55 protein-coding genes and 3 riboswitches are annotated in these 57671 nt (G+C 34.5%); of the genes, 16 read left to right on the top strand and 39 right to left on the bottom strand.

Annotated features, from left to right (window positions below; genetic code table 11):
* Positions 1–323 precede the first annotated feature (323 nt).
* A complete protein-coding gene (locus tag CW357_RS11795) occupies positions 324–1658 on the bottom strand; it encodes an NCS2 family permease (protein WP_119415805.1) in 1335 nt (444 codons plus the stop codon).
* Positions 1659–1790: 132 nt separating this feature from the next.
* Positions 1791–1892, bottom strand: a riboswitch (purine riboswitch).
* Positions 1893–2148: 256 nt separating this feature from the next.
* On the opposite strand from CW357_RS11795, the gene CW357_RS11790 reads away from it, so the two are divergent.
* Complete coding sequence (locus CW357_RS11790) at positions 2149–2715, top strand: pentapeptide repeat-containing protein (protein ID WP_124218156.1); 567 nt, start codon at positions 2149–2151, stop codon at positions 2713–2715.
* Positions 2716–2845: 130 nt separating this feature from the next.
* Here the strand turns inward: CW357_RS11790 and CW357_RS11785 are convergent, their stop codons facing one another.
* From CW357_RS11785 to CW357_RS11720, 14 genes are all read right to left on the bottom strand, one after another.
* Entirely contained in the window at positions 2846–3070 is a 225-nt protein-coding gene (locus CW357_RS11785) for a hypothetical protein (protein WP_119415807.1), read from the bottom strand.
* A 78-nt stretch (positions 3071–3148) separates the two neighbouring features.
* Complete coding sequence (locus CW357_RS11780) at positions 3149–3571, bottom strand: hypothetical protein (RefSeq protein ID WP_164489595.1); 423 nt, start codon at positions 3569–3571, stop codon at positions 3149–3151.
* 266 nt (positions 3572–3837) lie between these two features.
* Positions 3838–5391 carry a glutamine-hydrolyzing GMP synthase gene (gene guaA / locus CW357_RS11775; protein WP_119415809.1) on the bottom strand — a complete coding sequence of 518 codons (1554 nt, stop codon included), beginning with the start codon at positions 5389–5391 and terminating at the stop codon, positions 3838–3840.
* A gap of 132 nt (positions 5392–5523) precedes the next feature.
* Positions 5524–5625, bottom strand: a riboswitch (purine riboswitch).
* Positions 5626–5660: 35 nt separating this feature from the next.
* Positions 5661–7904 carry a transglutaminase-like domain-containing protein gene (locus tag CW357_RS11770; RefSeq protein ID WP_124218154.1) on the bottom strand — a complete coding sequence of 748 codons (2244 nt, stop codon included), beginning with the start codon at positions 7902–7904 and terminating at the stop codon, positions 5661–5663.
* Entirely contained in the window at positions 7901–9115 is a 1215-nt protein-coding gene (locus CW357_RS11765) for a DUF58 domain-containing protein (protein WP_164489594.1), read from the bottom strand. The genes CW357_RS11770 and CW357_RS11765 overlap by 4 nt, the downstream gene beginning before the upstream one ends.
* The gene (locus CW357_RS11760; protein WP_119415812.1) at positions 9115–10062 is read right to left on the bottom strand and encodes an AAA family ATPase; all 948 of its coding nucleotides are present in this window, start codon (positions 10060–10062) and stop codon (positions 9115–9117) included. The genes CW357_RS11765 and CW357_RS11760 overlap by 1 nt, the downstream gene beginning before the upstream one ends.
* A 137-nt stretch (positions 10063–10199) precedes the next feature.
* On the bottom strand, positions 10200–10880 hold the full coding sequence (locus tag CW357_RS11755) for an ABC transporter ATP-binding protein (protein WP_124218152.1): 681 nt from the start codon (positions 10878–10880) through the stop codon (positions 10200–10202).
* Positions 10877–11707: an ABC transporter permease gene (locus CW357_RS11750; protein WP_124218151.1), complete on the bottom strand. Its 831-nt coding sequence runs from the start codon at positions 11705–11707 to the stop codon at positions 10877–10879. The genes CW357_RS11755 and CW357_RS11750 overlap by 4 nt, the downstream gene beginning before the upstream one ends.
* Positions 11689–12144 (bottom strand): nitrous oxide reductase accessory protein NosL, encoded by a 456-nt coding sequence (locus CW357_RS11745; RefSeq protein WP_124218150.1) that lies wholly within the window; start codon positions 12142–12144, stop codon positions 11689–11691. Before CW357_RS11745 ends, CW357_RS11750 begins: the two co-directional genes overlap by 19 nt.
* Positions 12141–13427: a NosD domain-containing protein gene (locus CW357_RS11740; protein ID WP_124218149.1), complete on the bottom strand. Its 1287-nt coding sequence runs from the start codon at positions 13425–13427 to the stop codon at positions 12141–12143. The genes CW357_RS11745 and CW357_RS11740 overlap by 4 nt, the downstream gene beginning before the upstream one ends.
* Before the next feature lie 60 nt (positions 13428–13487).
* Positions 13488–14117 (bottom strand): nitrous oxide reductase accessory protein NosL, encoded by a 630-nt coding sequence (locus tag CW357_RS11735; RefSeq protein WP_124218148.1) that lies wholly within the window; start codon positions 14115–14117, stop codon positions 13488–13490.
* Between the two features lie 188 nt (positions 14118–14305).
* A complete protein-coding gene (gene nadE / locus CW357_RS11730; RefSeq protein ID WP_124218158.1) occupies positions 14306–15133 on the bottom strand; it encodes an ammonia-dependent NAD(+) synthetase in 828 nt (275 codons plus the stop codon).
* Positions 15134–15138: 5 nt separating this feature from the next.
* Positions 15139–16623 (bottom strand): nicotinate phosphoribosyltransferase, encoded by a 1485-nt coding sequence (locus CW357_RS11725; RefSeq protein ID WP_124218147.1) that lies wholly within the window; start codon positions 16621–16623, stop codon positions 15139–15141.
* A 131-nt stretch (positions 16624–16754) separates the two neighbouring features.
* Positions 16755–17258: a methylated-DNA--[protein]-cysteine S-methyltransferase gene (locus CW357_RS11720; RefSeq protein WP_369973785.1), complete on the bottom strand. Its 504-nt coding sequence runs from the start codon at positions 17256–17258 to the stop codon at positions 16755–16757.
* A gap of 131 nt (positions 17259–17389) precedes the next feature.
* Here CW357_RS11720 and CW357_RS11715 point away from each other — a divergent pair, with 131 nt between their 5' ends.
* The 3 genes from CW357_RS11715 (at position 17390) to CW357_RS11705 (ending at position 20238) form a co-directional block, all read left to right on the top strand.
* Positions 17390–18121 carry an ABC transporter ATP-binding protein gene (locus CW357_RS11715; RefSeq protein WP_119415820.1) on the top strand — a complete coding sequence of 244 codons (732 nt, stop codon included), beginning with the start codon at positions 17390–17392 and terminating at the stop codon, positions 18119–18121.
* Positions 18118–18873: an ABC transporter permease gene (gene fetB, locus CW357_RS11710; protein WP_119415821.1), complete on the top strand. Its 756-nt coding sequence runs from the start codon at positions 18118–18120 to the stop codon at positions 18871–18873. Before CW357_RS11715 ends, fetB begins: the two co-directional genes overlap by 4 nt.
* A 393-nt stretch (positions 18874–19266) precedes the next feature.
* The gene (locus CW357_RS11705) at positions 19267–20238 is read left to right on the top strand and encodes a proline dehydrogenase family protein (protein WP_124218146.1); all 972 of its coding nucleotides are present in this window, start codon (positions 19267–19269) and stop codon (positions 20236–20238) included.
* A 90-nt stretch (positions 20239–20328) separates the two neighbouring features.
* Here the strand turns inward: CW357_RS11705 and CW357_RS11700 are convergent, their stop codons facing one another.
* Together CW357_RS11700 and CW357_RS11695 are read right to left on the bottom strand one after the other, a co-directional pair.
* Positions 20329–20934, bottom strand: a complete 606-nt coding sequence (locus CW357_RS11700) for a response regulator transcription factor (protein WP_124218145.1) — start codon at positions 20932–20934, stop codon at positions 20329–20331.
* Between the two features lie 136 nt (positions 20935–21070).
* Positions 21071–22075, bottom strand: a complete 1005-nt coding sequence (locus CW357_RS11695; RefSeq protein WP_124218157.1) for a Delta(5) desaturase DesA — start codon at positions 22073–22075, stop codon at positions 21071–21073.
* Positions 22076–22402: 327 nt separating this feature from the next.
* On the opposite strand from CW357_RS11695, the gene rpoN reads away from it, so the two are divergent.
* Positions 22403–23698 carry an RNA polymerase factor sigma-54 gene (gene rpoN, locus CW357_RS11690; RefSeq protein WP_119415824.1) on the top strand — a complete coding sequence of 432 codons (1296 nt, stop codon included), beginning with the start codon at positions 22403–22405 and terminating at the stop codon, positions 23696–23698.
* Positions 23699–23750: 52 nt separating this feature from the next.
* On the opposite strand, the gene metH is transcribed toward rpoN, so the two are convergent.
* The 4 genes from metH to CW357_RS11670 form a co-directional block, all read right to left on the bottom strand.
* The gene (metH, locus tag CW357_RS11685; RefSeq protein ID WP_124218144.1) at positions 23751–27185 is read right to left on the bottom strand and encodes a methionine synthase; all 3435 of its coding nucleotides are present in this window, start codon (positions 27183–27185) and stop codon (positions 23751–23753) included.
* On the bottom strand, positions 27166–29025 hold the full coding sequence (locus CW357_RS11680) for a bifunctional homocysteine S-methyltransferase/methylenetetrahydrofolate reductase (protein WP_124218143.1): 1860 nt from the start codon (positions 29023–29025) through the stop codon (positions 27166–27168). Before CW357_RS11680 ends, metH begins: the two co-directional genes overlap by 20 nt.
* 158 nt (positions 29026–29183) lie before the next feature.
* Positions 29184–29282, bottom strand: a riboswitch (SAM riboswitch).
* A gap of 154 nt (positions 29283–29436) precedes the next feature.
* Complete coding sequence (locus CW357_RS11675) at positions 29437–30096, bottom strand: class A sortase (protein WP_124218142.1); 660 nt, start codon at positions 30094–30096, stop codon at positions 29437–29439.
* Between the two features lie 114 nt (positions 30097–30210).
* Positions 30211–31596 carry a protoporphyrinogen oxidase gene (locus CW357_RS11670; RefSeq protein ID WP_119415828.1) on the bottom strand — a complete coding sequence of 462 codons (1386 nt, stop codon included), beginning with the start codon at positions 31594–31596 and terminating at the stop codon, positions 30211–30213.
* A gap of 217 nt (positions 31597–31813) precedes the next feature.
* Here CW357_RS11670 and CW357_RS11665 point away from each other — a divergent pair, with 217 nt between their 5' ends.
* A complete protein-coding gene (locus CW357_RS11665; RefSeq protein WP_124218141.1) occupies positions 31814–33838 on the top strand; it encodes a Na+/H+ antiporter in 2025 nt (674 codons plus the stop codon).
* Positions 33839–33926: 88 nt separating this feature from the next.
* Here CW357_RS11665 and CW357_RS11660 read toward each other — a convergent pair whose 3' ends face one another.
* The 4 genes from CW357_RS11660 to CW357_RS18740 form a co-directional block, all read right to left on the bottom strand.
* A complete protein-coding gene (locus CW357_RS11660) occupies positions 33927–35852 on the bottom strand; it encodes an acyltransferase family protein (protein WP_119415830.1) in 1926 nt (641 codons plus the stop codon).
* A gap of 297 nt (positions 35853–36149) precedes the next feature.
* On the bottom strand, positions 36150–36794 hold the full coding sequence (locus tag CW357_RS11655) for a thermonuclease family protein (RefSeq protein ID WP_119415831.1): 645 nt from the start codon (positions 36792–36794) through the stop codon (positions 36150–36152).
* Between the two features lie 394 nt (positions 36795–37188).
* Positions 37189–38352 carry an endonuclease Q family protein gene (locus CW357_RS11650; RefSeq protein ID WP_124218139.1) on the bottom strand — a complete coding sequence of 388 codons (1164 nt, stop codon included), beginning with the start codon at positions 38350–38352 and terminating at the stop codon, positions 37189–37191.
* Positions 38353–38521: 169 nt separating this feature from the next.
* Entirely contained in the window at positions 38522–38647 is a 126-nt protein-coding gene (locus CW357_RS18740) for a hypothetical protein (protein WP_255416309.1), read from the bottom strand.
* Positions 38648–38807: 160 nt separating this feature from the next.
* Here CW357_RS18740 and CW357_RS11645 point away from each other — a divergent pair, with 160 nt between their 5' ends.
* The 6 genes from CW357_RS11645 to uvsE all read left to right on the top strand — a co-directional run bounded on the left by CW357_RS11645 (position 38808) and on the right by uvsE (position 42105).
* The gene (locus CW357_RS11645) at positions 38808–39026 is read left to right on the top strand and encodes a spore coat associated protein CotJA (RefSeq protein WP_119415833.1); all 219 of its coding nucleotides are present in this window, start codon (positions 38808–38810) and stop codon (positions 39024–39026) included.
* 1 nt (position 39027) lies between these two features.
* On the top strand, positions 39028–39294 hold the full coding sequence (locus CW357_RS11640; RefSeq protein WP_119415834.1) for a spore coat protein CotJB: 267 nt from the start codon (positions 39028–39030) through the stop codon (positions 39292–39294).
* A 43-nt stretch (positions 39295–39337) separates the two neighbouring features.
* The gene (locus CW357_RS11635; protein WP_124218138.1) at positions 39338–39907 is read left to right on the top strand and encodes a manganese catalase family protein; all 570 of its coding nucleotides are present in this window, start codon (positions 39338–39340) and stop codon (positions 39905–39907) included.
* 352 nt (positions 39908–40259) lie between these two features.
* Positions 40260–40688 carry a YugN family protein gene (locus CW357_RS11625; protein ID WP_119415836.1) on the top strand — a complete coding sequence of 143 codons (429 nt, stop codon included), beginning with the start codon at positions 40260–40262 and terminating at the stop codon, positions 40686–40688.
* A gap of 132 nt (positions 40689–40820) precedes the next feature.
* Positions 40821–41078: a DUF3243 domain-containing protein gene (locus tag CW357_RS11620; RefSeq protein WP_119415837.1), complete on the top strand. Its 258-nt coding sequence runs from the start codon at positions 40821–40823 to the stop codon at positions 41076–41078.
* Between the two features lie 73 nt (positions 41079–41151).
* Positions 41152–42105 (top strand): UV DNA damage repair endonuclease UvsE, encoded by a 954-nt coding sequence (gene uvsE / locus CW357_RS11615; RefSeq protein ID WP_119415838.1) that lies wholly within the window; start codon positions 41152–41154, stop codon positions 42103–42105.
* Positions 42106–42180: 75 nt separating this feature from the next.
* On the opposite strand, the gene CW357_RS11610 is transcribed toward uvsE, so the two are convergent.
* Complete coding sequence (locus tag CW357_RS11610; protein ID WP_119415839.1) at positions 42181–42603, bottom strand: pyridoxamine 5'-phosphate oxidase family protein; 423 nt, start codon at positions 42601–42603, stop codon at positions 42181–42183.
* Positions 42604–42791: 188 nt separating this feature from the next.
* On the opposite strand from CW357_RS11610, the gene splB reads away from it, so the two are divergent.
* Positions 42792–43820, top strand: a complete 1029-nt coding sequence (gene splB / locus CW357_RS11605) for a spore photoproduct lyase (protein ID WP_119415840.1) — start codon at positions 42792–42794, stop codon at positions 43818–43820.
* Positions 43821–43956: 136 nt separating this feature from the next.
* On the opposite strand, the gene CW357_RS11600 is transcribed toward splB, so the two are convergent.
* Entirely contained in the window at positions 43957–44133 is a 177-nt protein-coding gene (locus CW357_RS11600) for an asparagine synthase (protein WP_119415841.1), read from the bottom strand.
* Positions 44134–44307: 174 nt separating this feature from the next.
* Here CW357_RS11600 and CW357_RS11595 point away from each other — a divergent pair, with 174 nt between their 5' ends.
* Positions 44308–44778, top strand: a complete 471-nt coding sequence (locus CW357_RS11595; protein WP_119415856.1) for a TspO/MBR family protein — start codon at positions 44308–44310, stop codon at positions 44776–44778.
* Positions 44779–44817: 39 nt separating this feature from the next.
* Here CW357_RS11595 and CW357_RS11590 read toward each other — a convergent pair whose 3' ends face one another.
* The 4 genes from CW357_RS11590 to groES form a co-directional block, all read right to left on the bottom strand.
* Complete coding sequence (locus CW357_RS11590) at positions 44818–45126, bottom strand: DUF378 domain-containing protein (protein ID WP_124218137.1); 309 nt, start codon at positions 45124–45126, stop codon at positions 44818–44820.
* Positions 45127–45308: 182 nt separating this feature from the next.
* Positions 45309–46514 (bottom strand): EAL-associated domain-containing protein, encoded by a 1206-nt coding sequence (locus CW357_RS11585; protein WP_119415843.1) that lies wholly within the window; start codon positions 46512–46514, stop codon positions 45309–45311.
* Between the two features lie 318 nt (positions 46515–46832).
* A complete protein-coding gene (groL, locus tag CW357_RS11580) occupies positions 46833–48461 on the bottom strand; it encodes a chaperonin GroEL (protein WP_119415844.1) in 1629 nt (542 codons plus the stop codon).
* Positions 48462–48512: 51 nt separating this feature from the next.
* Positions 48513–48797 (bottom strand): co-chaperone GroES, encoded by a 285-nt coding sequence (gene groES, locus CW357_RS11575; RefSeq protein ID WP_119415845.1) that lies wholly within the window; start codon positions 48795–48797, stop codon positions 48513–48515.
* A gap of 194 nt (positions 48798–48991) precedes the next feature.
* On the opposite strand from groES, the gene CW357_RS11570 reads away from it, so the two are divergent.
* Positions 48992–49717, top strand: a complete 726-nt coding sequence (locus CW357_RS11570) for a CPBP family intramembrane glutamic endopeptidase (protein ID WP_241155083.1) — start codon at positions 48992–48994, stop codon at positions 49715–49717.
* Positions 49718–49755: 38 nt separating this feature from the next.
* Here CW357_RS11570 and tatC read toward each other — a convergent pair whose 3' ends face one another.
* The 3 genes from tatC to CW357_RS11555 all read right to left on the bottom strand — a co-directional run bounded on the left by tatC (position 49756) and on the right by CW357_RS11555 (position 51477).
* Positions 49756–50538, bottom strand: a complete 783-nt coding sequence (tatC, locus tag CW357_RS11565) for a twin-arginine translocase subunit TatC (protein WP_119415846.1) — start codon at positions 50536–50538, stop codon at positions 49756–49758.
* Between the two features lie 17 nt (positions 50539–50555).
* Positions 50556–50750, bottom strand: a complete 195-nt coding sequence (tatA, locus tag CW357_RS11560) for a twin-arginine translocase TatA/TatE family subunit (RefSeq protein ID WP_119415847.1) — start codon at positions 50748–50750, stop codon at positions 50556–50558.
* A gap of 94 nt (positions 50751–50844) precedes the next feature.
* A complete protein-coding gene (locus CW357_RS11555; protein ID WP_124218136.1) occupies positions 50845–51477 on the bottom strand; it encodes a redox-sensing transcriptional repressor Rex in 633 nt (210 codons plus the stop codon).
* 127 nt (positions 51478–51604) lie between these two features.
* Here CW357_RS11555 and CW357_RS11550 point away from each other — a divergent pair, with 127 nt between their 5' ends.
* Positions 51605–53545 (top strand): ABC-F family ATP-binding cassette domain-containing protein, encoded by a 1941-nt coding sequence (locus CW357_RS11550; RefSeq protein ID WP_124218135.1) that lies wholly within the window; start codon positions 51605–51607, stop codon positions 53543–53545.
* Positions 53546–53983: 438 nt separating this feature from the next.
* On the opposite strand, the gene tsaD is transcribed toward CW357_RS11550, so the two are convergent.
* The 5 genes from tsaD to CW357_RS11525 all read right to left on the bottom strand — a co-directional run bounded on the left by tsaD (position 53984) and on the right by CW357_RS11525 (position 57416).
* Entirely contained in the window at positions 53984–55006 is a 1023-nt protein-coding gene (gene tsaD / locus CW357_RS11545) for a tRNA (adenosine(37)-N6)-threonylcarbamoyltransferase complex transferase subunit TsaD (RefSeq protein WP_119415850.1), read from the bottom strand.
* Positions 55006–55449 carry a ribosomal protein S18-alanine N-acetyltransferase gene (gene rimI / locus CW357_RS11540; protein ID WP_119415858.1) on the bottom strand — a complete coding sequence of 148 codons (444 nt, stop codon included), beginning with the start codon at positions 55447–55449 and terminating at the stop codon, positions 55006–55008. The genes tsaD and rimI overlap by 1 nt, the downstream gene beginning before the upstream one ends.
* Positions 55450–55457: 8 nt before the next feature.
* On the bottom strand, positions 55458–56162 hold the full coding sequence (gene tsaB, locus CW357_RS11535; protein ID WP_119415851.1) for a tRNA (adenosine(37)-N6)-threonylcarbamoyltransferase complex dimerization subunit type 1 TsaB: 705 nt from the start codon (positions 56160–56162) through the stop codon (positions 55458–55460).
* On the bottom strand, positions 56159–56605 hold the full coding sequence (gene tsaE / locus CW357_RS11530) for a tRNA (adenosine(37)-N6)-threonylcarbamoyltransferase complex ATPase subunit type 1 TsaE (protein WP_119415852.1): 447 nt from the start codon (positions 56603–56605) through the stop codon (positions 56159–56161). Before tsaE ends, tsaB begins: the two co-directional genes overlap by 4 nt.
* A gap of 322 nt (positions 56606–56927) precedes the next feature.
* Complete coding sequence (locus CW357_RS11525) at positions 56928–57416, bottom strand: pyridoxamine 5'-phosphate oxidase family protein (protein WP_119415853.1); 489 nt, start codon at positions 57414–57416, stop codon at positions 56928–56930.
* Positions 57417–57671: the final 255 nt, after the last annotated feature.

Here is a 57671-nt window from a genome sequence, read left to right as displayed (position 1 = left end):
CACGTCTTTTTCTAAAAGTCAAGAACTTTTTTTAAAAGTTTTAAGTCATATTTTGTCGTTTTATTTACTTACGAGTCAACGTTGTTAACTATACTCCCCTATTAATCGATTGTCAACTTAAAATCCAATTTTATTTTTAACTTAATCTAGATAAACTACAATAAACAATTTTAAATGCTCAATTATATATAGATAGCCTCTCTATTCCACCCATACTATATATCAATTTATCAATTTATCAAGCTATGAAATCCAGTACATAAAGCAAAAGGCAGTATTCCCTTGTCGGAATGCTGCCTTTTCACTTTTATTTTCTATTATTATTATCTTACCCAGATAAAGTAAGCTAAGAAGACGAAGAATAAAACATACATTAATGGATGTACTTCTTTTTTACGTCCCGCAAGTAACATTGTAATTGGATAGAAGATAAAACCAACAGCAATACCTGAAGCAATACTGTAGCCCATAGGCATCATAAACATTGTCATAAATGCTGGAACTGCAATTTCGAATTTATCCCATTCAATTAATCGTAAAGACGATGCCATCATTACACCGACAATAACTAACGCTGGGGTTGTTACAGCCATGGTAACTACACTTAATAATGGCGAGAAGAATAATGCTAGTAAGAACATCACTCCTACTACAACTGCTGCGAAACCAGAACGTGCACCTGCACCAACACCAGCTGTAGATTCTACATATGCAGTAGTTGTTGAAGTACCGAAGATAGAACCAACTGTTGTACCTAAAGCATCTGCTAGTAAAGCTTTACCTGCACGAGGTAATTTGTTGTCTTTTACTAATCCTGCTTGGTTTGCAACTGCCATTAAAGTACCTGCTGTATCAAAAAAGTCTACAAATAGGAACGTTAAGACAACAACTAAGAATTTCACATTAAATAAAGAAGATGGATCATGAATAATCGGATCTAATGCAACCCCAAAAGTTGGAGATACACTTGGAATTGATGAAACAATTGCTTTTGGTACTTCTACTAAACCAAAAATCATACCAATTACAGCTGTAATAATCATACCGTAGAAAATACCAGCTTTTACTTTACGTGATAACAAGATAACTGTGATGAAAATACCTGCAATTGCTAGTAATACATTTCCATCAGTGAAATCACCTAAAGTAACAAATGTACTTTCGCTAGCAACAACAATCCCAGAATTTTTTAAACCAACAAATGTTATAAATAATCCAATACCTGCAGATACAGCATATTTTAGCTGAACAGGAATAGCATTAATAATCGTTTCTCGAATACCTGTCAATGAAAGAATGATAAAGATTACACCTGAGAAGAATACACCTGTTAAACCTGTTTGCCATGGAATATGGTAAGTTAAAATAACTGTATAAGCGAAGAAAGCATTAAGTCCCATACCCGGTGCTAAACCGATAGGATATTTTGCAATAAAGCCCATGATGAACGAACCAACTGCTGCAGCCAAAGCTGTTGCAACAAATACAGATCCGTAATCCATGCGCATTGCATCTGGTAAGTCTTTTACATCTGCTAATGTTAAGATTAGTGGATTTAGCGCTAAAATATACGCCATCGCTAAGAATGTTGTAACTCCCCCAATTATCTCTCGGCGATAATTTGTACCAAGTTCTTCAAATTGGAAATACTTTTTCATGATTAATCCTCCGTATGCCGTCTTATACGTCATGAGAATAAAAAAGACAATCAACTTAATAGTGAGTTGACTGCCTACGATTCTTCACATTCTATGAATCATGTAAAGATTTAAAAGAAGAAATTATTATTTTATCTTCTTTATTAAAATCGTAGTCAAGTCATTTACGGTAACTCGGTAGAAACTTTCGGGCCATATTCCCGACATTATACGACGACGTTATTTAATTTACTTTGATAATATAACATGGTTCTATCACTAATTCAATACTTTTTCCGAACATTCCTTATACATTATCGCAAATAGTTCGTGAAAAAAACATTGAAATTAAAATAAGTCGTCGATGATAGATGAAAACAATTTATCTTTGCTCGAAAATATGCGACATTATACTTACACTTACTAACTAATTTTTAATGAGGTGATTCTAATAAACAAAATAGTAGCTCCTTCTACCAACTATACTCAAATCATTCAAGCCGAAAATTTATTGATTGAAGAAATTGAAGAAAACACACATCTAATCGATTGTGAAATTGATTGCCGTTTTGGTAGAAAACAATTACAAGAAGTTCAATTTGAAAATTGCCGATTCTTATTAAATGATTATTCACAAATGGAATTTTTAGATATCATATTCAAGAAATGTGACCTTTCTAACTTCAACTTTTCCAAATCCATATTTTATAGATGTAAATTCCAAGCATGTAAATTAATCGGCTCGCAATTTATTGGCAGTACATTGAAAGATATATATTGGCAAGACTGTTTTATGAATTATGCTGTATTCTCCGATAGTATTTTAAAACAGGTTTGTTTTGAGGATAGTCAATTAAAAGAGGTATTTTTCCAAAGCGTTAGTTTTAATAAAGTTGATTTTCTCAAATGTAATTTACAACTCGCTGATTTTACAGAAAGTAAATTAAATGGTTTAGATTTTTCAACTTCAGATTTTATAGACATAAGACTTACACCCAACTTAGCAAAGGGGATGTCAATTCGGTTTGATCAAGCAGCTTCTATTGCTGCTACGCTTGGTGTAATCATTAAAGATTAGTGAATAATAGCCCACTTACCTTAATAAGATAAGTGAGCTTTTTTGTGTGAAAAATCTCATATCATAATCATAAATTCAATTAGATTGTATATACCTAAAGAACTTCTTATCGTAACATCTGCTTATCCAATTAGGATTTCTTTTTCTTTCTGTTTGATTGTTGAGTTTTATCGTGGTTTGTTTTGTTGTTTTTGTTTTTAGCTTTCGAATCCCATTCAGCAGCAAACTCTTCATGTAAATTGTCTTTAGGATTATTGTTATTGCTATTGGTATCATCTTTATCTGTACTTTTATAAAGATCGAAAGGATTATGAGTTCTTACGTTCATGGTCCTCTTGTTGTTTTTATTGCCCATGGCGTATCACCTCCTAACAATAATTTGTTCTTTTTGGAGGTTTTTATGCTCTATCCGTTTTATATTATTTTTTGTCGGTTAGTCTTGAGTTAAATGCCATAAGCGATCCAACGGTAACTCATCTTCCGTAATATTTTCTTTTTCAAATAATACCCGACTTAAAGCAAGTTCTATTGATTCCACATAAAACGATATGATGACATTGCAATGGGCTAAAGCAAGATGATTTGTTACGCTTTTTGAAAATTGATCTAAATCATATATGTGATTTTCCTTTACTGGGATATCAGAATAAACTTTTACTATTACTAAGTTTTTCCTTAAGACATCCTCCCAAAAATCATTATCTTCATAATCACCTAAATCAAAATCGTCTTGTCTTGAAGGACGATTTTCGTCAAAAATAAACATTCTGTATGTAATTCTATCAATCTCAATATCCCATATGTCTATGTCTTTAAACCGGAACACTCGGTTGAAATTATCAATTATATTAATCACCCTCTATTTAATACATAACGAATTCCATAAATAACTAACAATTTAAATATATGTAATGAAAAGCATTAAATCAAATTATCTGAAGCTTATGTCTCCGGAGGTCATCTATTAGTTCAAAAATTTTTTAACATAAAAAAACTCCCTTATTTTCAAAAGTAGAAAATAAGGGAGAACATATTTATAATTTCAATTGTTACGAGTGTGAGCAATTCCCTCAATCTACACTTGTATTTCTCGGGGTGCTTCGCATCCTCGTCGCAATGTGTCTATTCCCACTCGATAGTAGCTGGTGGCTTAGAAGTCACGTCATACAGTACGCGGTTAATGTGGTTTACTTCGTTGACGATACGTACTGAGATTTTTTCTAGTACGTCCCAAGGGATACGTGCCCAGTCTGAAGTCATGCCGTCGATAGACGTTACTGCACGGATACCGATTGCGTAATCGTAAGTACGTTGATCGCCCATTACACCTACTGATTTGATATCAGGAAGTACAGTGAAGTATTGCCAAATGTCACGATCTAGACCAGCTTTAGCAATTTCTTCGCGTAAGATTGCATCAGATTCGCGAACGATTTCTAGTTTTTCTTCTGTTACTTCGCCTAGAACGCGGATTGCAAGACCTGGTCCTGGGAATGGTTGGCGCCATACGATTTCGTCAGGAATACCTAGTTCAGTACCTAATGCACGTACTTCGTCTTTGAATAATGTTTTAAGTGGTTCGATTAGTTCGAACTGCATATCTTCAGGAAGTCCACCTACGTTATGGTGAGATTTGATTGTTTGTGCAGTTGTTGTACCACTTTCGATAATATCAGTATATAGAGTACCTTGAGCAAGGAAGTCCATACCTTTAAGTTTTGAAGCTTCGTCATCGAAAACATAGATAAATTCGTTACCGATAATTTTACGTTTTTTCTCAGGATCACTTACGCCTGCAAGCTTGTCCATAAAACGTTTACGAGCATCAATTTTAATCATGTTAATACCGAATTTACCTTCGAATGTTTGCATAACGCTTTCTGCTTCGCCTTTACGCAATAAGTTGTGGTCAACGAACATACATGTTAGTTGGTCACCGATTGCTTTATGGATTAACACTGCAACAACTGAAGAGTCAACGCCACCTGAAAGTGCGCAAAGAACTTTTTTGTCTCCAACTTGTTCGCGAATTTTTTCAATTTGCATGTCGATGAAGCTATCCATTGACCAATCACCTTTAGCACCACAAACATCAAATACAAATTGACGTAAAATATCATTACCATATACAGAGTGACGTACTTCTGGATGGAATTGTACAGCATAGAATTTACGTTCAGCATTTGCCATTGCTGCAATTGGGCATGATGCACTTGTAGCGATAGTAGTGAAACCTTCTGGTGTTTTAGTAACTAAATCACCATGACTCATCCAAACAACTTGTTCTTTTGGAAGTTCACCAAATAACGCATTATCTTCTAATACTTTAATTTCTGCTTTACCGTATTCACGATGGTCAGCTGATTCCACTTTACCACCTAAAGAATGCGTCATTAATTGCATACCGTAGCAAATACCTAGAATTGGTAAGCCCATGTCGAAGATTTTTTCATCAATATGGAATGCATTTTCATCGTATACTGAGTTGGGACCACCAGAGAAAATGACACCAGTAGCATTCATCGCCTTTAGTTCTTCAGCTGTGATTGTGTGAGGATGTAATTCACTATAAACACCGAACTCACGAATTCGACGAGTAATAAGTTGGTTGTATTGACTACCAAAATCAAGAACGATAATTTTTTCTTGATCTTTTAAAATTGTACTAACTGACAACAGTTCCACCTCTTCTATATTTTATAAATGAAACTTCTCTTATATAAGTTACTAATATGAAAAGAACGCGTTGAAAGTAACATTCTTCCTACGCGTTCAGTCTCTACAAAAGGCAAATAAACTATGTCTAAACATAGCTATATTCACCTTCATAGTCAAACCATTTACGGTAGCTTGGTAGAAACATTCGAACCATATTTTCGAACATATACGAGGGCAGTTCAATTATTTATAATTTTTCTTAATCTTACAGTTTATAAGAGCCAAAATCAACCTGTTATACGATTGATTAAATATTCCCAACATTCTATAATTTTATCCTTATCCATTGTTGAGGCCCCATTACTATAAAGATATTCTTCATAAATGTTCGTCAAATTGCTCATATGGTCAGTACCAAGTTTTTTATCAACAAGTTTGGCAAATTCACTAAGAGTTTGTCCTTCTTCTTTTGATAATCCATTTAAAGAAAGCTGATGAAGTAAATCATTATACAGACGATCTATGGTTATATTATTTTTTCCTTTAAATCGATATTTCAACAATAGCCACTTTGGCATCCATTTTTTTCGTGTTAAATAGCCGAGAGCTGCTAGTATTAAAACGATTACTGCAAAAATGGTAATAACTTTGTTCCACTTTTTGCTTGTCGTTTTTGTTTCATTTTGACTTTGCTTGTCTTCTAGTTGCTGCTGTTTTTTCTTTTCTTCTTTTTTCGCTTGTTCTTTCTCTTGCTTTGCCTTTTTCTTTTGCTCAGCTTTTTTTTGCTTTTCTTCTTTTGCTTTTTCATTTTCCTTTTGCTTTGGATTGATGGTTCCTTCATTTTCTTCATCTTTCACATCGTTTAGAACATTATCAAATCCATCGAAACCAATTGTTGGCTCGAAAGACATCCAACCCACTCCAGGTATATATGCCTCTACCCAAGAATGTGCATTGTTGTTTGTGACAACAAAACGGTGAGTACCGTTATCAGAAGACACTTCATCTCCTTCTGAAAATCCCTTTACCCAACGTGCTGGAATGCCCAATGTACGAAGCATCACAACCATTGAAGTAGAGAAATTGTCACAATATCCAGATTTCGTATCAAAGAGGAATTGATCTACATAATCTTGGCCCTCTTTCGGTACTGCTACATCTGTTCGTGAATATTGATAACCGTTATATTGAAAATAAGAAACAATGGCATTTGCCTTATCATAAACGTTCTTTTCACCTTTTGTTATTTCTTTCGCCAAATTATTTACACGTTCAGGTAAAGTAACTGGAAGTTGCAGATACTGATCGTATTCTTTTGGAAGTTTTCTTAAATCCGACATTTTCGTTTTTTCTAACGCTTTCAAACTATATTCAGGTGTGGAATAGGACATTGAATACTTTGGTAAAAGTACCTTTTGCTCATTAATAGAAGGTCGTATTTTTTCACCATCAATCTCAATATAAAATGACTTTTCGTCATTTGGTTGATCAATCGATTTTAACCCATATGGTTGCATGATAAACTTATAGTCTTTCTTTAAAGTGATTGTCGCAACATCTGTGTTTTTTTCCTTACCAGGTTTTAATGACATTGGGATATCTTCACCGTATTCAAAGGTATGTACATAGACATCTCCTGGTTTTCGTACCCACCCTTTTCCGGTATAAATATTTTTCGTTTCGATACGCCAATATTGATTTACTTTTGCTGCTACTTCAAAAACAGGACGACTATCTTCTTCAAAAGGACCACCTAGTTTACTATCATCCTCAACATATCCTATTTTCCCGATACCAGCATTTTGACCATTCTTCCAATCCATTAGTTTTGCGATAGAATCTGGTGTATTCACTATAGCTTGTTTTTTAGGTATTAAGAAAGCAAATACAGAGCTACCAATAATCATAAGAACAAGTGGTATCAATAACATGGTATAGTGTTTTGCCTGTAATTTAACCTGACTACCATTAAATAGACGGTTTACAAACAATACGCCCATTAGTAATGTTCCTAATACCATGACGCGGATTATGGCAGAGTCGGCATTATACTTAGTCAGTGAATCTATTAAGCATAAGAAAATGATTGTTGTTAAAAAGAAATATACAACAGTATGCTTGACTGTTAACCAATGATGGATTAGATAGATTGTCATCCATAATAAAACAAAAAATAAAATACTACGAAATGAATCCGTTACATCATTCCAATCACCTGCTATTAACGCTTTCACGCTTATCCCAAAATCACCAGCAATTTTCATCATACTGTCTACAGAGAAAAATTTTGTCCCCAAGTATACATACATAAGGAACCAAATGATATATAAAAACTTAATCGCAAAAGATAGTACACCATTTAAGTTAACGATGTTACTTCCTAAGCAAAGCACTATAAAAACAAGAAATAATCCAAGATGTCCAGTGCTCGTCAACTGTACAATAGGCATGAGCCATTCTACCAACATCCAAAATATAATAAGATAAAGGCCCATCAAGCTCGTCCATTTCACTATTGATGAATTGCTCATTTTAACACCTCCGTAAAGGCATCTGAAAATTGTTCACGTGTGATTGGTAAGACAAATATTCCATTTTCCTTTGCTATGATCTCCATCTTTTCCTCTTGCTCTGAAATAACTTGTTCTGGATTTCGAATGATAAAACAAATTACAGCTTGGGATTGTTTGAAGTTTTTTTTCAAGATATTAATCCATTCAAGTGTGAGAGATCCTGTAACAAAATAAAGCATTGTTGCGCTAATTAAATTACGATTTTGCACATATTTAGGCCCAACTTGTTCAACTAAATTTGGTTTTACAGCTGCAAGATAATAGAGTGCTTGTTGTAATTGTTCCACGGTCTGAATTTGATTGAAAAAAGCTGGTTTCGCTCCTGCAGATAAAAACGACATCGTAAAATGCTGATTCGTAACAGCTGTTAACACAGACGCACAAAACTCTACTTGTTCCTCAAATAAATCAGAAGGTGACTCATCTAATACTAGACAAACATTTAATGATTGTTGGTCTTCAAATTCTTTCGTTTGTAAGCTTTGTGTTTTGGCAAATGTCTTCCAATGAATCCACGTCATACGATCTCCAGGTTGATATTCGCGAATACCTGAAACCATAGTTGTATCACGTACTATCGCGCTATGCTCTGTACCTGCACCACTATTTCTGGAGATTTGTAACGGCGTATAAACTATATTCGTAATACTTGGATAAACAACAATTGAACGATTTGCTGGTATTAAAACTTTCTTTTTTACCCAACCAAAAAAATCTGCAATGGTCAGTTCAATTCCTTCTAATTGGTAATGACCACGTGGCATATTTGGAATTTCATATTGCCAAGAGAATTGCTCTTTCCAGCCCATTATTAAAAAATGTCGAGTTTGGTCTACCTCTTCAACAAATAGCTCATTTGGCACGCTTTCCTGAATTATCGTATAGAGTAATGGAAATCGCGAATTTCTCGTCAACGTAATCTTCATCCGAAGAGAATCACCTTGTTCTAAACGTCCAGAAATCATTGTCCTTTCAACTGAAAAATTTTTAACTGGCACAAAAAACAGCATGATTGAGTAAATGGCAAAAGGTAAAAACATAAAGAATATAAACCAGCTGACAAACCCACCTTGCATCAATGCAAAAGATAGAGAAATAGCTAACAAAAATACAACCAATATAAAACGTATAATCGCTTGCGATAGCCACTTTACTTTATATCTTTTCATCATCTTGAAGCCCTTTTAATCGGTACAGATGTATTAATAATAACGCGACCAATAATTTCTTCAGGTGTAATACCGTCATAGCGTGCTTCTGGTTTTAAAATGAGACGATGAGCAAAAACAAAAGGTGCTAAAAATTGAACGTCATCTGGTGTTACAAATTGGCGTCCTTTCAACAAGGCATACGCTTGGGATGCCTTCATCAAAGCGATGGAACCACGAGGACTCGCACCGAGATATACATATTGATGTTCACGAGTTGCTCTAGCTAGTTCCACAATATAGCCTTTCACTAATTCATCAACATGGACTCTTTTCACTTCTTGTTGTAGAACCTTCAATTCATCTAGCGTAACTACCGAAGTCAACGTTTCAATCGGACGTGTTCCTTCTGCTCTTCGTAATACTTCAATTTCATCATCATGACTTGGGTAACCCATTTTCAATTTTAATAAGAAACGGTCTAATTGTGCTTCAGGCAGTGGATATGTTCCTTCATACTCAATAGGGTTTTGAGTAGCCATTACAAAGAAAGGCTTTGCAATTTGAATGGTTTCCCCATCAATTGTAACTGCAGCTTCTTCCATTCCTTCTAATAGGGCAGATTGTGTTTTAGGTGATGTACGATTAATCTCATCGGCCAATACGATATTCCCCATTATTGGACCAGGACGAAAATGAAACTCCATATCTTTTGGATTATAAATGGAAACACCAATTACATCCGATGGCAGCAAATCGGGTGTAAATTGTATTCGTTTAAAATTAGCACTTACGGATTTAGCAAGTGCACGAACCATCATAGTCTTCCCTACACCTGGTACATCTTCCAGTAAAACATGTCCTTCTGCCAACAATGCCACAACACTAAGTTCTGCGATATGCTTTTTGCCAATCATTACTTTTTCTATATTATTGATAATGGATTGTAACTTTTCTTGTGTCTCCATTAATTGGCCTCCTGTCAATTATCCTTTTTATTGGTTCTTTTTCTCAATTAGCATTATTATAGCATGATTGTTTTTAATCCTTACAAAAAACACGACTTACTATTTAGTCGTGTTTTCATACATTATTACATTTATTTCTATTTTTGAATGATTTCATGCATAAAAAGTTCTTCTAAATGCAATGTTTTTGAATCTTGTAAAACAGATTTAATATTTCCATGTTTTAAAACATGCCCTTCATGTAGCAAAAGTACATCATCTGCTAATTCTTCAGCAAAAGAAAGTAAATGTGTAGAAAATAGAATCGTTTTACCACAGTCTTTTTGTTCTTGTAAGATCGTTTTCAATTCAGCAATCCATCGTATATCTAAACCATTTGTTGGTTCATCTAAGATTAATAATTGCTCATCTCCTAATAACGCTTGTGCCAAGTTAATCCGTTGGCGCATTCCCTTCGAAAATTGGCGAACTCTTTGTTTACGATATTCCCATAGTCCTACTCTTTTTAGTACTCTATCAATTTCGCTTGACGGTATTTTCTTTAGTCCTGCAAGTAACTGCAAAATCTCTAATGCTGTAAGAGTTGGTGGAAAGTTGACATCATCTGGCATATATCGAATCGATGGATGTGTAGCCCATGTCAATTTACCATTATCAGGCTTTTCTTCTCCGATTAATAGGCGAATTAGCGTACTCTTACCAGCTCCATTACCACCAGCCAAAGCAATGATTCGCCCCTCTTGTAAGGTAAATGAAACATTATCTATTCCTTGGTCCTCCGAATACTTTTTCACAAGATTTTTTCCTTCTACAATCATGCTTGACGCCCTCTTTTCATTAGCACCCATTTTGCAAATACTAGCGGTATTACAATCCATAAGATTGTGACAAATGCATACAAAACATACCCTACCGTTGAGCTATAAAATTCAGTGAAACTATAGAAGGACGGCCCCAATACAGATGTTTGATCAGAAAATAGAAAATAACCGAAACGAATCCATTCTGCTGGGTTGATGTGAAGCATGATAATGGTTAACTTCTGTAAGACATGTCCTGCAACAACTGTTCCAATAGCCATTAAAGCATATGATAATAGCAATAATGATAATGCCCATACTACTAATGACAAAGCTAATGCATGTAAACGGTTTTTCGCAAAACTACCACAAAGTATAGCGATGGACGAAAATAGTAATACCGTCAAAATAGACAATCCTACAAATAGAATTGGTAGATGTACTTGACCTGATATTCCACTCATTCCTAATATAACCGCAAAAGCTAAACATAAAATAAGCATAAATGATAGGATTAATGCGATATATTTACCAAATATATACTGTGTAATTGTCATCGGATATGTTTTTAACAAAGAAAACCATCCTGACTCTAAATCACTTGCAACCCCCATGCTTCCAATGGTTAAGATAAATAATGGCAATAAGAATAGAAGTAAATTTAAAAAACTAGCTGTTTGTCTTGTAAAACCATTGAAATCGGGTAATGCAATTTGTTGAATAAGCGATATAGCAGCAAAAACAAAAACAAAAAGTACTGCTACTAATTGCATCCAACGGCTTCGCAACATTTGTCTCCACTCTAACCGTATAAATAGGTGATTATTCAATGATGAACACCCCATTTAAATGTATCTAGATCACTATAGCTTAATAACTCTCCTTTACCTTCTTTTTCAATATATTTTTTCGCTTTATCTTTTGTTTGAAAGGCAATTACTCCATATGACATGGGTGTCCAAATATCTTTGTCATATACATAAGAGGCTGTTTTCACATCAAGCCATTTTTTTCCGCTTTTATCTTTTATAAATGCCTTACCTAAATCATCTTCGTCCATATCTTTCATATATTCGACTAAACAACCTAAATCATCAAATATTTCGTAATCTCCATTTTTCAAAGCAATTTCCCCTGCATACTCTTTATGAACAATACTCATATTGCATATTTTGCAGATGTCAGTTTCACTAACAATTTTTCTAGGTTTATATTCTTTGTTTCCACATGCTTGTAAACATAGTACTATCGCGAAAATACCTACCAACCATCTCTTCTTCATCCTTGAATTTCCTTTCTCCAAAACCATAGTATTGTAAACACAAGTCCAACTCCTAACACCAATTTCCAAACAATCATTGTATTTTTCCTTTTTATAGACATAGTGCTTTGCATTAAAGGTTCTTGATCAACTAGTTGTTCTTTCTCAATGACATTTGTTTGGCGGTCTATCTCATTAAGTAACACTACACTTGGTGATTCGATAAAATATTGATAAGCGGGTTGTCTAACCATCCATTGTCCAAAGCTTTGAAGTGCTACATAATTGCGGTCACCAATACCATCGCTATTAACATCAATCCCCGCATAATCATCATAGTAATTTTGGACAATCTGACTGCCTGTTCCGTCTGAGCGGAGATTAACAATATTCCCGATAAAATTATTTCGCTTCACTTGATTTTCTTCATTTGAACGAATAAGTTCTATTGCTGATTGATTCATTAAAAATACATTCTTTTTTATCGTCGAATTTGTTAAATTTTGAGCCGAAATTGCTGTTCGATTATTTTGGAATTCATTCGCAAATATTTTTATAAGTTTGGACTGGAATAATGTCATTCCTGAAGCATTTAGTCCATTTTGGTCATATAACTGATTATCGTCTAGCTTTACATTTTCAGACATCATTAACATAATGCCCGTTACATTTTTTTTAAATGTATTCCCTGTTGTTTGCGCATTTTTTGTATACATAAAGTGGATACCGTAGCGTCCATTATAAATTTTGTTATTCATAAGAGAAATCTGATTGACCGATTCTATATACACACCATCTTGTACATGTTGAATAGTATTCCCATGCACCTTTACATTTGCACTGTTATAGAGGGCAATTCCATTTCCTTTTTTTGAAAAATGTCCTGGTATACCGGTGATTTTCAAATGCTTGAGTGTTACGTCATTAGTGTTATAGAGCTGGATACCACTCCTCACATTTTTGAAATGAAGATTTTCAAAACGAAGATGTTGCGATTTCTTGCCCGATATCCCTAGATAAGAGTTTTGCAGTGCAACATTGTTTATAGAGACATGTTCTGCGTTTTCTATTTCTATAGCAGGCTTTTGGTTCAAGCTTTCCAATACCGTATGCTCAGATCCCTTAATTGTGATATTCCTATGTATCACTACATTTTCCTTATAGATAACGTTTGATAGCTGTAATGTTCCATTTTCAGGTGTCTCATCAATTAGTTGTTGCAATGTTTTCGTTTTTGCATGTGCTTGTGGTACAGCAAACGTAAATGCGATAAAGAAAATGAAAAGTAATAAAACACGATTCATAAGCACACCTCCATTCTACGACAAAAGGGCGGAGTATACTCCAGCCCTTATAAAGGATTATTATTTTCCATGACCTTCAGAATCATCATTATTCATGTTCATATCCATCTTGTCACTAGAGTCATTATTTTTCATCTTTTGCATTTTCTTTATATATCGTTCATGTGCTACATCATCAATATCTGATACTTCAACAACTTTTGCTCCTGCATTTTCTTTTATAAATGCATCTGCACTTTCTTGATCTTTAAAGAACGCATAGCCATAATTCATCGGTGTTTTTATGTCTGCTTTTACAATGATAGCATCATCTAATTTCAACCATTCTTTAGAATTATAATCGCGAACATATTTATCATATTTAACTTTATCTTTTCGTTCTTGATTTAACATACAACCTGCATCGTCAAAGAAGATTGTTGAGCCATCTTTTTTAATTGCTTGTGCTGAAAATGCGCCCATTTCATGATCTACATCGTACACTTTCATATTGCAAAATTCACAAACAGTATCTTCTTTTGGCTCTTGTAATTTTGAATTGACTTTGTTGAGAGATGCTACATTTGTTGATTGTTCTGTTTTCTCTGTGGTATTAGTATTATTTGCATCCTTTGTCTTAGCATCGTCTTGACCACATGCTCCTAGCAATACTGCTGCCAAAATTACTGTTACACCTAAATTCTTTTTCATCATATTCTCTCCCTTCAACTACCTAATACTTTACCTTTAGGTTGTGAAGAAAGTTCAAAAATTATATGTCTATATTTTGACTTATTACATTTTCCATTTCTTACAAAAGAAAAAGGCTGTCCTATAAGTAACTAAAAAACTTACAGGACAGTCCTTTATTTTGCTAAACTTTCAATTTTAAAAAATATTTATTTTTTCCAAAAGTCATCGAAAATAGAAATTGGTAAGTGGCGTTTGTGTTCTGAACGTAAGAAATGCCCTTCAATTTGTTTTTTTGCGTCTTCTGGAATCTCTTTACCTTCTAAATAGTCATCTATTTGATCATAAGTAACACCAAGTGCTACTTCATCCGGCAATGACGGGCGGTTTTCTTCTAAATCTGCAGTTGGTGTTTTTTCGTATAAATGTTTTGGACAATTAAGTTCGGCAAGCAATGCTTTACCTTGACGTTTGTTTAAACGGAAGATGGGTGTTAAATCAGCTGCACCGTCACCAAATTTTGTAAAGAATCCCGTAATTGCTTCTGCTGCATGATCTGTACCTAGTACAACTGCATTATGGTGAGCTGCAATAGCAAATTGAACTTTCATACGTTCACGCGCTTTTTCGTTACCTTTTAAGAAATCAGTAAGTTCTATTCCTGCTTCTTTTAATGATTGGACGCTTACATCTACTACAGGTTTAATATTAACTGTATAGACTTTGGTTGGTTGGATAAATTGGATAGCATCTTGACAATCTTGTTCATCTGCTTGGACTCCATACGGTAAGCGAACTGCCCAAAAAGAGTACTTGTTTTCTCCAGCTTCTTCATTTAACTCATTTACTGCAAGTTGTGCTAATTTACCAGTCAAAGTAGAATCTTGACCACCTGACAATGCAAGTACAAAGCCCTTTAAAAAGGTATTCTTTGTAGCATATTCCTTTAAAAAGTCGACAGATTTACGAATTTCTTCTTTCGCATCGATTTGAGGAAGTACATGTAATTCCTCTATAATTTTTTGTTGCAAAGACATAGCCATTAAATATTCCCCCCTAAACTAGCATCAATATCTCGAACCATATCTTTCACGTCTTGGATATTTCTCATTCTGTTATCCCAGCATTTTTGGCTTAAATCTACAGGATACTCTTCAGGGTTCAATGAACGTTTGTATTCGTCCCATAGCAATTCTAGATTTTCAGAAGCATAGGCTCTCATATCTTGTACTGAAGGGCTATCATATACGATTTTACCTTTTTCAACTACCTTTTTATGAAGATCTTTTGCTTCAAAGTTTGTGACAAATTTTGAGATAAATGTATGGACTGGATGGAACATTTTAATACGTTCTTGTGATTCAGGATTCTCATCCATCATGGTAATATAATCGCCTTCTGCCTTACCATTTTCAAGATCAATAATACGGTATAATTTTTTCAATCCTGGTGTTGTCACTTTTTCAGCATTGGCAGAGATTTTAATACGATCTTTCATCCTGCCATTTTTATCCTCCAGTGAAACAAGTTTATAAACTGCTCCTAATGCAGGTTGGTCATATGCAGTTATTAGCTTTGTACCAATACCCCATTGATCTACTTTCGCACCTTGAGCAAGCAAGTTTAGAATCGTATACTCGTCTAAATCATTTGATACAACAATTTTAGCTTTCGTAAACCCTGCATCATCTAACATTTTACGAGCAGCCTTTGACAAGAATGCGATATCGCCACTATCTAAACGAATTCCGATAAAGTTAATCTTATCTCCTAGTTCTTTTGCGACTTTAATCGCTGTAGGTACACCAGATTTTAATGTGTCAAAAGTGTCGACAAGGAATACACAGTCTTTATGTCGTCTTGCATAAGCATGAAAGGCTTCATAATCACTTTTATACGCTTGTACTAAGGAATGAGCATGTGTACCTGCAACAGGTATATTGAATAGTTTACCCGCTCTTACATTACTTGTAGAATCAAAGCCACCAATAATTGCTGCTCTTGTTCCCCAAATTGCTGCATCCATTTCTTGTGCACGGCGTGTACCAAATTCCATCACAACATTATCTTTAACAATTTGTTTAATCCGGCTTGCTTTTGTTGCTATTAGAGTTTGGTAGTTCACAATATTAAGTAATGCTGTTTCGATTAGCTGTGCTTCTCCTAGGGGCGCTTCAATTCGAACAATCGGTTCATTTCCAAAGACAAGTTCCCCTTCAATCATAGAGTAGACATCACCTGTAAAGCGTAGATTTTTTAAGTATTCAATAAAATCCTCATCATATCCAACAACTTTTTGTAAATACTCTAAGTCAGATTCGCTCATTCGAAAATTACGTAAGTACTCCAACATTCTTTCTAAACCGGCAAAAATAGCGTAACCATTCCCAAATGGTAATTTTCGAAAATAGAGCTCGAATACGGCTTTGCGATTATGTATTCCGTCTGCCCAATAAGATTCTGCCATATTGATTTGATATAAATCTGTATGTAGCGCTAGGCTATCGTCAGGATATTTTGTCATCATGCTATTCCCTTCTTCCACCATCTTAATACATCATAGTATACACTATTTATTTTTAAATATGTCTTTAAAAATGCTAGTATGTCATGACAGCTGTAATATCAAGATCTTTTATTTTACCTTTCACAAAATCATTATTCTTTATACGGTACATTTTCTATCTGAAGCAATGCCTTTTTTAACGGAATACCCGCGCTAAAACCTGTCAGTTTTCCGTTCTTCCCAATTATCCGATGACAAGGAATCGCTATTAAGATTGGATTTGCGCCTATTGCTCCGCCAACAGCTCTTACCGCTTTTGGACGGTTAACGCGGTTAGCAATTTCTGAATAACAAGTAGTCTTACCGAATGGAATTTGAAGTAACGCTTCCCATACTTCTTTTTGAAATGGTGTTCCTTGTAAATTTATTGGTATATCAAAGAAAGTTCTTTTCCCTGTAAAATATTCTTCATATTGTTTTTGATATTTGCCCATTTTTTCACGGTTTTCTATTAATTCGAATGTTTTATAATGCTTTTTACACCATTCCTCAATAGCTTCTTTTGACGTACTGACATAACATAACCCTTTTTCCGTCGCCACTAGAAAGAATGTCCATTCTTTTTGGATAAATGAAGTCCAGTAGGTAATTTCCAACATTGCACCTCCATATATCAGATGATAATTATTCATATTATAAGGTACTTACTAAATAGATTCATCTTTCTAGTATTTGGCTTTGGTTTATAATACATTTATAATAAGATTCTATTTTCAGGAGCGCGAATATGAATACAATCTACCAACCTGCCATCCATTTTCATAACATTGACTATGAAATAGATGGACATAAAATTTTGCAACAAATAACAGGCTCCTTTCCAACAGGTTATATTACAACCCTTGTCGGTCCTTCTGGAGCAGGCAAAACTACACTATTAAAACTATGTAATGGCTTAATCTCTCCAACTGCAGGTGAGATTTATATTAATGACAAACCCATTAACACGATTGACCCCGTTTTGTTACGTCGTCATGTTGGCATCGCCTTACAATCTGCACCTATGATTAAAGGTACAGTTTATACGAATTTATCTTTACCAAAAAAATTACAAGGAATATCCCTATCGCGTGAAGAAGCTATTTCTTTTTTAGAAGATGTAGGATTAGATCAATCCTTTTTAGATCAAGATGCTATGGATTTATCTGGAGGGCAACGTCAGCGCGTTTCAATCGCAAGGACACTTGTTAACAAATCGGATATATTACTATTAGATGAAATCACATCTGCTTTAGATCAAAATTCTGTAAAAGAAGTGGAAAATCTCATTGTTAAGATAAATAAAAAATACAATGTTACGATTATTTGGATTACCCATAATTTAGAACAGGCAATTCATATCGGTCACTATACCTGGGTGATGATGGATGGTCGTGTTATTGAAACGGGAGAGAGTACTTTCCTAAAGCTTCCTACAAAAGAACTTGTAAGACAATTTGTACAAGGAGGGTTAGCATGAGCTTCACTACACTTTCCTTAACATTACTATTTGTATTCATTCCGCTTATCTTATCTAAAACATTACATCTTGGATTAGAGAAAGACACGATAATTGCAACTCTTCGATCAATCATTCAGTTACTAGCTGTCGGCTATATTTTAAAATTTATCTTTGAATCCGATAGCTTACTTTATATTCTTCTAATGATTGTACTAATGGTTGTAGCAGCCACACTTAATGCACGTAAAAAAGGTGCAAATATTAAAGGTATCACTTGGAAAGTAGCTATTACACTGATTACAGTAGAGATCATAGTACAATCTATTTTACTAGGCTTTGAAATTGTCCCAGCTACCGCTCAATATATTATTCCTATAAGCGGCATGGCCATCGGAAACTCCATGGTGCTGGCAATTCTCTTCTTAAATCGTTTTCAAGGTGAGCTAGATTCACACAAAGATGAAACAGAACTTATTTTGTCGCTTGGTGGTACACCAAAACAAGCAATACATCATCAATTAATTACAGCCATCAAAGCAAGTATGATTCCAACCATCGAAAGTCAAAAAACAATTGGTTTAGTCCAATTGCCAGGCATGATGAGTGGCCAAATAATAGCTGGCGCTGACCCTGTTCAAGCTGTTCAATTCCAATTAATGGTCTTATTTATGTTACTAACTTCTGCCGCAGTTTCTAGCAGTATATTAGGTTTTTTATCCTATCCAACACTATTTAATGATCGCATGCAAATGTTAAAAGAAAAGTTTTAATCGTGGAGAATCCTTTAGAAACTAAAATAATTGTTGAAAGCTACTAATTCTTAATACGCAAAAAAACGCTTTCCCTCTTCCATGAAGGGAAAACGTTTTTTTTGCGTCATAATATTAATTTTGTACCTATGTACTAAGTTACATATTTTATAGGACGAATGCAACTTATTTGTCATAAAAGCTAACAAAATTCGACACGAATAAGTCTTAAGTGTATGTAGTATTATTTGTTCTGACTTAACTTTACCTATACATACATCCTTAACCAAAAACAACGTAGCTATATAAACATATTTATCCTTAAATATCAGTAAATGTTTTAAAATAATATTTTTTCAAGCTTCTATGATATAATCTATTAAAATACAATTTCATCATAAAGGGGAATAGCATATGTCACTTAAAGATTTCTTTATCGCGTTATCCGAAAACCAATTTTTAAATAACAATGCTAAGAAGTATGGATTGAAATTAGGTGCTGCTAGCGTAGTTGCTGGGACTAACATTGCAGAAGTAATGGACAGTATTAAAGAGTTAAACTCACATGGTATCTCTTGTACAGTGGACAACTTAGGGGAATTTGTTCATGACCAATCTGAAGCAACAGCAGCAAAAGAACAAATTTTAGCTGTTATTGAAGCTATTCACCAAAACAATGTAGACGCGCATATTTCTTTAAAGCCTTCTCAACTTGGTTTAGATATTGACTATGACTTTTGCTATAGAAATTTAAAAGAGATCGTTGCATTAGCAGACCAATATAATATTTTCGTGAACTTCGATATGGAAAATTATGAACGTCTACAACCTTCTTTTAATTTACTTGAAAAATTATCAAAAGATCATCAAAATATTGGGACCGTTATTCAAGCATATTTTCTTCGTGCTAAAGACGATATTAAAAAATTTAAAGACTTTCGTTTACGCATTGTTAAAGGGGCCTATAAAGAATCAAGTGACGTTGCTTATCAAGAAAAAGAAGATATCGACCGCAATTACATAGACCTTTTAGAATATCATTTATTACATGGTAAATTCACTTCAATTGCAACACATGATCACAATATTATTAATCATATAAAGAAATTTATCGCTGACCATAATATACCAAACGAAAAATACGAATTCCAAATGTTATACGGTTTCCGCCAAGATATGCAACTTCAACTTGTAAAAGAAGGTTATAATTTCTGCACATACGTTCCATTTGGACAAGATTGGTATGGCTACTTCATGCGACGATTAGCTGAACGTCCACAAAATATTGAACTTGTGATCAAACAAGTTTTTAATAAAAAAACAAATACCTTACTCGGCGTAGCGGCAGCAGGTTTTATAGTTGGGCGTTTAACAAAACGAAGATGAAGCTAAAGGGTTAAGCAAATTTTCCTTAATAAGAACAGGTATTAAAAATCCCGATTACCTCCAGAAGGATGTAATCGGGATTTTTACTTTTTATTTATTCCAGCCTTTTTCTTTAAATCTCGCTATAGCTTCGATTCGATTGCTTACTTCTAGCTTATCTAAAATTGTCGATATATAATTTCGAACAGTCCCAGGAGATAAAAATAGTTCACTTGCAATCTCTTTTGTTGTTTTTCCTTTTGCCACAAGTCCCAATACTTCGCTTTCACGATCAGTGAGGGGATTTTCTGTTTCTTCTTCATAAACGATGTCGATCAATTCTGGAGCATAAATTCTGCGACCATCCATAATTACTCGAATAGCATTTACTAATTCCTCTATCGGACTATCTTTTAGCAGGTAGCCTCTAACTCCCGCTTTTCTTGCTCGTTCAAAATAACCTGGTCTAGCAAATGTCGTTAAAATAATGACTTTGACGTCTTTTTCTTTCAAATCCTCTGCAGCATCTAACCCTGTTTTTTCAGGCATTTCAATATCCATAATGACAATGTCTGGCTGATACTTATCAACCAGTTTTAATGCATCTACACCATTATGCCCTACTCCAACAACTTCCATATCATCTTCCATATTAATCAATGACTTCAAAGCTCCTAGCAGCATTCCTTGATCTTCAGCAATTACTATATTAATCATCTTATCCACTTCCTTTGAAATGACTTCCGATTCTCTTTACGTTAATTATAGCAAATAATCGATTATCCTCGACTTTTTTCGATTTTCATTTTTCTAAAATAAAAGCCACCCCTATTTAGGAATGACTCTCAGCTCTTTATGATATTTTTAGCGATCTTAACTTGTAATCATGAGAAACGACACGTTTTTTCACTTCTTTAAACGTTACAAAATGTTTGTTAGGTGAATCATACAATTTGTAACGTAATGATTCCATACTTGTCTTAATAGTGATGGTCGTTGCATGCTGTAATGGTGGTGTTTTTGTATGAGCTTCTTGTAATTTATAGTTTGGTACACGTGGTGCTAAATGATGTACATGATGGAAGCCAATATTACCTGTAATCCATTGTAAAACAAGTGGTAATTTATAATAAGAACTTCCTTCTATTGCCGCCTTTACATAATCCCATTCATTCTGATTTTCAAAATAAGAATCTTCAAAAGTATGTTGGATAAAGAATAACCAAATACCAAGTGATCCGGCAACAAACATGGTTGTTCCATGAATGATTAAAAACGATTGAACATTTGTCAGTAAAATAATGGCCGTAATAATTGCGGCAATGCAGATATTTGATAAATACGTATTAATACGTTCTTTTTTCCTTGCATCTCTGTGATTAAATCGGCTATCGATTAACACTAAATATAAAGGTCCTAATCCAAACATGACGAGCGGATTACGGTAAGCTCTATAACAGAATCTTTTCCATTTAGAAGCTTCTAAATATTCATCAACTGTCATTACCCAAATATCCCCGATTCCTCGTTTATCCAAGTTAGAACTTGAAGCATGATGAATCATATGCTCTTTTTTCCACTTTTCATATGAAAATAACGTAAGAACTCCTGTTATAAATCCCATGAAATCATTTGCTTTTTTATTTTTAAAGAAAGAACCATGCGTGCAATCATGAAAAATAATAAATGTACGAACTACGAAACCTGCTGCGATGATACTAAGTCCAATTGAGCCTAACATTGTGTAAGGAATAGTCCAATATGCAGCAGTTAATATTGCGAGCAAGGGAATAATTGTATTTACTATTTGTATGATACTTTTTTTCGTATCAGAAGTTGCGAAAGGTGTAACTGCCATTTTTAGCTGTTTTGTTTTTTCACGGTCTGTCAAAGAAATCCCTCCAACCTTTTTGCTATTGAACTTATCATACTTTCACTTATCGTTTTACAATAGATATAGATGTCATGATGAAAATATGACATTTATCATGTTCTTAGTGTTGAAGATAGGAATTTATCATATATTAAATAACAATATTGGAAAATATACTTTGAATATAGCTTTCCTTTACCATTTCTCATCATTTAAAATAGATATATAGAGTATAATAATCAATACACAAAGGAGAATTTTTTGAAGATTTCAAGTAATTTTTTTGCAATTTAGTTTTATGGAGGGATTTTTTTGAATCTTTTTCTTCAACAACGCCAAGAACTTAAATTGTATATGACAACTCAGCTAAGACAATCTATAGAATTACTCCAATACTCAACATACGATTTAGAACAATTTATACGCCAGCAAGAATTAGAAAATCCATTGATTGACCTTCAAGAAAAACCAACGTCACCACAAATTGAGAAACTTCCACCTTTTAGACCATCTAAATATGCAAAACAGGCAACATCCGATATTTCAAAACCAATTGAAGAAAATCTAAGAGATTATTTGTTGAAAATGGTCAATTTAAATTTTAAAGATAGAGATACACAAAAATTACTAAAGTATATTATCAATAATTTGAATGATTTTGGTTACCTAATAATAGAAGATAGCAATGCAATTTATTCTGCAGAATTCATTACAAAGGGGATTGAACTTCTTCAACAGATTGGACCGATTGGAATTGGAGCAAGAAATTTAAAAGAATGTCTAATAATGCAATGTCAATATAGATATCCGAACCATCTTATTTTACAAGAATTAATTCAAAATCATTTGTCATTACTTGCTGAAAACAAGTGGCAAATGATTGCTAAAAATATGAAATGTTCCGTAGAAGTCATACAACAATTAAACAAACAAATCCAAACACTCAATCCAAGACCTTGCAATTTTTCTATTTCTGATAGCATTGAATATGTGCAACCTGATATTATTGTAGAATTTCAGGAAAATGAATTGACATTCTACTTAAACGATTATTATCTTCCTCAAATCCATCTAAATAAGCATTACTTAAATGTACCAACTATAAATAGTGAAGATAAACAATATATCCTTAATCATCATAGGAATTACCAGTGGCTCGTAAACAGTATTGAACAGCGCCGAAATACAATTATCAAAATAATGCATGTACTAATCAATAAACAATTAGATTTCTTTAAAAATGGCATTGCCCATCTAGCACCATTAACTTTAAAAGAAGTTGCAGAGGAAATTGATATGCATGAATCTACCGTAAGTCGTACAACATCAAATAAGTTTATCCAAACGCCTATCGGAACATTTGAGATGAAATCATTGTTCACTTCTAAAATCTCTAAAAATGATGGCGGTCAAATTTCTCAAGAAAAAGTAAAAGCATTATTAAAACAAATTATTCAAAGAGAAAACAAATATAAACCATACTCCGATCAAAAAATCTCGGAGTATTTAAATTCTGAATACGCTATACAAATAGCTAGAAGAACTATTAGTAAGTACCGTGATGAGCTGCAAATTCCAACAGCCAGTATGCGAAAAATATGGAAATAATCAAATGTAAAAGCCCATCTAGTCCGCAGCTAAAGATGGGCTTTTGACTATTTTATTCTACATTAAAATACCGTGCATCTGGGTGTGCAAAAACCATGGCACTAACAGATGCTTCTGGAGACATCATGTAACCGTCGGTTAATGTAACACCTATATCTTCTGGCTTGATCAATTTAAATAGTTTTTCTTGATCTTCGAGATTAGGACAAGCTGGATAGCCAAATGAGAAACGTTGTCCTTGGTATTTTGCTGCAAAGCGATCACGCATTGTAAAATCAGTACCATCAGGGAATCCCCAGAAGTCACGCATTTCTTGATGTATCCGTTCAGCAAATCCTTCCGCAAGTTCTAAAGCTGTGGCTTGTAATGCATGACTTTCTAAGAATTTTCCTTGATCCTTTAAACGAGTAGCCGCCTCACGAACACCATGTCCTGCTGTTACTTGCATAAATCCAACATAATCCATTTCTCCACTATCTACCGATTTTAAGAAATCAGCCAAACATAAGAATGGCTTCTTTTGTTGACGTGGGAATGTAAAACGTTCAACCTCTTTTTTAGTATCATTAGGATCATAAATAATTACGTCATCTCCATCTGATTGTGCTGGGAAGAATTGATACATACCAGATGGGCTTAAAATCCCTGATTTTAAAAATCCTGTTACTAATTCATATAGTTCAATAGCTCGCTCATCACCCTTTTCGAGCATCGTTTCATTGAAACCTTTTAATCCAAGATGATGTCCGATTAAGGTTCTCATATTCACATATGGTTGAAGATGCGCAACGGAATAATCTCTTAATATATGTCTTGTTAAATCTTGAGGTACAAATACAGGTACATCATTTCGTACTGTTTTAACAGGTTTTGGAGCAACAGCAACGGCCGTTCTCTCTCCTCTTTTTACTTCTTGTGCCATTCTTTTTTCTTGAGCTGCATATATTTCATGTAAAAGATTTTCTTTATCATCACTTTGCAATCGGTTGGCTATTTCAAGTCCTTGCATCGCATCTTTAGCATATAACACAGGACCACCGTATTCCTTCGCAATCTTGGTATCTGTAAACTTTCGAGATAATGCAGCCCCACCAACCATAATTGGTGTTTCAATCTGTGCCTCTTTAAAATCTTGTGCAGTAACAACCATTTGTTGAGCTGATTTTACAAGTAAGCCTGATAAGCCAACTATATCGGGTTTTTCGGTACGAATAGCCTCTATTAACGCTTGAGGAGTCACCTTGATTCCTAAATCTATTACTTTAAAGCCATTATTACTTAAAATAATATCTACTAGGTTTTTCCCAATATCATGTACATCCCCTTTTACAGTTGCAAGGATTACTTTGCCTTTCCCTGTATCATCTTCTTTTTTCTCCATGAAGTCTTCAAGGAATGATACCGCCGCTTTCATAACCCCTGCAGATTGCAGTACTTCCGCAACAATAAGCTGGTTATCGTTGAAAAGTTTACCTACAGTAGCCATCCCATCCATAAGAGGTCCATTAATAATATCTAACGGTGTATCATATTGTTTCAAAGCAGCTTGTAAATCCGGTATTAACCCCTCTTTTGTACCTTCAACTATATAATAAGCTAAACGTTCTGGAACTGTTTTAGGAATATCTGCTTCTGTTTTTTCCTTCTTTTTATCACGATAGAAATCTGTAAACTTCGCTAATGTTTGATCTGTTGTTTTAAATAGTAAATCATTTGCTAATTGTTTTTCATTATCAGGGATAGAAGCATAACGCTCAATCTTTTCTGTATTAACAATGGCATAGTCAAGACCTGCTTGTGTACAGTTATAAAGGTACACAGCATTTAATACTTCACGTCCAACTGGCGGTAACCCAAATGAAACATTACTAACACCAAGAATTGTTAGAGCTCTTGGTAGTTTTTCTTTAATTAACCGAATCCCTTCAATTGTCTCAACAGCTGATCCTATATACTGCTCATCACCTGTTCCAACTGGAAAAACAAGTGGATCAAAAATAATATCTTCTGGTGCTATTCCCCATTGGTTAACGAGTAAATCATAAGAACGTTCAGCTATCTCTAACTTACGATGTCGATCAACCGCCATACCTTTCTCATCAATTGTGCCAACAACAATTGAAGCACCATATTTTTTGACGATTGGTAATACTGCTTCAAAACGTTCTTCCCCGTCTTCTAAGTTAATAGAATTGATAATTGCTTTTCCTTGTGAGTATTTTAGTGCTTCTTCAATTACCTTTTCATCAGTTGAATCAATTACAAGAGGTACCTTAACTTTTTTCACAACTTCTTGCATAAAGTTCTTCATATCTTCCAATTCATCACGATCTGGATTTGCTAAACATATATCTAGAACATGCGCGCCATTCTTCACTTGAGCACGAGCAATTTCTGATGCTTCTTCATACTTTTCCTCTACAATAAGTCGCTTAAATTTACGAGAACCGATAACATTTGTCCGTTCACCAACAAATAGTGGACGCATAGAATCGTCATAAACCAATGAATCAATACCAGATACTACATGACCATGCTCATGATCAGGCTTCTTGCGTGGTTTTTGGTCTTTGACAACCTCTCGTATTGCTCGAATATGATCTGGCGTTGTTCCACAGCAACCACCGACTAGATTTAACCATCCTTTATCTGCAAAGCCTGCAAGTTTTTTTGATAAGGATTCTGGGGTTTCATGATAATGTCCTTCTTCATCAGGGAGACCAGCATTTGGATAACAGCTAACATAACTTGTTGCAATTTCAGACAAAGAGCGCAAATGATCTGTCATAAATTCAGGACCTGTTGCACAGTTTAATCCAACTGATAAAGGATTAATATGTTCAATTGAAATATAAAATGCTTCGATTCCTTGACCAGCTAGTGTTGTACCCATAGGTTCAATTGTCCCTGATATCATCACAGGAATCTTTTTATGTAGCTCTTCAAAAGCTTGCTTAATCCCTAAAGTGCCCGCTTTGACATTTAACATATCTTGACTTGTTTCAAGTAGAAGAACATCCGCTCCGCCTTCAATTAGTCCTTTCGCTTGTACATAGAAATCATGTTGTAACTCATCGAAAGTAATACCACCCGTTACTGAAAGTGTTTTGGTAGTTGGGCCCATAGAGCCCGCTACAAAGCGCGGCCAATCGGGAGTTGAAAATTCGGCCGCCGCTTTTTTTGCAATTTCTACTGCTCTTTTATTGATTTCCTCTGCTCTATTTCCTAAAGAATATTCATTTAAAACAACTGGTGTCCCGCCAAATGTATTTGTACTAATAACATCTGAACCTGCTTCAAGATAAGCACGATGTATCGATTCAACAACATCTGGTCGAGTAATATTCAAATATTCATTACACCCTTCATATTCCTCTCCACCAAAATCTTCCGCTGTTAAATTTGCATTTTGCAACATCGTTCCCATGGCACCATCTAAAACTAAAATGTGATTTTCAAGTCGTTCTTCAATGAGATGCTTTGACATAGTTGCTTTCATCCTCTCTCTTGAAATCTAATTCGCGTATATAGTTCATTAACTCAATTGACATATCATAACGCATAAATGGTGTGATTAAATAGATTCCATTAAACAATTCGGCCGCTGTATCAATCAGCTCTTTTGCAATAGCAATTCCTTCAAATCTCGCGGCTTCCTTATCTTCACCTGTCGCTCTCATACGTTCTAATACTTCTTCAGAAAGCTTAATACCCGGCACTTCATGATGCAGAAATTCCGAATTTCTTACACTTGTAAGTGGCATGATACCAATGAATATAGGCGTTTCTAAATGTTTTGTTGCTTCATACACTTCAATAATTTTTTCTTTACTATAGACAGGTTGTGTGATGAAATAATCTGCACCCGCTTCGATTTTTTTCTCTAACCGACCAACTGCACGCTCTACTACACGTACATTAGGATTGAATGCTGCAGCTACTGAAAAATTCGCTTTTTTCCGGAGTGGCTTTCCAGAAAATGAAATACCTTCATTCAATTTTTTTATAAGTTGGAGAAGTTCAATACTAGAGACATCATATACACTTGTTGCGCCTGGAAAATCCCCTACTTTGGATGGGTCGCCTGTAACCGCTAAAATATCATGAATGCCCAACGCATTTAACCCCATTAAATGTGATTGCAAACCGATTAAATTCCGATCACGACAGGTTATATGGGCAAGAGGGCGAATATTATTATTTAGCTTTAATATTGATCCCATCGCCATATTACTAATTCGCGGTGAGGCAAGTGAATTATCTGCCATGGTCACAGCATCAGCTCCAGCTTCATATAAAGCCTTGGAACCTTCTATAAACTTTTCGATTTCCAAATGCCTTGGTGTATCAAGTTCCACTATAATAGAACGTTCCTTTTTCGCCTTCTCATGAAGTGGCTTATAACTTTCTTTTGTAGCTTCTTTAATCAATATGACTTCTTTATGCTTAACTACTTTATGCTGAATTGGTGGTAGATCTGCCAAACGGTGTTTGACCGCTTCTATATGTTTTGGTGTTGTTCCGCAACATCCACCAATCAACCTTACTCCCTGATCTCTTAGCAATACTGCGGATCTGCCAAAGTATTCTGCCTCAGATTCATAAACTATTTTGCCATCTTCAACATCTAAAAGGCTTGCGTTAGGATAAGCCGAAAGAAAGGCTTTTGATGGGAGTTCTACATCTTCAAAGGCTTGGATAGTATGGTGTGGACCTAAGCGACAGTTAACGCCTACGATATCAGCGCCGATTGCTTCTAATTGGTGAAGAGCATCATTTAATCGTAAACCATTTTGCAAAATACCTGGTTCATGCATCGATACTTGCGAAATTATTGGAACATCAGTGATTCTGCGCAAATGCTTTACTGCTGCCTTTAATTCATCAAAATCATAATAAGTTTCAAGCAAAAGTCCATCCGGATTACCAGCTAGTAGAATTCCTGCCTGTTCATCCAACGACCGAATGATTTCGTCTAAAGTCGCATCACTTTTTCGAATACCCCGAATACCACCGATTGTCCCTAAAACAAACTGTTCCCCTTTTGAAGCAACTTTTTTTGCAATCTGAATGGCACTCTCATTTATGGCTTTCACAGAATTTTCAAGACCATATCGTTCTAATTTAATAGCGTTTGCTGTATAAGTATTCGTTTGAATAATGTCTGCACCTGCATCGATATATTGTTGATGGATATTCTCAATAACTTCTGGCTTTTTAACATTTAATTCCTCATAACAATAGTCGATTCCATACGAATATAATAATGTTCCCATTGCACCATCTGCAGTTAAAACTTGCGATTGAAGTTTTTCTAAAAGTCCCATACTGTCCTTCCTTTCTTTTCTACCGTAGTCCTACCACTCGGTATTATTTTCCACATTGAGCTTGTGAGAAAAATCGATGTGGGAATTTCATCAAATTTAAAATAAAAAACCTTCTTAACAAAAAATAAGAAGGTTTTAGAATGCATATTGATTGCTCCTTCTTATCTACAGGATTACTCCACTGGAATTAGCACCTGACCAATTGGCTGGTTGCTGAAGCTTCATAGGGCCAGTCCCTCAGCTTCTCTTGATAAGAAATAATATTTAATTTTTAGAATAATTAAAAGAATCATACTCCTTAATATACTTTTCGTCAAGGACATATGAAAAAATGAGTTACATTTGTATTTTTTATAATTGCAACTCATTTTACGGTTGTAAAAGGAAAGACTTTTAGTAAGCTATAAAAATTTATTTTAGCTTAAAATAGCTCGTATCATCAGTATATGTTTCTTTCTTAATGAGTTTTCCGCGAATAATCATACGTTTTTCACCATTATAGTTACAGGTGACAAGTGTGATTAGCTTTTCATCTCCTTGATCTTGAATCACTTCTACTTGTGTTGGCTTGACGATAAACATATCAGAAATTTGATATTCGTATATATTTCTGAAATCTGTAATATAAACTTTCATACCTTCTTGTGCTTTTGTTAATGGGCTAAATAAGGTTTTACCATTATTCATATTATGCCCAGCTAAAGAGTAATTTCCTTGTCCCATAACTTGATCTTGTTTCATCGTTCCTGCACCAACCGTTAAATTAATATTTGAAATTCCATAGACGATTGGTAATTGCATATGAACATCCGGTACACTAATTGCTCCAATTGCATGTACATCTTTCTTTTTCGTTTGGGCATTAAGTACATCTTGTAAACGAATATTTTCCACCTTTGCAAAATCGAAAGTTGCCTGTGGTGTTGTCTTTGCTTTTTCAATATTGGTCTTTTGGATTGTTTCCTTAGACATGTTATCTACCAACAATACCATTATTGGTTTTTGAAAGGTCAATACTAATCCCGTAAAGAGTAATAAAATACCGAGCACTAAACTCAACTTTCTCATCATTTTATAAACCTCTTTCTTTTTTCTTATCTTTCCATGTTACATAGTGAGTTCCAATATTACAATAAAAAAAGACCAAGAGAGAGATTAGCTCTTGGTCATAGAAACTTAGAATTATTAAATTGATTGGATAATTTTTTCTGCTGTGTCTTGTCCGTTTTTAATGCAATTTCCAATGCCTACTCCATAATATGAGCATCCTGCTAAAATAACATGTGGATATTTTTCTTCTAATTGGGTAGTCAATGATTTTACCGTTTCTGCATGTCCCATACCATAGACAGGCATTAAATCATTCCATTTTGTCACATTTACAACAGCTGGTTCGCTATCTAATTTTAATGATTTCTTAATATCTTCCAATGCTATTGCAGTTAACTCTTCTTCGTTTAAATGTTTGAGCTTATTGAATATAGGATTTGAGCTTTTATAAAATAGACGGACAAGTAAATTACCCGATTTAGATGTATGGTTCCACTTGCGACTTGTCCAAGTACAAGCATTGCATTTTACATCACTATTTTTTGATACTATATAGCCCGTACCATCAGCTGGTAGCTTTTCATCAGGAATATTAAATCCTACATAAATGGTAATAATAGAAGCATTATGAATGGTATTTAGTTCTTCATCAATTCTTTTGTCTTTTAATATCTTACTCGTTACTGCATGTGGGGTTGCTAATACAATATAGTCGGCGATAATATTTTCATGTTTATCAAACGAACATATATATCGGTCATCACTTTTTGTAATATTCGTCGTTGCTAGACCTTTTATAATTTCTACATCTGTTAACGTTTCTTCTAAGCGATCAATCAATTGTGAAAGTCCATTTTTAAAAGAGATAAACTTTTTGTCTGATGACTTTTGGAATTGCTCACGGTTTGCGCCAAACCCTTTGATAATACTGCCATATTGTTCTTTATAATCTAGTAAATATGGTAATGTAGATGCCATTGTTAACTTATACAAATCACCTGAATATACACCCGATAAAACAGGAGCAATTTGCTTTTCGACTAACTCTTTTCCTAAAAAGTATTCAAGAAATTCACCAATCGAGCTATCCTTTGTGAAACGGTCATTCGGTAAATCTAAGTCTTTTAATGCTTCTTTTTTTCCCTCTGGTGAAACTAGTGTACTGCTATTTAATGATTCGATGCTTGTAGGGATCCCAAATACGCTATCAGCAGGGATAGCATGTAATGTATTATTCGTATATATATATGATATACCCGTGCCATTATAAACGAGGTCAGTTTCTAATCCAATTTCTTGGACAAGAGGCAATACACTTTTATGGCGGGCAACGATTGAATCAGCACCTGTTTCCATGATGAATCCATGGTTATGCTCCGAATGTATTTTGCCTCCTAGATATTCATTTTTCTCTATTAGCACAAGATTTATATCTAAATTTTTTTCTCTTTTCTGTTTTTGTAAATAATGCATAGTGCAAAGCCCAGTAATGCCTCCGCCAACTACAACAACTGTTTTCAAGTTGTCCAACTCCTTTATATTCACGAGATTATTCGATTCTTGACAAATCTTAGTATAATCTTTCATATCAATGGATGCCATGATTTTGGTCACAACAGTTTAAGTGATTTATGACGATTTTTAGAAAAATGGATATTGTTTGTAGAAATTATTTTAATATCTTATTATTTTTAATTAAGGAGTGGAAAAGTTCCACTTACATAGCGAGGATGATGAGATGGATTTATTGATGATTATTCTATTGCTAATAGGTTGTTTGCTTATTTCAAATATAATAGGGCACTACTTACCTTTTATTCCTACAGCTCTTATTCAAATTGCTATAGGAGTTATATTAGCACTTTTATTTAGTAATATTACATTAGAACTTGAAACAGAATGGTTCCTTTTGCTGTTTGTCGCACCACTTTTATATAATGATGGTCGTAATTTTCCCCGTGAAGAATTATGGAATATGAAGATGCCTATTTTGGGCAATGCCATTATTCTAGTACTAATTACAACTTTAGCCGGTGGTTACTTTATACATTGGTTAATACCTTCTATACCTTTAGCTGCTGCATTTGCACTAGCAGCCATACTTTCTCCTACAGACCCCGTTGCTGTAAATGGTATTGCAAAGCGCATTCAAATACCTGAGAAAATTTTAAATGTTGTACGTGGGGAATCATTGATCAATGATGCCTCAGGACTAGTAGCATTTAAATATGCAGTTGTCGCTGTCGTCACTGGCTATTTCTCTATTAAAGAAGCGTTATTAAATTTCTCTTACACATTTTTAATTGGCGGAATTTTAGGTTTAGTTGTCGGTACTATACTAACGCAAATCCGTTTTTCATTACGCCGTGCTGGTATTCGAGATGTTATTTTCCATACGCTTTTGCAATTGTTAACACCATTTATCGTCTATCTTGTTGCAGAAGATGTCTTCCATGCTTCAGGTGTTATTGCAGTTGTCGTTGCTGGTATTGCTCAAGCTTTAGTTAAAGATAAGACGGAGATATTACTAGCAGAAGAACAATTACTAACTGAAAATACATGGTCGATTGTCTTATTCATCCTAAATGGTATTGTATTCCTTTTACTTGGTTTGAATATTCCTTCCTCCATGGAAGAATCGATTGAAAATACAAGTATCAATAACTGGAAGTTAATAGGATACGCACTTGCAATTGGTATTGTCATTCTAGGGATACGTTTCCTTTGGTCTCATTTCAATGCTATTTACTCATTTAAAAAAGGAAATGATGATCAGCCAACTTTGAAAAAAAGCTTACTTAGTAGCTTCGTAGGAGTTCGGGGAGCTGTTACTATGGCTGGTGTATTATCATTGCCATTCATCACGGAAAGTGGCTCATTTTTCCCCGAGCGCTCATTGATTTTATTTCTAGCTTCGGCTGTAATCTTATTTACGTTAATCGTTGCAACAATTTTCCTTCCTATCCTTATTGATTCAAGCGAAGTTGGGGATGTTATCGAAAAACAGCACAATTTCAATGAAGCAAAAAAGCAACTTTTACTTGTATCTATTAATCGAATTCATCGTGAAATGAATGATGATAATCGTAATATAGCTTACCAACTGATTGGAGAATATCAGCAAATGTTTCGTCAAGTACAAATTGATACTAGTGCTGCCAAAACCGGAAAGCCTAAATACCAAAGTGAGATTACAAAAATTCGTTTACAAGCGTTGATAGTTGAGGAACAATATATTGAAGAACTATACAAGGGACACCATTTAGATCAAGATATGTATACGGCCATTCAATCCACTTTTTCAGAAAGAAAACGCATTATCCAACACAATATGCAAAAAGGTTTTTCGTTTGTATTATACCGGATTATTCGAGAATGGCGTATGGCGCGGAAAAAATACCTGTTGAATAAAGAAAAGTTCGTCTCTTATGTTCGGATGAAACAAGTAATCAGGAAAAATGCATACGAGCATGCTTTAGAATTTCTAAGAGAACAGGCAAAATTGGCACCAAATCCTGAAATTTATTATATGATTGCATTCGAATATGAAAGAGCCATTTCTCTAATAAATAAAGAAGTTACAACAATTTCAAATAAACATGAAGAGTTAAAAAATGAATTACGGACAGTGATTACGGAAACCGAACGAGCTGAAATTCATAGGATGTACGAAGCTGGCGAGATTAGTAAAGAGGAAGAACGAGATTTACGAAGGTTTGTTAATTATATTGAAAGTGTCAACTTGTATGAACATGTGGAGTAAGCCGTGTTTCTAAACTCTTGATAATCCTTCAAAAATTTAGGCTACGATAATGTGGATTCCACTAATATCGTAGCCTTTTTAGAAAGAATTATCTTTCTCCTGTTGCGATTTTATTGCTGATTAAAGCTGTATAATACTTCGCACCTTTTTGGTTTGGATGTATCTGATCGTCATAAAACAAATCATACTGTCTATTTGTCATACTATACCAATCAATTAGCTTCACGTTTTTATGGCTTTTTACTGCACGATTGATTTTGCGATTGACACTGTTTTGCCAGTTACGTGGAACTCGTGTATTCACAAGATAGATATGGCGATCATTACCAATTTCTTTCAATAAATCTTCTAGTTGAGTTTTGCTGAAATCTCCATTAGATCCTAATCCGAGCAAAACTACTTTGCCTAACTTACCTTTTCGCTTTAAATTATTAACAACTTTAACCGTTTCATATACTTGTCGTCCAACTTTTGCATCCACGACAATCTGTGGAATTTGCTTCTTTAATGAGGATGCAGCACTTAACATAACAGAATCTCCAATAGCCGTCACACTTATGGATGGGGAGACGGTCATCGCCTTAATATCTTTACCTGTTGTTTCTTTTTTAGCTGCTACAGCTGTTGCAATCGACTTTTTTTCATGCGCAGTTTCCACATTTTTAGTTACTTTTTCCTTATCTAATGCTGTTGAAGATGGTAGTGTCTTTTCTTTTATATCTTTTTCTTCGCTTAACTTTTTTTGTTCGTCTTTCAAATGTTGCTCTAATGCTTCACTATTTGTTTGCTTTTGAGCGGGGGTAAATACCATTCCCATCGCAAAGACGATAATAATACACCCTACAAAGGCAGAGCCTATTCTATAGGGTAATGCCCATTCTTTCCAGTTCCAAGACCATTCATGGGTTTGAAATTTATGTAACCAAATCTTCCATTCTCCTTTTCGAACTGGATCTTCAACAAATCGCCAAGAAAGCTCAGCTAAAAGAAGCGTCAAACCAATGATGAAAAGCGTTCTCCACAAAGGAACATCTACCCCATCCACACCTGCACCCATCAAAACAACTAGTGGGAAATGCCATATATATATACCATAAGATCGAACCCCTACCCATAAAAGCGGCTTAAAGCTCAATATATCTCCAACCTGACTTGCTGGGTGTACAATGGTTGCGATTAAAATAGCTGTTACGATAGAAGCAAATAACATGCCCCCATAATATAAAAATGGTCCTTCTTCATGCATGAATATAAACATTAAAAGAAGAATTAAGAAACTTCCTGTCCCAGCCCAGTTTAATAATTTCTTTGCTTCATCTGTAACTTTTTCTTTCAGTTTTCCACTTGGCCATACAAATGCTAATGCTGCGCCTATTAATAGTGAAAATGCTCTTGTATCTGTACCGTAATATACACGACTAGGATCTTCTCCTGGAGTATACATAATTGCCATCATTATCGCCGATATAATAGCTCCACCAATTATCCATAAAGCAAATTTCTCCTTTTTGCGTATAAAGGATAAAGAAACTATTAAAATAAGTGGCCATATAATATAAAACTGTTCCTCTACCGCTAATGACCACATATGTTGTAAGGGTGATGGCGGAGAAAATTTTGTAAAATATGAATGCTCCTGAACAACATAAAACCAATTACTAATATAAAATGCAGCTGCTAATATTTCGGAACGCAATCCCACTAAAAAAGAGCGTTGGAATAACGTAATCCAAAAACCAATTAGTATTAACATGATGAATAATGCAGGGATTAATCTTCTAAACCTCCGTATCCAGAAGCTTTTTAAATCGATTTTTCCGTACTTTTCATATTCATTCAACAGTAAATCTGTGATTAAATAGCCTGATAACACAAAGAAAATGGTAACGCCTAAATAGCCACCCACAATTCCACTAACATGTAGGTGATATAAAATCACTGCAATTACCGATATAGCCCTCAGACCGTCTAAACCACTTATGTATCTGTGATTTGTTTTCACCGGTTTAGGCATGAAGGTACCCTCCTACTTCTACTTATAAAAACTGATTATCTACAAGCACCTTGACTCAGGTATTTCGATTTTCCAATAGTTATTGTAATTTCAAATATACTTTTAAGCCAAAAATAATAGGATATTTAGACAAAATTCGTCAAATAACCCATACATCTTATTTTGCAATAATTTGTCGATAATCACAAGGTACTATTGATGTGAACAATTGTAGGGAATAGTTTGTTTTAATAGGTATTTAGAATAAAAAAACTAAGATTAACCTTCTGATTAATCTTAGCCTCTTCTTACCATAAGTTATCTTTCGCAAGCGTATCCATCATGATCTCTATCCATTTTTTCTTGATATGCTGGATGAGATTTAGGAACACCGTTTGGATAATATTGACGCAATTCAGTGCAATTCTTAAAATTTGTTTTTGTAGTAGTCTTTTTAGGAGCTGTTATCTCTTTTTTACCGCTCCACAATCCTACTTTCTTTTTCTTTGCCTGAGCTTGTAATGTTCTTAATCTTTTTTCATAAGAGTATGTTCCGTAATCATAAAACTTTTTAACATAACCCTTTTTTACTAAAGACTCTTGCAATAGCTTTCCGTCTACCCAAACCCAAACTAATGTACGGCCATATTTATCCTTTTTAGGTCCATCATATTGTAATTGAATTTTCTTTGCTTTTTTAAGTTTTGTACAAGTATACTTGGAAGCTGTTTTACCATATGGTTGAATTTTATTTGTTGACTCTGGAGTATCTACATAAAGAAATCTAGAATATCCAGCTTTTTTAAAATATGCAGTATCGCCATCTACACATTTAGTGACACGATCTGTAAATTTCTTACCTGCTTTGGCATCAGCAGTTGTTGGTAATGTAAGACCAACAATAATTGAAGAAATTAATATCCATCCAGACAAAAATGATGCTATTTTTTTCAAACTATCCACCTCAATTTATTTTTAAGAAAAATATATTTTCTTTATAAATCAAGATATCACAGTGTAAAAGAAAAAGATGTAACAAAGTGAAACGTTACATCTTTTTTAAGGGGGATTTTATATATATTAGCCAAATAGTAATAAGTATTAATACGATAATTATAGTATATTTGTACATTAATAATGTGATGATTAATCGAACGATCGATAACCCGAATTTTAACAGAAATAATATTCCGAGAAGGATCACCACATTTTTCAAAAGTCGATTTAAATGATATCACCAACCTTACACAATGATATCTATTATAGCATTATAACAAAAGAATAGATTTTCCCTTTACCTGTACTGATTGAATCTTTAAAAAAAGAGAACGCAAAAAACTTACATTCTCATTGTCGATTATTCTGCTTTCACCTTTCCATAAGTGCCACCGCCTCCACCAGATAGAGCTAGCTTTCCATTTCTCCCTTGATCAATTAATGCAGCAATTTTTGTTGGGACCACTTCTTTTAATTCTGATTCAGTTATTACATGTAAAACAGCCATCTCAGTTCCAAAATTACTTAATAATTTTTGAATTGTTTTAGGACCAACACCAGGGATAAAGTCCAATGGCACTTGGTGAATATATGGCGGACGAATGCGCGATGTCTCATTAGTATCTTTAAGTTCCTCAATCCTTACTGCTACACCTTTTACAAGATGCTTTCCTCCACAGTTTGAACATGGTGTTTCAGTTGTTCGATGCCCACAGTCTGCACAAGCAGTTTCATGATACTTTCCTAAAAGCGGATTGAGTCCATAGTTTGCAATAATCTTCCGTCCATCTATTTCGTGCAAAGCCTTTTGCAATTCATCAAATGTCGCTTCTTGCAATCGGATTTTTTGATATTCCCGAGCCATCTTACCAAGTGAATGTGCATCGGAATTTGTAACAAAGGTATATTTGTCCAACTCACTTATTCCCTTCACCATATCCGTATCCGAACTAAGTCCCAATTCAATTGCGTCTATTTGATCCATATCAAATACTTCTGCAAGACTCTTTTTCACACCTTTGCCATAAGCACTTTTAAATGGTGTAAAGACATGTGCTGGTATAAATAGACCGCTTAGTGCATGTACTTTATGTTGCAATGTAATGGCATCACAGGCTATTCGCTGCGTACTTAAGTTAATGTTCGTTACATAGTTTTGCATCCATTTAGAAAACTCTCGCATTGCTTGCCACGATCTAAAAAATGCAAGTACGTGTAATGGACCTAAACAGTTGCTATCATTGACTTCAATTTCAACTCCTGGTATTAGCGTCGTTTTTTGATATCGTAAACCGCCACCAGCTAACTCAACTAGCTTATTTTCTTCTATTAGAAATGCCATTTCATCTAACACTTCAGGCGAATGACAATCTATCACACCAACAATATCTAAGCCTTTTTTAGAAGTTGCTGCATCCAGTATATTTTCAAGTGTTAATGTTTTACTTCCCGTTATTTTTACTGGTTTTCCTTTCCATGTTCGACCGATATGAATATGTAAATCTGCATAGTAATCTGTAAACAATGCCTCTCACGTCCTTCAATATGATTTTATCAATAGAAAAGAGCGTGTATGAAAGTTGAGACACGCCCATTGCAATGGGGATGATGGAATCTTGATTTGACCACCGCAGGATATATACTTCACAGCAGATATTAGAGAAGAGGAAAGCCCCTTCTCTAATCTAAAAAATTCACTTTCGTTGCCCCTGATTATTTGCAGTATCAAATGCTACTAATGTAAAACCAAATTTCTTTTCTAACTCTTTTAATTCTTTTACCTTTTTATCATCCAGCTTTGCATATTTGTTTCCTTCCATTTTCACCACATCCCTTCTTACTATTTATTTTGTCTCCTTTATAAACGATTATGTATTAGAGTTCTTTTACATTATTCAACAACTTGGAACAAAAATGTATATTGCGAAACAGGTATTCATATAGATACATTGATGCCAAAACATCAGAAAGGAGGTTTATATGTTTACACAATTCAAATACTGGAAGCCTTATATTAGCCCTTTCGATCCCTGTGAGCCTATTCGTATAAAAAGCTACTCCACTCCTCCACAACTCTATATCCAATTCCAACCGCCTGGATTACCACAATATCCAACCGCAAAACAAGCACTACACTGCGGAACACTTTGGCCAGACCTTTTCAGCCCTTATCCGAATCCTGAAAAAAAGGGGAATTAATATGACTACAAAAAAATTACCTCCTGAGTATTATCAAATGCTTGAGGAAATTCAAGCCAATGATTTTGTCGCTTTAGAATTAAATTTATACTTAGACACCCATCCAAATGATTTTGAAGCGATTAAGCAATTTAATGATGTGTCTTTAAAAAGTATGGAGATGAAAGTTGAATTTGAAAAACACTTTGGCCCACTGATGAATTTCGGTAGAAGTTTTTCAAACTACCCTTGGAATTGGAAAGATGCTCCTTGGCCTTGGCAAGTATAGTAGCTCTATGATTGTGAATCAGTGATGATAGGAGGAATAGTGGATGTGGTATTACGAAAAGAAGCTACAATATCCTGTTAAGGTAAGGGAGTGTAATCCTCGTTTAGCAAAATTTTTAGTCGAGCAATATGGTGGAGCTGATGGAGAACTGGCATCTGCACTCAGATACTTAAACCAGCGTTATACTATTCCAGATAAAGTAATTGGTCTTTTAAATGACATTGGCACAGAAGAATTTGCACATCTCGAAATGATCGCTACTATGATTTATAAGTTAACAAAAGATGCAACACCTGAACAATTAAAGGCTGCAGGTCTAGGAGATCATTACGTTGCGCATGATAGTGCACTTTTCTACAATAACGCTTCTGGCGTTCCATTTACAACTGCATATATTCAGGCAAAAGGAGATCCAATTGCTGATTTATATGAAGATATTGCTGCAGAAGAAAAAGCACGTGCAACGTACCAATGGATTATCGATTTATCAGATGATCCCGATTTAAACGATGGATTAAAATACCTTAGAGAAAGAGAAATTGTCCATTCCTTGCGTTTTAGGGAAGCTGTTGAAATACTGAAAGAAGAAAGAGATCGAAAAAAATTCTTTTAAGACATTTGGCGTTAAGGATCGACATAATTGTCGAAAACTAACGCCTTACTTTTTCCTCTTCCACTTCCACTGTGAAAGATTCCCCCCAAAAATCTGTACATGCCCCTGTTACAATTATTCGTGATGGAAAGCTTTTAAAAGATGAGCGGATACAATGAAGTTTGGTTAAAAAAGCAACTTTCCTCTCATAATATTTCTAATTATAAAGATGTTTTTTTAGCCGAATGGCTTGAGGGTGATGGCATTTTTATTCAAAAGCTATAAGCTTCTATAAAACATTATAAAATTTTTAGAATGATTTTTATTATTTTGTTAAGAATAGTAATAGTAAATTCTAACAGAGGTGATTACTATGATACTATTTGAATCACGTATTGAAGGTAAAAAAACTGAGTTTGGCTATATTCGAGATGTTTTCGAATCATTCGGATGTAGTTTCTGCTCTAATTTTGAATATCATGAAGGAAAATTCGATTCCATTCTCTATCGGGAAGATGGGGAAACCGTTTATCTTCGAATGCCCTTTAGAGTAATTGATGGAGAACTAGATCATTATTCAGCATATATACAATTTGAGAGACCTTTTGTGATCAAACACGTTGTAAATCTTGGCTTAGATTATGACGAGAACTCATTATTAACTGTTACAGGCGGACTTAGTCAATTTCAAGATCCTATTGATAAGGATGGGCATATAAGAGATAAAAGTCGATGGGTAAAAGCCGGTGAAGAGAAGATCGAAAAGATGTTAAGTTCAATTGATCATGAATTAGTATCTTGAATTTTCCACATTGTATACCGTAATTATAGGTCTGCAATTTTTAGAGACTTTTCCTTTTAAAAAATTCTTTAAAGATTTCGTACATATAGTACGGGATGAAGCACATACTACAAGCATAAAGGAGGGATTTATATGCCTATTTTAGAGAATTGGCAACAATGGACATCATTTTTAGGTCAAAATGTAGACAAAGCTGAAGATGCTGGTATGCCCAATCATGTAATCCAACAAGCAGCTGTACAAATTGGAGAGTATTTAGCGAATAATGTTGATCCAAAAAACTTACAACAAAGAGTACTTTCCGATATGTGGGGAGTTGCTTCTGAAAGCGAAAAAGAAGCACTTGCAAGTTGTGTTGTTAAATTAGTCCAAAATAATAAGCTACAATAACAAAGAACAACCCCGAATGGCGTACATTTATTATACCCAATCGGGGTTTTCCATTAGTATAGGGAGTTAAAATATGAAAATTCGTTTTGGTTATGTAGCGAACGCATTGGGATTATGGGATGCAAGTCCATCAAAAACTTTAACTTTTGCCCGTTATTCTGCTCTACCAAAAGACCAACGACTGGATAAATTAATATCTATTACAACCCAAAATTTAGCACATACAAAAAGAATTTTACATTATAATATCGCTCATGAAATCAATTTATATCGATTTTCAAGTGCACTCGTTCCTTTAGCTACTCATCCAGAAGTGATGTGGGATTATATTACCCCCTTAAAAGACCAATGGAAAGAGATTGGACAACTGATACATCATTTTAAACTATCCCCTAGCTTCCACCCCAATCAGTTTACGATTTTTACTAGTCCACGTGATGATGTAACCTATAATGCTATAAAAGATATGGAATATCATTATAAAATGCTCGAAGCTATGGGCATAACAAATATCGGAAATATAAACATACACATCGGAGGCGCTTATGGGGATAAATCCATCGCCTTAAGACAATTCCATCAAAATATAAAGAAATTACCATCAGAGATAAAAATGATAATGACATTAGAAAATGATGATAAAACCTATAATGTTGAAGAAACGCTTACTACTTGTGAAAAGGAACATATACCTATGATTTTAGATTATCATCACTATATGGCAAATAGAGGAGATATAACCCTGTCACATTATTTGCAAAGGATCTATGATACTTGGCATAGAACAAATAAAAATCCAAAAGTTCACCTTTCTTCACCTAAGTCAGATCAGTTTTATCGTGCTCATGCAGATTTCGTTTCATTTGATTTTGTCTTACCCTTTTTAGAAATGGCTAAACTAAACGATCAAGATATAGACGTTATTATTGAAGCTAAACAAAAGAATCTTGCCATGCATAAACTTATAGAGGACATTGCCTCACTTCGTGGTGTCAAACGAATTTCAAGCTCTACAGTAGAATGGTAATTAAGAATAAGGCTCTTCTTTTCATCTAAAGAATGACTAGAAGAGTCTTTTATAATATATGGACATGTTTAACTTCTATAAAACCAATTCTTCAGATGGAACACCTTGAGTATTTAATAAACGTATAATTTTCGGTTGTATCTGAATAAATACATAGTTCGGATCATCAGGACCTTCAAACCATTGTTTAAATGATTCTTCCCAAAACTTTGTTTTTAAATCTTGAGATTTATTTAGCTCAGCTACTCCAGAAATTTCTACATACTCATCACTTAGTCCATTTCCTTCATAACCAAGCAGTACAGAAACTGCGTTGTTGTTTTCGATTTCTTCTATTTTTTCTTGATTCAATTTAGTTGGTGTAAACAAAGTGAAATGATCATTATAAAATGTCATATACCTTGAATGGGGCTTATTATTTTCAACTGTTGAGAGAACACCATTTTTATGATGCGAAATTAGTTTGAGTACCTTTTCTTTTAATTGTTCATTGCTCATTTTCTCTACTCCTTCCATATTCTTTCTAACTTACCTTTCCTCATAAAGAGGATAATTATACTTTCCAAAGTCCTTAACAAATTTTATTTTTCCAATAGAAAGAAAACATAATTCAAACTCAAAAGGTAACACTTAATCATAAAGCACATTCAATCCTCCTTGAAGAAATAAAAGAAAATGGTGATAATATGAATGATCCTTTTATGCCAAAACTGGTTTACTTTGAACCAAACGCATTAGACTATCCATTAGGAAAAGAACTTTTTGACAAATTCACAAAACTAAATATAGAAATAAGATATACCACATCACACAACCAAGTCCGTAATCTGCCTGGAGAAAACGACTTTCAAAAATATCGTAATGCCAAATCAACATTAGTAGTTGGCTTACGAAAAACATTAAAATTCGATACTTCAAAACCTTCTGCAGAATATGCTATCCCGTTTGCTACCGGTTGTATGGGACACTGTCATTATTGTTATTTGCAAACGACTATGGGAAGTAAACCTTATATCCGTACCTATGTAAATGTAGATGAAATTCTTGCTGCTGCAGACAATTATATAGAAGAGCGTGCACCAGAAATAACTCGATTTGAGGCTGCTTGTACATCGGATATTGTAGGAATCGATCATTTAACTCATACATTAAAAAGAGCCATAGAACATTTTGGACAAACAGAGCTTGGACGTTTGAGGTTTGTAACAAAATTTCATCATGTAGATCATCTTCTAGATGCCAAACACAATGGAAATACAAGATTTCGTTTTAGTATTAATGCTGATTATGTTATCAAGAACTTTGAGCCAGGAACCTCTCCACTAGCTAAACGTATCGAAGCTGCTGGTAAAGTAGCTCGAGCAGGATATCCACTCGGTTTCATCGTTGCACCTATATACCTTCATGATGGTTGGCAAGAAGGTTACTATCATATGTTTGAACGTCTTAATGATGAGTTACCTCTTGAAGTACGTGATGATATAACATTTGAATTTATCCAACATCGTTTTACCAAACCTGCCAAAAGAGTAATTGAAAAAAATTATCCTAAGACAAAACTTGAACTAGACGAAGAAAAAAGACGTTATAAATGGGGAAAGTATGGTATTGGAAAGTACATTTATCAAAAAGATGAAGAAGAAGAGATGAAGAGCAACTTATACAGTTATATGAACGAATTTTTTCCAAACGCAAAGTTGGAATACTTTACTTAATCGGATAAAGGAATGTAACTTTCTAGGACAACTTGCTACACGACGTAGCATTTTTAATCGGCTTACCCCACATAAATAAGGATAGATGAGAATAGGATGTTACTCTCCTATTCCATCTATCCTTTACTTTTGAATCTTAGTTACGATGCTCGACTAAATCAATGGCCCCTAGCACAACATGTGCTAAACCAAAGCCTATGATGGATCCTCGAATCCAAGGTGTTATACTTCTATTATTTCGCAATGCCACTCCAGTAGTTGTTACAGCAGTTCCAAGTATTGCTGGTATTAACCCCTCTCGTATGTTGTCCATATTATAACGCTCCTCTCATTTATCCTTTGATTCCCCTTTATAATTTGCATTAACAATCTGTTTATACAGATGAACGAAAAATATATGATGCCTCCAAAAGATAAATCCAATCTTTACTAATAAAATGCATTTCAATGCATACAAATAATTAGTAGCTAGTCAAATATCTTGGAGGTGGGTAAAATTTTATCGGCTATTTTAGTCTTTATTGTCGTGTATTTACTGTTTAGTCTTTCCGGAATTCTATTTCCTGTTGATCGTACATGGTATGCATCGTTAAAAAAGCCCTCTTGGACACCCTCTGGTAAAACAATAGGAATGATTTGGGGCATTTTATATGCATTAATCGCATTGTCACTAGCTATTATTCAATATAAAATGGGATTAAAAAGTACAAGCATTTCGTTTATCCTATTATGGCTTATCAATTATTTAGCCAATCAAGCCTTTAGCTTTTTCCAATTTACCGCCAAAAAACTCGACTTAGCTTTTCTGGATACACTTGTAGTTGTCATCACTAATATTTTACTTATTTATTCAACCACTCAATATTCAGGACTTGCCGCTCTATTGCTAATCCCCTACTTAATATGGTCTCTTATAGCTACCACATTAGCTTGGTCTATTTATCGTTTAAATTCTTAAAACAGAAAGCCATGCATTCGCATGGCTTTAGGATTCTTACTATTTGTTGTCGTCTTTATCTTTGACATCTGTAAAATCTGCTTCTTCACCAAATTCAGTGGACAATTCAGAATTTCTTCCGTATTGGCGTTCTGATTCTGTATGTTCTTCACTATCCAAAGGAGCAAATAAAAGACTTATACAAACCAGACCGCTTAAACCTACAAGACCAAAAATGACTCTTGATAAAAAGGCGCTTTCTCCTCCAAATAGGTTTGATACTAAATCATATCTAAAAAACCCAATTAGACCCCAGTTGATAGCCCCAATAATTACTAAAGCTAAAGCTATTCTTTTTAATACTTCCATGGATATTACACCTCCTTCAACAAATGATAAGAATCAAACTTATCTTCTGCATTTAGGAAAATTTAATACTAAAACAGAGAATATACCGAAAATATTTTATGGCCCTGTTTATATTCTTTTCCAAATAAAAAGCCCTTATCGAATAAAACTTCGATAAGAGACTTTTTTACACTAGGAATGATTTAATTTACAATATTATGTTGCATTAAATAACTATACGTAATATCCACAAATAAAAATTCATGCTCATTTAAAGCCATTGAATAGGTACGAGTTAGCTCACCAGTTTGAATATCGCTATATATAGTGGATAAATCACCTTTTGCATGATTTTGCAATTTTATAATATTCAGAAGAAAATAAGGACGCCAACTCCAATTTTTTCCTATTGCCTGTTCTTCTATATTCCATTCATTGTTTAGTCTAACGATATTAGGTGAAATTTGAAAACCTTCATCATTACAAATGTACAATCGAAAGGCGTAATTTTCTAATTTTTCAGCCAGTTCATAAAGACTTTCAATATTCAAACTCGTAGGACTAATCTGCTTTACCATCGTTGTAATGTGCTTTTGAAGATTATTTATCTCTTCGTATTTTAAAGCCAAAATCTTTTTCTCAGTCGAAATAAATTGCTGACATTCGCTTCTAAAACGTGTCTTTAAAATGTCACGATTAAGAAATTGATTAGATGGTTTTTCTAAATAGGCACCTTTAAAATAGCGCGCTCCGTTTTTCCAAGCATAATGCAACTCATAGCTCGTTTTAATATTATCAAACATAAATGCTGCACCCATTTTAACTGCAATGGACTGAATAGTGGTGAACATATGATTTTGAGTTCCCCAAGCGTCATAATCAAGGCCACTCACTTCCATTTTCAATACTGAAGGTTCTAAAAGTAAAATTTGATCCAATTTACTGTCAGGTCCAATATCAGCCATGACAGTTTTTACTCCGTATGTCTTAATATAGTATATTGGATGTCTAAATTGATTGATATCCCCTTTAAATTTTTGCATTGGAATTTGTAAATAAATATGTGGTAAAAGACTTTCCTCTACTAAATCGGTTAGCGTTTTAAAATAGGCTTCACCGAAGTCCAACATCAACAAATTTGGATTACATGGTATATAGAGATTCGTTTCTTTCAATGCATCAGTCGCGAGTTCTATCGCCTTTTTTATCAAAATTTGTTCCACTTCTGCACGAATATCAGCTGGAACTGTTTCATCATATGTAAATTCAACAATATTGAAATTGTGAGTATCATTGTTCAATTGGCCAATTACTTCATAAGCAACTATGACATGCTCATCTGCACTAAAAATCGGTTCAAACAATATTTCAATCTGATCTAATTGATCGAGAAGGTCGAGAACATCCATCTACTAATCCCCCATTCTAACATACTGTCTATATTATATCTTATATTTCTATGCTAAGCATCGACACATTTATTATTATTTTTGAAATATATTAATATTCGATACATTCAATTTAGTAATTCTCACAGCATTTACGTTTACTTTTAGCTGTTTAAAGCCATCCTAATTGATGTGTAAAAAAGCCACCTCTCAATTTTTTGTGAGAGATGGCTTTTGATTTACGATTCATCTATAAGTAATACTACTTTTTATAGAAGGAACGAAAGGCTTAAATTTAGAACAATTCAAACTGAATTGAATATCGTCTAAACTTTGGTATTACATCATACCGCCCATGCCGCCCATATCAGGCATTGCTGGAGCTGGAGTTGGTTCTGGAATGTCAGCTACTACTGCTTCTGTAGTTAATAATAGAGCTGCTACAGATGCTGCATTTTGAAGAGCAGAACGAGTTACTTTTGTTGGGTCAACAATACCAGCATCGATCATATTTACCCATTCGCCATTTGCAGCGTTGAAACCAGTACCTACTTCTTCACGTTTTAAGCGATCAACGATGATTGAACCTTCAAGGCCAGCGTTGTTTGCGATTTGACGAACTGGTTCTTCTAGAGCACGTAGAACGATTTTTACACCAGTTGCTACGTCACCAGTTTCAACAGCGCCAACTTCAGCTACTTTGTTGTAAACACTTACTAGTGCAGTACCACCACCAGCAACAATACCTTCTTCTACTGCTGCACGAGTTGAGTTTAGAGCATCTTCAATACGTAATTTACGTTCTTTTAATTCTGTTTCAGTTGCAGCACCAACTTTGATGACTGCTACGCCACCAGCTAGTTTTGCAAGACGTTCTTGTAATTTTTCTTTATCGAATTCTGAAGTAGATTCTTCATATTGTGCACGGATTTGTGCAACGCGAGCTTCGATTGTATCTGCGCTGCCTGAACCTTCGACGATTGTTGTATGATCTTTTGTTACAACAACTTTGCCTGCGTGTCCAAGCATTTCAATTGAAGTTTGTTTCAAGTCTAAACCAATTTCTTCAGTGATTACTTGGCCACCAGTTAAGATTGCAATATCTTCTAACATTGCTTTACGACGATCACCAAATCCAGGAGCTTTAACAGCTACTACGTTGAATGTACCGCGAAGTTTGTTTAGGATTAATGTAGTTAGTGCTTCACCTTCTACATCTTCTGCAATGATTAATAATGGTTTGCTTTGTTGAACAACTTGTTCAAGCACTGGTAAGATTTCTTGAATGTTAGAGATTTTTTTGTCAGTGATTAAGATATATGGATTATCTAAAACAGCTTCCATTTTATCTGTATCAGTTACCATGTAGTGAGATAGGTAACCACGGTCGAATTGCATACCTTCAACTACATCTAATTCTGTAGTGAAACCTTTTGATTCTTCAATTGTGATAACACCGTCGTTGCCAACACGTTCCATAGCTTCTGCGATTAGTTCACCGACTTCATCGTCAGCTGAAGAAATTGCAGCTACTTGTGCAATAGCTTCTTTGTTTTCTACTGGCTTAGAAATTGTTTTTAATTCAGTAATTGCTGCTGCAACTGCTTTGTCGATACCTTTACGAATGCCGACTGGGTTAGCACCAGCTGTAACGTTTTTCAAGCCTTCACGAATCATTGCTTGAGCTAAAACTGTTGCAGTAGTAGTACCGTCACCAGCGATTTCGTTTGTTTTAGATGCTACTTCTGAAACAAGTTTTGCACCCATGTTTTCGTATGGATCTTCAAGTTCGATTTCTTTGGCAATTGTTACACCATCATTTGTAATTAATGGTGAACCGAATTTTTTTTCAAGAACAACGTTACGTCCTTTAGGTCCTAATGTTACTTTTACTGCGTTAGCTAGTTTATCTACACCTTTTAACATAGCGCTACGAGCGTCTTCACTAAAACGAATATCTTTTGCCATTTTAAAAAACCTCCTAATAATTTATCTATTTTTTATTTGATCATTAATTTATTATTCAACGACTGCTAGAACGTCTGATTCACGAAGAATTAAGAAGTCTTTACCTTCGTATTTTACTTCTGTACCTGAGTATTTAGAGAAGATGATGTTGTCGCCTTCTTTTACGTTAAGTGGCACTACATTACCACCATCTGTTAAGAATCCAGTACCAACTGCAACAACTTTACCTTCTTGAGGTTTCTCTTTTGCAGAGTCTGGTAGCACGATACCGAATGCAGTTTTTTCTTCAGCTTCGATAACTTCGATAATGATACGATCGCCTAATGGTTTTAACAATTGAAACAACCTCCTAGAATTATGAGTAAATATATTTTATATATTATTAGCACTCCTTCTTATTGAGTGCTAACACAATTATTATATTAATGAATTACAATTGTTTTTGCAAGTATGAAGCATAAAAAATTTTGTTTTTATCCGTTTATATTTTAAAATGAAGTAAATTAAGCAATTTAGAGAGGGTTCTGATTTTGAAATCCCAAAAAACAGCGTTATATATTTTACTGGTTTATATCTTAATGCAACTATCTGGTTTCTTTTTCATACGACCATTATTTCACTTTATCCAAGGTCGTAATCCTGAATTGAGCAAAAATGAACTTATTTTAACTACAAATGGTTGGTACACCTTTATTAGTATGGGTATTGCTCTTATCATTTCCATACTATTAGTTTCACGTGACTCAAACTTTTGGAAAATCTATAAAGGTAACAAAGCTTCCCTTCCTATATCTATTCTATGGGGAATTATAGGATTCTTTATGGTAATGATTGGGCAGTCTATTGGTGCTATTATAGAGAGTAATTTAGGTATTAAACAAGGTTCTGAAAATACTGCTAGTCTTTTATCAATAACTGATGTTGCACCGATTATAATCATTGCAATTGTCTTTTTTGGGCCAGTTCTTGAAGAGTTTGTATTCCGACGCGTTATATTTGGGTCACTCGTACAAACTACTAATTTCTTTGTTGCTGCCCTAGTTAGTTCAATTGTCTTTGCCATAATTCACCTAGATTTTCCACACATCATAATATATGCAATATCTGGCTTTATATTCGCATTCCTTTACCATAAGACAAAACGAATTATCACATCTATTATTGCTCACATGATGTTAAATGGATTTATAACTATCGTTCAATTTTATAGAGAACCGATCAACGAATTCATAAAACAACTTCAACAAATGCAATAATCTAGATAATTCTCCAGAAAAGAAGAAAATCCTTCTATCTATTTGATAGAAGGATTTTCTTCTATGGAACTAATTGCAAGATCCATTTGACGTTGTTGTTCAGCTTTCAAATATTTTCGATACCCTATACGAGATATTATTATACTAATCTCATATAAGACACATAACGGAATCGCTACGATAAATAGCGATACAACATCAGTTGGTGTAATTAAGTCAGCTACAACTAACAAGATAAAGTAAGCATACTTACGTACCTTACTTAACATTTGTGGTGTAATAATTCCTAAACGAGTTAAAAATAGTACAACCACAGGTAACTCAAAAACAATCCCGAAAGGTAAAGTAATCTGTATTAAAAATTGGAAATATTCATTGATACCAATTGTTTGTTGTACATCTAATTCTGAAGACATCTTCTCCATAAAATTGATGATATATGGAAATAGAATTTCATATGAGAACAGTACACCACCAACAAACAATAGTACAATGTAAGGAATATATCTTAATGTTGCCCTACGTTCTTTGGCATATAATCCCGGACTGATAAAAGCCCAAAATTGATATAAGATAATAGGCGATGTTATAACAGTAGCCAGTATAAATATTACTTGAAAATAGATTTTAACAGGATCTGTTATTTTAAATGCATGAAGCTGTAGTTTCTTTGCTTCACTGCTATATTGTAAGAAATGGATTAATGGCTCTGCTAAAAAGAAACTACCTATAACAGCAACCACAAAGAAAACGGCAACAATATATAGCCGCTTTCTTAACTCTTCTATATGTTCAACAACAGTTAGTTCAGTATTATTCATTCAACTAACATCCCAACTTATTTATCTTCAGTTTTTGCAGATTCAGACACTTTTTTTGTTGTTTCGTCATCATCCGCTAAACCTTTAGTAGCGTTTTTAAATTCACGGAGAGTAGATCCCATTGCTTTACCAAGCTCTGGTAGTTTCTTCGGTCCGAAAATTAGTATGGCAACAATCCCTATGATAATAGCGCTCCCAGCACCAATTCCCATTACAGACACCTCCTCATAATATGACTTTATTTTAACCCAAAATTATATTTTTTACCATTTATACTAGTACCCTATTTGTGAATATTTTACGTCACTACTTATCATTACGCATAAAATAGCTTAAAGTTTGCAATTCAATTGTAAGGTCAATAGTATGTACTCTAACATAGTCCGGCACACTTAATCTAACTGGAGTAAAATTCAATATTCCCTTCACCCCTATTGCTACTAACCTATCTGTCATAAATTGTGCTGAACGAGCTGGTACAGTTAAAATTGGTAATTCCACATTATATTCTGCAAATTTCTCTTCTAATAGATCTGGTGGATAAACCGGAATATCATTAATATATTTCCCTTCCGGTGTACCACTCGTATCAAATGCCACAACAATTTTCATATTATGGCTCTTCTGAAAATTATATTTTAGCAAAGCACTACCGAGATTTCCTACCCCTATTATCGCTACATTCATTCGTTCATCTTGGTCTAATACCTGTCTAAAAACATCTAGTAAATATTGAACATCATATCCGTATCCTTTTTTACCGAGAGCCCCAAAGTATGAAAAATCACGACGAATGGTTGCCGAATCGATTTTCATTGCTTCACTTAGTTCTTTAGAAGAAATTCTTACTTGTCCTGCTTCAGCAAAGTTTAGGATGAAGCGATAGTAAAGAGGAAGTCTTTTTGTAGTAGCTTGTGGTATTTTGTTTGAAGCTTTCACAATTTTTCCTCCTACAATCAATTCGAAATCCATTCAATAGTACATGAGGATTGGCTATCTGTAAAGCTATTCTCGTTGCACACATATGTATCTTCCATTAAACTAGAATTGAACTGAGGTGTCTAATATGATCGTATTACAGGTCAATCAATTATATAAATCATATATTGCCGATGAGATTTTAAGCGGCGTTAAACTCGAAGTGCAGCACCGGGATCGCGTAGCACTAGTTGGTCGTAATGGTGCAGGTAAATCCACACTATTAAAAATAATTGCCGGAAAGCTTTCTTATGATTCCGGCGATATTATTATGCCAAAAGATATTCGACTAGGTTACTTAGATCAACATGCAGGCCTTGAATCTCCCCTTACTATTTGGGAAGAAATGATGACAGTTTTCGAACCATTAAAAAAGCAAGAACAAAAACTTAGAAAATTAGAGCAGAAAATGGCTGAGCCTTCAATTTTTGAAGACGCAGATTCCTACTCTAAAATAATGGCTGAATACGACCAACTCCAACATGATTTTAAAGAGCAAGGTGGTTACCAATACGAAGCTGATACAAGATCTATTCTTCACGGTATGCAATTCTATCCTGACAGCTATGATCAGAAGATTTCTTCCTTATCAGGTGGGCAAAGGACGCGACTTGCTCTCGCTAAGTTACTAATAAGTAAGCCTGAATTATTAATTCTCGATGAACCTACAAACCATCTAGATATCGAAACATTAAGCTGGTTAGAAAACTTCTTAAAAAATTATGATGGCGCTATTCTTATTGTATCTCATGACCGATATTTCTTAGATCAAGTTGTTTCAATTGTATATGAAGTTTCTCGTCATCACGTCACAAAATTCACTGGTAATTATAGTGATTATCTAAGTGAAAAGGCAAAGAACTATGAACGTGATCGTAAGCTCTATGAAAAACAACAAGGAGAAAAGGCAAAGCTTGAGACTTTTATCCAAAAAAACCTTGCGCGTGCCTCAACAACAAAGTTAGCTCAAAGCCGACGCAAAGTTCTTGAAAAAACAGAGTGGATGGATGCACCTGATGGCGATGAAAAATCTGCAACTTTTACTTTTGATATAAATCGACAAAGTGGAAATGATGTCCTATCTATTAATGACCTATCTATTGGATATGACAATCATGCAATTTCAACTAATATTCAAATGCGCTTATACAGACAAGATCGTATCGCCCTCGTTGGACCAAATGGGGTTGGAAAATCCACTTTACTGAAGACAATTGTAAAAGATAAACAAGCACTTGCTGGCGATATTCACTATGGAACCAATGTTCAAATTGGTTACTATGATCAAGAACTAGCCAAACTAACAAGTAATAAAACAGTTTTAAAAGAGCTTTGGGATGAATGGCCTTTAATGAATGAAAAAGATATTCGTACTGTCCTTGGTCGTTTCCTATTCTCAGGTGAAGATGTAGATAAGATTGTTCACGATTTATCCGGTGGCGAAAAAGCACGACTTTCATTAGCAAAACTAATGCTACAAAAGTCAAATTTACTTATACTAGATGAACCGACTAACCATTTAGACTTGGATAGTAAAGAGGTTTTAGAAAATGCTCTTATTGACTATCCTGGTACATTACTTTTTGTATCTCATGACCGTTACTTTATCAACCGCATTGCCACAAAGGTTGTTGAACTATCAAATGACGGAGCAACTGAATATCTCGGCGACTACGATTACTATATTGAAAAGAAAAAAGAACTTGAAGAAATTGCAGCCGAAAAATTAGCAGCAATTCCCCAAATTCAAGATACTGTCGTAAAAAAACAAAAGAATAACCAAATCGATAAAGAAGCAAAGAAAAAGGAACGCAAAATAAGAAGACGTATTGAAGAAATTGAAGTCTCACTAAGTGACTTGGATCTTCAAATTAAAACTATAGAAGAGCAACTTTGTGATCCAGAAATTTTCCAAAACCATGAAAAAGTAATGATATTACAAACTGAGTTAGAAACAATTAAAGAACAACGTGAAGAAATTGAATTAGAGTGGCTAGAACTAAATGAGCAACTTGAGGAATTTGTATAATTCAATATTTAAAAAGGCTACTAAATGTCCATGTGCTAATACATTTAGTAGCCTTTTATCGTTATTTTTTAAGATAACAGATCAACTTCAACGTCTCAAATAAAAGATCAAGAAAATTTTATCATGAATTATTTGTCGAATTGCTGTATATATTGTCTATATATTGGTCAATACTAAATATTCATCATTTTTTTCTCCACAAATTTATACACATTATAAACCTTTATATTTCAATGGTTGAAAATACTTTTCCACATTATCCACAGATTTTATATAAGTTACGCACAGATAATTGTGAAAAACTTACTACTATATATAGAAAACACACATTTTATCCACAACTTATCAACAAACTGTGGACTATTTTAGAATTTTCTTATTATTTTTGCAAAGAAAAAGGTTATCGACTTATAGCGATAACCTCAACTTTTAATAAACTTATTTATTCCATGAGACTAATTCTAAACCTGGACGTCCATTTAGAGTAAGATCACTTCGTTTACCTGCTTTAAACATAGATGAACCAGCAGCTGCGATCATTGCCGCATTATCTGTGCACAATTTTAATGGTGGTACATAGAAAGGAATACCTTCTTTTTCAAAGGCTTCTTCCAATGCTGTCCGCAAACCTTTGTTTGCAGAGACACCACCAGCTGCGATAACTTGCTTAACATTAAATTCACGCGCTGCTCGTAATGTTTTTGCAGTTAATACCTCTACAACACTATCTTGAAAACCTTTTGCTACATGCATCGGGTTAATCTCTTCTCCACGCTGATCTGCATTATGCTTATAATTAATAACAGCAGATTTTAATCCACTAAAACTAAAATCATATGAATCGTGGTCTAACCAAACGCGAGGAAAATCTACTGCTCCATCACTCTCGTGAGCTAGTTGATCGATTTTAGGTCCACCTGGATATGGAATATTTAACACACGCGCTACTTTATCATAAGCTTCACCAGCAGCATCATCACGTGTTTCTCCAATTAACTCAAAACAACCATCATTCTTCATAAGAACAAGCTCTGTATGACCGCCAGATACGACTAACGCTAACAATGGGAATTCCATAGGTTGGATTAATGCATTAGCATAAATATGACCTGCTATATGATGCACCCCAACTAACGGTAAATTGTTAGCAAAAGCAAAAGCCTTCGCAGCATTAATACCTATTAATAATGCACCTACGAGCCCAGGCCCTTCTGTCACACAAACTGCATCCAAATCTTCAGGTTTCATATTTGCTTGTAGAAGTGCTTCTTCAATTACAATTGTTACTTGTTCAACATGATGGCGGGAAGCAATTTCAGGAACAACTCCACCAAAACGTTTATGACTTTCTATTTGAGATGCTACCACATTGGAAACAATCTCATGACCATTCTTTACAATTGAAGCAGCGGTTTCATCACAACTACTTTCAATACCTAATATATATAAATCTTTTTCCATTATAAATTCACCCACATGACAAGAGCATCCTCTTGATTATCAGTATAGTAACCTTTACGAATACCGCCTTCTTGAAATCCAAGTTTCCGGTATAAATTCTGCGCGACAATATTAGTTACACGGACTTCCAAACTCATTAAGACGACGCCATGTTCCTTTGCAATTCGAATTGCTTCGCGCATTAAACCTTCACCAGTGCCTTTTCCTCTACCAGCAGGTAGAACAGCGACATTCGTAATTTGACTTTCATCTAAAACAATCCACATTCCACAAAAACCTACGATTGAATTTGTTTCATCCACAGCAACGACATATGAGGCTTGTGTATTTGTTGTCATTTCATGATAAAAGGCATCCATTGTCCAAGGTGTAGCAAAGACGGACTCCTCAATACGATGTACTGCCTCTACATCATCAATAGTCATTTGTCGATACGTAATCATCCACTCACCTATTGTTTGCCTTTCTGTTCTTTCAACCAATTTGCCTCTGCTTCTGCTAAGCGACAATATTTTGGCACGAAGGTATGTGTAGCATCAATCGATGGTAACTCTTGTTGTTCCGCAAGATGAATAAGCTGTGCTGCACTCGGTAAGTCGAGAGCATAAGGTGCTCTTATTGCACTATTTCCTAACTCTTGTTGGATCAACCCCCAAAAATTATCAACATCATGTCCTACAAAAAGAACCGGCTTTCCTATTTCTTTAAGTTGTTCTAATAATCCAAGCATACTGTAATGACCATCCTCCACAATCGGAGCAAGTCCCATCGTGGAATCATATGCAGCAGCATAAACATTTTGACGTCTAGCATCGATTAGAGAACAAATAATACCTTGGAACATTGCAGCATTTGCTGCAAGAACTTGTAAACTTGAGACTCCTACTAAAGGCTTTTGCAATGTCCATGATAAAGTTTTTGCAATGGTAACACCAATACGAACACCTGTATATGAACCAGGTCCTTGACTAACAGCAATTGCATCTATCTCTTTCGGAGAAATGCTGACCTTCTTAAAAATATGTTCAATCGCTGGCATTACACCAGCAGAATGATTAACTTTAATATTCGTTACTTCAGCTGTAAGTATTTGTCCATCTTTAACGATAGCAACAGCCAAAGGCGAATTTGCAGTATCTATACCTAACCAAATCATTTTATTAACTCCTCACACAATTGTTCATAATGCTGACCAATTGGTTTCAATAAAAATCGTCTTGTATTTTCATCAACACGTTGAATCTCAATTGCCAAACGCTCAGCAGGTAGATCTTGTTCTATTAAGTGTGCCCATTCTACGACAGATACAGCATCTCCATAAAAAATTTCATCCCATCCAAGATCTTCATCACTATCTGCTAAACGATAGACATCTAAATGATTAAAGGGTATGCGTCCCTCATATTGCTTTAAAATTGTAAATGTTGGGCTATTCACAGTCCGTTTAATCCCTAATCCTTTTGCTAAAAATTGCGTAAACGTGGTTTTACCCGCACCAAGATCTCCTTCTAACGTAATCGTATCTTGTGCTTGTAATAATTTAGCTAACTTTAATGCCAATTGGTTCGTTTCTTCTAATGAAGCAACCATTATTTCCATTTGTCTTCGTCCTCTCAGCTTCACATTAATTATAGTTTACCTAAACCTACAAAAATGTTCAAAGTGAACGAGCTGTATTTCTCTAAACACAAAAAAATAACACAGCCTCTTAGCTGTGTTTGCATGAACATTTAAGATAAATGGCGGTCNTGCGTGACAGGCAGGCATTCTAACCAGCTGAACTACCGGACCTTCTTTCTGACAATGTTAATTTTATCAAAAATATATAATTTTAACAATACCCTTCTTAATAATTACTTTTCTATCAGAAAAAAGCCGCCTTATTTAAATATAGCGGCTTTTAAAATTAGAATATTCAAAATTAATTCAATGAAATGGTTTCATTCATCTTCTCATTATAAGAATTATTACCAGTTATCTTTTGATAAAAATAAATCATCTGTTTGACCATATTCCCAGTTTCCCAATATTCAGCAGTTTCCACTTTTACTTTCAATAGTATAACATTTGGATCATCATAACTTGTTTCCATTAACTTTTCATAAGCAGCGTTCCATAATTCTTTCTTTTTATTTATGTCCTCTACAATTTCAGCCTTTCCACGTACTGATACATAAGATTTCCCTGCATAAGTTACATTGACATCTGAATTTTGGAGAATCTCACGATACTTATCTGTCTCTTTTTTTGTGAAAAACCATAGATCTCCATCAAATTCAACTTCCTGTGTTTTCATTGGGCGTGAAACTAAACCATCTTCAGAATTTGTTGTGAACATTGCTGTATCGATATTTTTAATTAGTTCTCTTAATTTGATAATTTCCTTCTGTTTGTAAGTCTTATTTTCCATTCGATTAATCACCTCGTTTGTTATTATTCACTATGGTGCCCTAAAGAAATAAAATTATAAGAATGTACTCAACAAATACGATATTCATTAAAAGATACAACCAAATAAGTAAGCAATAGATTCCATTTCTGAATATACGAAAAAAACACAACTGAATAAACAGCTGTGTTTTTAGTGTGCCTAGCAACGTCCTACTCTCGCAGGGGGACAGCCCCCAACTACCATTGGCGCTAAAGAGCTTAACTTCTGTGTTCG

It is taken from the genome of Rummeliibacillus sp. TYF005 (assembly GCF_003844195.1).
Taxonomy (GTDB): Bacteria; Bacillota; Bacilli; order Bacillales_A; family Planococcaceae; genus Rummeliibacillus.
The sequence above is the reverse complement of the archived record's forward strand: the minus strand, read 5'-3'. Positions and strand labels throughout refer to the sequence as shown.

Coding starts and splice junctions, on each gene's coding strand:
- rimI (WP_119415858.1), bottom strand. CDS start 55,449: ATGATTACGTATCGACAAATGACTATTGATGATGTAGAGGCAGTACAT.
- CW357_RS11750 (WP_124218151.1), bottom strand. CDS start 11,707: ATGGGGTGTTCATCATTGAATAATCACCTATTTATACGGTTAGAGTGG.
- CW357_RS11665 (WP_124218141.1), top strand. CDS start 31,814: ATGGATTTATTGATGATTATTCTATTGCTAATAGGTTGTTTGCTTATT.
- fetB (WP_119415821.1), top strand. CDS start 18,118: ATGAGCTTCACTACACTTTCCTTAACATTACTATTTGTATTCATTCCG.
- groL (WP_119415844.1), bottom strand. CDS start 48,461: ATGGCAAAAGATATTCGTTTTAGTGAAGACGCTCGTAGCGCTATGTTA.
- tsaB (WP_119415851.1), bottom strand. CDS start 56,162: ATGATTTGGTTAGGTATAGATACTGCAAATTCGCCTTTGGCTGTTGCT.
- CW357_RS11770 (WP_124218154.1), bottom strand. CDS start 7,904: ATGAGCAATTCATCAATAGTGAAATGGACGAGCTTGATGGGCCTTTAT.
- splB (WP_119415840.1), top strand. CDS start 42,792: ATGAATGATCCTTTTATGCCAAAACTGGTTTACTTTGAACCAAACGCA.
- CW357_RS11635 (WP_124218138.1), top strand. CDS start 39,338: ATGTGGTATTACGAAAAGAAGCTACAATATCCTGTTAAGGTAAGGGAG.
- CW357_RS11660 (WP_119415830.1), bottom strand. CDS start 35,852: ATGCCTAAACCGGTGAAAACAAATCACAGATACATAAGTGGTTTAGAC.
- CW357_RS11620 (WP_119415837.1), top strand. CDS start 40,821: ATGCCTATTTTAGAGAATTGGCAACAATGGACATCATTTTTAGGTCAA.
- CW357_RS11640 (WP_119415834.1), top strand. CDS start 39,028: ATGACTACAAAAAAATTACCTCCTGAGTATTATCAAATGCTTGAGGAA.
- CW357_RS11735 (WP_124218148.1), bottom strand. CDS start 14,117: ATGAAAAAGAATTTAGGTGTAACAGTAATTTTGGCAGCAGTATTGCTA.
- uvsE (WP_119415838.1), top strand. CDS start 41,152: ATGAAAATTCGTTTTGGTTATGTAGCGAACGCATTGGGATTATGGGAT.
- CW357_RS11700 (WP_124218145.1), bottom strand. CDS start 20,934: ATGATTAATATAGTAATTGCTGAAGATCAAGGAATGCTGCTAGGAGCT.
- CW357_RS11585 (WP_119415843.1), bottom strand. CDS start 46,514: ATGGATGTTCTCGACCTTCTCGATCAATTAGATCAGATTGAAATATTG.
- CW357_RS11705 (WP_124218146.1), top strand. CDS start 19,267: ATGTCACTTAAAGATTTCTTTATCGCGTTATCCGAAAACCAATTTTTA.
- CW357_RS11760 (WP_119415812.1), bottom strand. CDS start 10,062: ATGGAGACACAAGAAAAGTTACAATCCATTATCAATAATATAGAAAAA.
- CW357_RS11680 (WP_124218143.1), bottom strand. CDS start 29,025: ATGGGACTTTTAGAAAAACTTCAATCGCAAGTTTTAACTGCAGATGGT.
- CW357_RS11715 (WP_119415820.1), top strand. CDS start 17,390: ATGAATACAATCTACCAACCTGCCATCCATTTTCATAACATTGACTAT.
- CW357_RS11755 (WP_124218152.1), bottom strand. CDS start 10,880: ATGATTGTAGAAGGAAAAAATCTTGTGAAAAAGTATTCGGAGGACCAA.
- tsaD (WP_119415850.1), bottom strand. CDS start 55,006: ATGGAAAAAGATTTATATATATTAGGTATTGAAAGTAGTTGTGATGAA.
- nadE (WP_124218158.1), bottom strand. CDS start 15,133: ATGTCTTTGCAACAAAAAATTATAGAGGAATTACATGTACTTCCTCAA.
- CW357_RS11695 (WP_124218157.1), bottom strand. CDS start 22,075: ATGGCAGTTACACCTTTCGCAACTTCTGATACGAAAAAAAGTATCATA.
- CW357_RS11675 (WP_124218142.1), bottom strand. CDS start 30,096: ATGATGAGAAAGTTGAGTTTAGTGCTCGGTATTTTATTACTCTTTACG.
- CW357_RS11645 (WP_119415833.1), top strand. CDS start 38,808: ATGTTTACACAATTCAAATACTGGAAGCCTTATATTAGCCCTTTCGAT.
- CW357_RS11610 (WP_119415839.1), bottom strand. CDS start 42,603: ATGAGCAATGAACAATTAAAAGAAAAGGTACTCAAACTAATTTCGCAT.
- metH (WP_124218144.1), bottom strand. CDS start 27,185: ATGTCAAAGCATCTCATTGAAGAACGACTTGAAAATCACATTTTAGTT.
- CW357_RS11550 (WP_124218135.1), top strand. CDS start 51,605: ATGATCGTATTACAGGTCAATCAATTATATAAATCATATATTGCCGAT.
- CW357_RS11765 (WP_164489594.1), bottom strand. CDS start 9,115: ATGAAAAGATATAAAGTAAAGTGGCTATCGCAAGCGATTATACGTTTT.
- tsaE (WP_119415852.1), bottom strand. CDS start 56,605: ATGGAAATAATGGTTGCTTCATTAGAAGAAACGAACCAATTGGCATTA.
- CW357_RS11785 (WP_119415807.1), bottom strand. CDS start 3,070: ATGGGCAATAAAAACAACAAGAGGACCATGAACGTAAGAACTCATAAT.
- tatC (WP_119415846.1), bottom strand. CDS start 50,538: ATGAATAATACTGAACTAACTGTTGTTGAACATATAGAAGAGTTAAGA.
- CW357_RS11625 (WP_119415836.1), top strand. CDS start 40,260: ATGATACTATTTGAATCACGTATTGAAGGTAAAAAAACTGAGTTTGGC.
- CW357_RS11525 (WP_119415853.1), bottom strand. CDS start 57,416: ATGGAAAATAAGACTTACAAACAGAAGGAAATTATCAAATTAAGAGAA.
- tatA (WP_119415847.1), bottom strand. CDS start 50,750: ATGGGAATTGGTGCTGGGAGCGCTATTATCATAGGGATTGTTGCCATA.
- CW357_RS11745 (WP_124218150.1), bottom strand. CDS start 12,144: ATGAAGAAGAGATGGTTGGTAGGTATTTTCGCGATAGTACTATGTTTA.
- CW357_RS18740 (WP_255416309.1), bottom strand. CDS start 38,647: ATGGAAGGAAACAAATATGCAAAGCTGGATGATAAAAAGGTAAAAGAA.
- CW357_RS11600 (WP_119415841.1), bottom strand. CDS start 44,133: ATGGACAACATACGAGAGGGGTTAATACCAGCAATACTTGGAACTGCT.
- CW357_RS11740 (WP_124218149.1), bottom strand. CDS start 13,427: ATGAATCGTGTTTTATTACTTTTCATTTTCTTTATCGCATTTACGTTT.
- CW357_RS11795 (WP_119415805.1), bottom strand. CDS start 1,658: ATGAAAAAGTATTTCCAATTTGAAGAACTTGGTACAAATTATCGCCGA.
- CW357_RS11725 (WP_124218147.1), bottom strand. CDS start 16,623: ATGATGACAAAATATCCTGACGATAGCCTAGCGCTACATACAGATTTA.
- CW357_RS11590 (WP_124218137.1), bottom strand. CDS start 45,126: ATGGAAGTATTAAAAAGAATAGCTTTAGCTTTAGTAATTATTGGGGCT.